Annotated in this window: 58 protein-coding genes; 57 read left to right on the top strand and 1 reads right to left on the bottom strand. The window is 37.2% G+C overall.

The features are described 5' to 3' along the window. Positions 1-164 precede the first annotated feature (164 nt). The 52 genes from GGQ84_RS09615 (at position 165) to GGQ84_RS09360 (ending at position 44484) form a co-directional block, all read left to right on the top strand. On the top strand, positions 165-1526 hold the full coding sequence (locus tag GGQ84_RS09615; RefSeq protein ID WP_429162090.1) for a GspE/PulE family protein: 1362 nt from the start codon (positions 165-167) through the stop codon (positions 1524-1526). Then, the gene (locus GGQ84_RS09610) at positions 1523-2704 is read left to right on the top strand and encodes a type II secretion system F family protein (RefSeq protein ID WP_429162088.1); all 1182 of its coding nucleotides are present in this window, start codon (positions 1523-1525) and stop codon (positions 2702-2704) included. Before GGQ84_RS09615 ends, GGQ84_RS09610 begins: the two co-directional genes overlap by 4 nt. A gap of 10 nt (positions 2705-2714) precedes the next feature. Then, the gene (locus GGQ84_RS09605; protein WP_429162086.1) at positions 2715-3098 is read left to right on the top strand and encodes a type II secretion system protein; all 384 of its coding nucleotides are present in this window, start codon (positions 2715-2717) and stop codon (positions 3096-3098) included. After that, positions 3091-3558 carry a GspH/FimT family pseudopilin gene (locus GGQ84_RS09600; protein ID WP_429162085.1) on the top strand — a complete coding sequence of 156 codons (468 nt, stop codon included), beginning with the start codon at positions 3091-3093 and terminating at the stop codon, positions 3556-3558. The genes GGQ84_RS09605 and GGQ84_RS09600 overlap by 8 nt, the downstream gene beginning before the upstream one ends. Further along, positions 3558-3953 (top strand): type IV pilus modification PilV family protein, encoded by a 396-nt coding sequence (locus GGQ84_RS09595; protein WP_429162083.1) that lies wholly within the window; start codon positions 3558-3560, stop codon positions 3951-3953. Before GGQ84_RS09600 ends, GGQ84_RS09595 begins: the two co-directional genes overlap by 1 nt. Then, a complete protein-coding gene (locus GGQ84_RS09590) occupies positions 3946-4410 on the top strand; it encodes a PulJ/GspJ family protein (RefSeq protein ID WP_429162081.1) in 465 nt (154 codons plus the stop codon). Before GGQ84_RS09595 ends, GGQ84_RS09590 begins: the two co-directional genes overlap by 8 nt. A gap of 7 nt (positions 4411-4417) precedes the next feature. Further along, the gene (locus tag GGQ84_RS09585; RefSeq protein WP_429162079.1) at positions 4418-4852 is read left to right on the top strand and encodes a hypothetical protein; all 435 of its coding nucleotides are present in this window, start codon (positions 4418-4420) and stop codon (positions 4850-4852) included. Between the two features lie 13 nt (positions 4853-4865). Further along, complete coding sequence (pilM, locus tag GGQ84_RS09580) at positions 4866-5714, top strand: type IV pilus biogenesis protein PilM (protein ID WP_429162077.1); 849 nt, start codon at positions 4866-4868, stop codon at positions 5712-5714. Beyond that, positions 5705-6214: a hypothetical protein gene (locus GGQ84_RS09575; RefSeq protein ID WP_429162075.1), complete on the top strand. Its 510-nt coding sequence runs from the start codon at positions 5705-5707 to the stop codon at positions 6212-6214. Before pilM ends, GGQ84_RS09575 begins: the two co-directional genes overlap by 10 nt. Before the next feature lie 16 nt (positions 6215-6230). Then, positions 6231-6779, top strand: coding sequence for a hypothetical protein (locus GGQ84_RS09570; RefSeq protein ID WP_429162073.1), 549 nt, complete (start codon positions 6231-6233; stop codon positions 6777-6779). Positions 6780-6849: 70 nt separating this feature from the next. Further along, the gene (gene aroC / locus GGQ84_RS09565; RefSeq protein WP_429162072.1) at positions 6850-8031 is read left to right on the top strand and encodes a chorismate synthase; all 1182 of its coding nucleotides are present in this window, start codon (positions 6850-6852) and stop codon (positions 8029-8031) included. 3 nt (positions 8032-8034) lie between these two features. Then, a complete protein-coding gene (locus GGQ84_RS09560) occupies positions 8035-8559 on the top strand; it encodes a shikimate kinase (protein ID WP_429162070.1) in 525 nt (174 codons plus the stop codon). Then, positions 8552-9640 carry a 3-dehydroquinate synthase gene (gene aroB, locus GGQ84_RS09555; protein WP_429162068.1) on the top strand — a complete coding sequence of 363 codons (1089 nt, stop codon included), beginning with the start codon at positions 8552-8554 and terminating at the stop codon, positions 9638-9640. Before GGQ84_RS09560 ends, aroB begins: the two co-directional genes overlap by 8 nt. A 49-nt stretch (positions 9641-9689) precedes the next feature. Continuing rightward, positions 9690-11072 (top strand): TldD/PmbA family protein, encoded by a 1383-nt coding sequence (locus GGQ84_RS09550; RefSeq protein WP_429162066.1) that lies wholly within the window; start codon positions 9690-9692, stop codon positions 11070-11072. Positions 11073-11368: 296 nt separating this feature from the next. Continuing rightward, the gene (locus GGQ84_RS09545) at positions 11369-12712 is read left to right on the top strand and encodes a TldD/PmbA family protein (protein ID WP_429162064.1); all 1344 of its coding nucleotides are present in this window, start codon (positions 11369-11371) and stop codon (positions 12710-12712) included. A 24-nt stretch (positions 12713-12736) separates the two neighbouring features. Next, positions 12737-13177 (top strand): type II 3-dehydroquinate dehydratase, encoded by a 441-nt coding sequence (gene aroQ, locus GGQ84_RS09540; protein WP_429162062.1) that lies wholly within the window; start codon positions 12737-12739, stop codon positions 13175-13177. 2 nt (positions 13178-13179) lie between these two features. Next, on the top strand, positions 13180-14256 hold the full coding sequence (locus GGQ84_RS09535) for a M24 family metallopeptidase (protein ID WP_429162060.1): 1077 nt from the start codon (positions 13180-13182) through the stop codon (positions 14254-14256). 21 nt (positions 14257-14277) lie between these two features. Beyond that, on the top strand, positions 14278-14835 hold the full coding sequence (gene efp, locus GGQ84_RS09530; RefSeq protein WP_429162058.1) for an elongation factor P: 558 nt from the start codon (positions 14278-14280) through the stop codon (positions 14833-14835). Positions 14836-15006: 171 nt separating this feature from the next. Beyond that, on the top strand, positions 15007-15504 hold the full coding sequence (locus tag GGQ84_RS09525; RefSeq protein WP_429162056.1) for a CD1247 N-terminal domain-containing protein: 498 nt from the start codon (positions 15007-15009) through the stop codon (positions 15502-15504). Between the two features lie 85 nt (positions 15505-15589). Beyond that, on the top strand, positions 15590-16642 hold the full coding sequence (gene spoIIIAA, locus GGQ84_RS09520; RefSeq protein WP_429162054.1) for a stage III sporulation protein AA: 1053 nt from the start codon (positions 15590-15592) through the stop codon (positions 16640-16642). Next, positions 16632-17150, top strand: a complete 519-nt coding sequence (gene spoIIIAB, locus GGQ84_RS09515) for a stage III sporulation protein SpoIIIAB (RefSeq protein ID WP_429162052.1) — start codon at positions 16632-16634, stop codon at positions 17148-17150. The genes spoIIIAA and spoIIIAB overlap by 11 nt, the downstream gene beginning before the upstream one ends. Positions 17151-17166: 16 nt before the next feature. Then, on the top strand, positions 17167-17361 hold the full coding sequence (spoIIIAC, locus tag GGQ84_RS09510; RefSeq protein ID WP_429162050.1) for a stage III sporulation protein AC: 195 nt from the start codon (positions 17167-17169) through the stop codon (positions 17359-17361). Between the two features lie 24 nt (positions 17362-17385). Continuing rightward, positions 17386-17772: a stage III sporulation protein AD gene (gene spoIIIAD, locus GGQ84_RS09505; RefSeq protein ID WP_429162048.1), complete on the top strand. Its 387-nt coding sequence runs from the start codon at positions 17386-17388 to the stop codon at positions 17770-17772. Between the two features lie 12 nt (positions 17773-17784). Then, positions 17785-18975, top strand: coding sequence for a stage III sporulation protein AE (gene spoIIIAE, locus GGQ84_RS09500; protein ID WP_429162046.1), 1191 nt, complete (start codon positions 17785-17787; stop codon positions 18973-18975). Positions 18976-18983: 8 nt separating this feature from the next. Beyond that, positions 18984-19622, top strand: coding sequence for a stage III sporulation protein AF (gene spoIIIAF, locus GGQ84_RS09495; RefSeq protein ID WP_429162044.1), 639 nt, complete (start codon positions 18984-18986; stop codon positions 19620-19622). Positions 19623-19633: 11 nt separating this feature from the next. Beyond that, positions 19634-20245, top strand: a complete 612-nt coding sequence (locus tag GGQ84_RS09490; protein WP_429162043.1) for a hypothetical protein — start codon at positions 19634-19636, stop codon at positions 20243-20245. A gap of 1 nt (position 20246) precedes the next feature. Continuing rightward, positions 20247-20810 carry a SpoIIIAH-like family protein gene (locus GGQ84_RS09485; protein ID WP_429162041.1) on the top strand — a complete coding sequence of 188 codons (564 nt, stop codon included), beginning with the start codon at positions 20247-20249 and terminating at the stop codon, positions 20808-20810. 209 nt (positions 20811-21019) lie between these two features. Next, positions 21020-22852 (top strand): acetyl-CoA carboxylase biotin carboxyl carrier protein, encoded by a 1833-nt coding sequence (gene accB / locus GGQ84_RS09480; protein WP_429162039.1) that lies wholly within the window; start codon positions 21020-21022, stop codon positions 22850-22852. Between the two features lie 23 nt (positions 22853-22875). Continuing rightward, positions 22876-24225 (top strand): acetyl-CoA carboxylase biotin carboxylase subunit, encoded by a 1350-nt coding sequence (gene accC / locus GGQ84_RS09475; protein ID WP_429162037.1) that lies wholly within the window; start codon positions 22876-22878, stop codon positions 24223-24225. 64 nt (positions 24226-24289) lie between these two features. Next, a complete protein-coding gene (locus GGQ84_RS09470; RefSeq protein ID WP_429162036.1) occupies positions 24290-24691 on the top strand; it encodes an Asp23/Gls24 family envelope stress response protein in 402 nt (133 codons plus the stop codon). Positions 24692-24742: 51 nt separating this feature from the next. Continuing rightward, positions 24743-25285 carry an alkaline shock response membrane anchor protein AmaP gene (gene amaP, locus GGQ84_RS09465; RefSeq protein ID WP_429162034.1) on the top strand — a complete coding sequence of 181 codons (543 nt, stop codon included), beginning with the start codon at positions 24743-24745 and terminating at the stop codon, positions 25283-25285. A gap of 12 nt (positions 25286-25297) precedes the next feature. Then, positions 25298-25528 carry a DUF2273 domain-containing protein gene (locus GGQ84_RS09460; RefSeq protein ID WP_429162032.1) on the top strand — a complete coding sequence of 77 codons (231 nt, stop codon included), beginning with the start codon at positions 25298-25300 and terminating at the stop codon, positions 25526-25528. Positions 25529-25539: 11 nt separating this feature from the next. Continuing rightward, complete coding sequence (gene nusB / locus GGQ84_RS09455) at positions 25540-25947, top strand: transcription antitermination factor NusB (RefSeq protein WP_429162030.1); 408 nt, start codon at positions 25540-25542, stop codon at positions 25945-25947. A 21-nt stretch (positions 25948-25968) separates the two neighbouring features. Further along, the gene (locus GGQ84_RS09450) at positions 25969-26922 is read left to right on the top strand and encodes a Kae1-like domain-containing protein (RefSeq protein ID WP_429162028.1); all 954 of its coding nucleotides are present in this window, start codon (positions 25969-25971) and stop codon (positions 26920-26922) included. Between the two features lie 106 nt (positions 26923-27028). Beyond that, complete coding sequence (locus tag GGQ84_RS09445; RefSeq protein ID WP_429162027.1) at positions 27029-27871, top strand: sulfide/dihydroorotate dehydrogenase-like FAD/NAD-binding protein; 843 nt, start codon at positions 27029-27031, stop codon at positions 27869-27871. After that, complete coding sequence (gene gltA, locus GGQ84_RS09440) at positions 27859-29253, top strand: NADPH-dependent glutamate synthase (RefSeq protein ID WP_429162025.1); 1395 nt, start codon at positions 27859-27861, stop codon at positions 29251-29253. The genes GGQ84_RS09445 and gltA overlap by 13 nt, the downstream gene beginning before the upstream one ends. Positions 29254-29278: 25 nt before the next feature. Beyond that, the gene (gene folD, locus GGQ84_RS09435) at positions 29279-30127 is read left to right on the top strand and encodes a bifunctional methylenetetrahydrofolate dehydrogenase/methenyltetrahydrofolate cyclohydrolase FolD (protein ID WP_429162023.1); all 849 of its coding nucleotides are present in this window, start codon (positions 29279-29281) and stop codon (positions 30125-30127) included. Continuing rightward, positions 30118-31335: an exodeoxyribonuclease VII large subunit gene (gene xseA / locus GGQ84_RS09430; RefSeq protein ID WP_429162021.1), complete on the top strand. Its 1218-nt coding sequence runs from the start codon at positions 30118-30120 to the stop codon at positions 31333-31335. The genes folD and xseA overlap by 10 nt, the downstream gene beginning before the upstream one ends. Continuing rightward, the gene (xseB, locus tag GGQ84_RS09425) at positions 31328-31594 is read left to right on the top strand and encodes an exodeoxyribonuclease VII small subunit (RefSeq protein WP_429162019.1); all 267 of its coding nucleotides are present in this window, start codon (positions 31328-31330) and stop codon (positions 31592-31594) included. Before xseA ends, xseB begins: the two co-directional genes overlap by 8 nt. Further along, a complete protein-coding gene (locus GGQ84_RS09420) occupies positions 31581-32468 on the top strand; it encodes a polyprenyl synthetase family protein (RefSeq protein WP_429162017.1) in 888 nt (295 codons plus the stop codon). Before xseB ends, GGQ84_RS09420 begins: the two co-directional genes overlap by 14 nt. Before the next feature lie 697 nt (positions 32469-33165). Next, on the top strand, positions 33166-33762 hold the full coding sequence (locus tag GGQ84_RS09415) for a hypothetical protein (protein ID WP_429162015.1): 597 nt from the start codon (positions 33166-33168) through the stop codon (positions 33760-33762). Continuing rightward, positions 33740-35656, top strand: coding sequence for a 1-deoxy-D-xylulose-5-phosphate synthase (gene dxs / locus GGQ84_RS09410; RefSeq protein ID WP_429162013.1), 1917 nt, complete (start codon positions 33740-33742; stop codon positions 35654-35656). The genes GGQ84_RS09415 and dxs overlap by 23 nt, the downstream gene beginning before the upstream one ends. A gap of 13 nt (positions 35657-35669) precedes the next feature. Continuing rightward, complete coding sequence (locus GGQ84_RS09405) at positions 35670-36470, top strand: TlyA family RNA methyltransferase (protein WP_429162012.1); 801 nt, start codon at positions 35670-35672, stop codon at positions 36468-36470. 43 nt (positions 36471-36513) lie between these two features. Then, complete coding sequence (locus tag GGQ84_RS09400) at positions 36514-37056, top strand: hypothetical protein (protein ID WP_429162010.1); 543 nt, start codon at positions 36514-36516, stop codon at positions 37054-37056. Continuing rightward, a complete protein-coding gene (locus GGQ84_RS09395) occupies positions 37053-37928 on the top strand; it encodes an NAD(+)/NADH kinase (protein WP_429162008.1) in 876 nt (291 codons plus the stop codon). Before GGQ84_RS09400 ends, GGQ84_RS09395 begins: the two co-directional genes overlap by 4 nt. Further along, positions 37925-38506, top strand: a complete 582-nt coding sequence (mnmM, locus tag GGQ84_RS09390; RefSeq protein WP_429162007.1) for a tRNA 5-(aminomethyl)-2-thiouridylate-methyltransferase MnmM — start codon at positions 37925-37927, stop codon at positions 38504-38506. Before GGQ84_RS09395 ends, mnmM begins: the two co-directional genes overlap by 4 nt. After that, a complete protein-coding gene (gene argR / locus GGQ84_RS09385; protein WP_429162005.1) occupies positions 38503-38958 on the top strand; it encodes an arginine repressor in 456 nt (151 codons plus the stop codon). The genes mnmM and argR overlap by 4 nt, the downstream gene beginning before the upstream one ends. 11 nt (positions 38959-38969) lie before the next feature. Beyond that, positions 38970-40643, top strand: a complete 1674-nt coding sequence (gene recN / locus GGQ84_RS09380; RefSeq protein WP_429162003.1) for a DNA repair protein RecN — start codon at positions 38970-38972, stop codon at positions 40641-40643. 199 nt (positions 40644-40842) lie between these two features. After that, positions 40843-42171 (top strand): SpoIVB peptidase, encoded by a 1329-nt coding sequence (spoIVB, locus tag GGQ84_RS09375; protein ID WP_429162001.1) that lies wholly within the window; start codon positions 40843-40845, stop codon positions 42169-42171. Between the two features lie 104 nt (positions 42172-42275). Beyond that, a complete protein-coding gene (gene spo0A / locus GGQ84_RS09370) occupies positions 42276-43058 on the top strand; it encodes a sporulation transcription factor Spo0A (RefSeq protein WP_429161999.1) in 783 nt (260 codons plus the stop codon). Between the two features lie 181 nt (positions 43059-43239). After that, positions 43240-44214, top strand: coding sequence for a tyrosine-type recombinase/integrase (locus tag GGQ84_RS09365; RefSeq protein WP_429161997.1), 975 nt, complete (start codon positions 43240-43242; stop codon positions 44212-44214). 12 nt (positions 44215-44226) lie between these two features. Further along, positions 44227-44484, top strand: coding sequence for a hypothetical protein (locus tag GGQ84_RS09360; protein ID WP_429161996.1), 258 nt, complete (start codon positions 44227-44229; stop codon positions 44482-44484). Between the two features lie 380 nt (positions 44485-44864). Here GGQ84_RS09360 and GGQ84_RS09355 read toward each other — a convergent pair whose 3' ends face one another. Beyond that, positions 44865-45083, bottom strand: a complete 219-nt coding sequence (locus GGQ84_RS09355; protein ID WP_429161994.1) for a helix-turn-helix domain-containing protein — start codon at positions 45081-45083, stop codon at positions 44865-44867. Between the two features lie 220 nt (positions 45084-45303). Here GGQ84_RS09355 and GGQ84_RS09350 point away from each other — a divergent pair, with 220 nt between their 5' ends. The 5 genes from GGQ84_RS09350 (at position 45304) to GGQ84_RS09330 (ending at position 50007) form a co-directional block, all read left to right on the top strand. Further along, positions 45304-45498, top strand: a complete 195-nt coding sequence (locus GGQ84_RS09350; RefSeq protein ID WP_429161992.1) for a hypothetical protein — start codon at positions 45304-45306, stop codon at positions 45496-45498. A 1-nt stretch (position 45499) separates the two neighbouring features. After that, positions 45500-46525: a hypothetical protein gene (locus GGQ84_RS09345; protein ID WP_429161990.1), complete on the top strand. Its 1026-nt coding sequence runs from the start codon at positions 45500-45502 to the stop codon at positions 46523-46525. A 108-nt stretch (positions 46526-46633) separates the two neighbouring features. Beyond that, a complete protein-coding gene (locus GGQ84_RS09340; protein ID WP_429161988.1) occupies positions 46634-47050 on the top strand; it encodes a hypothetical protein in 417 nt (138 codons plus the stop codon). A 572-nt stretch (positions 47051-47622) separates the two neighbouring features. Next, complete coding sequence (locus tag GGQ84_RS09335) at positions 47623-47829, top strand: hypothetical protein (RefSeq protein ID WP_429161986.1); 207 nt, start codon at positions 47623-47625, stop codon at positions 47827-47829. A 39-nt stretch (positions 47830-47868) separates the two neighbouring features. After that, entirely contained in the window at positions 47869-50007 is a 2139-nt protein-coding gene (locus GGQ84_RS09330) for a hypothetical protein (RefSeq protein ID WP_429161984.1), read from the top strand. Positions 50008-50085 lie beyond the last annotated feature (78 nt).

Here is a 50085-nt window from a genome sequence, read left to right as displayed (position 1 = left end):
TGTCACTTGAAAATTTCTCCACATTGGGGTGAAGTCCTTTTTTATGATATTGAAAACCTTATATATCAAGGGTTAATTAATTTGCAAAAGTCTCATGTAAAAAGAGGAATTTTATATAAATATGTAGAAATTTACCATAAATAACATTGATGGAAGTGGTTTCCTTGAAAGTAAATCCACAGGTTCTAAATACCATACCAGTAGAATTAGTAAAAAGATACCGCATTGTGCCTATTGAAGTAGTAAAGGGAGAATTGAGTGTAGCTATGTCCGGCCCCATTGATCCACAATTTGTAGACGACATAACCACATTGACAGGATACAAGATTAAACCTTGCTTGATCTCTGAAGCTGAAATTGAAAGTGTAATTAACAGGCATTACTTCAGCTTTGAAAACAAAAATAATATTATTCATGATGAAACAAAGGATTACGGTGGTAAGCATGAGCAAGAGGTAAAACTAATTGTGGACGACATTATCAAAAAGGGTGTTGCCATAAAAGCCAGTGACATTCATTTTGAACCTTTAGAAAACAGTTGGCAAGTTAGATATAGAATAGATGGTGTTTTGCAAAATATCCTGAGGCCTTATCCGATTTCCTATAAGTCCATAGTAACTAGAGTAAAAGTAATGGCGGAACTTGATATAGCAGAGAGCAGACTTCCCTTAGAAGGGAAGATGAAGCAAGAATATGAAAGTAAAACTGTATTTTTTAGAGTTGTGACGATGCCTACAGCGCGAGGGGAAAAAATAGTCTTAAGGATATTAGACAGAAAAGAGGCCTTTCTCAAGTTAACTGATTTAGGGTACAGCAGTACAAATCTTAAAAAAGTAAAAAGCTTGTTACGAGAAAATCACGGCATTATTCTGATGACTGGACCCACTGGAAGCGGTAAAACTACTACGTTATACTCCATGCTTGATCACATTAGTTCAAATGAGAAAAGTCTTGTCAGCTTAGAAGAACCGGTGGAATATGAATTAGATGGAGTCACTCAAATCAACATCAACGTAAATAAAGGATTAACTTACCCTCTGGGGCTAAAGACCCTGCTACGTCAAGACCCAGATATAATCATGGTTGGCGAGATTAGGGACTATGAGACAGCTAAGATAGTAATTAGAGCAGCACTAACTGGTCACTTAGTATTATCCACAATTCATACAAAAGGAGCAGTAAATGTCATAACTAGATTAATAGATTTGGGTATTGAACCCTACTTGATTGCAGATGTGTTAATTGGATCAGTATCTCAGCGCTTAGTGCGAAAGGTATGTAGCTGCCAACAGTCCAAAGGATGCTCGCTGTGTAATTATTCAGGCTATCATGGTAGAACCAGTATTGAAGAGGTTCTGAGCATAGACGAAGAACTGCAAGATTTAATTAGATGTGAAAGTGGTGAGCAAAGTATGTTAAAAGCTGCAGTAGATAATGGCTTCGAAACTATGAGGGTAAAAGCGTCTCTATTAGTAAATGAAGGTGTAACTACTAAAGCTGAAATTAAAAGGGTATTAAGTCAATGAGTGCAATGTACAGTTATAGAGCTAGAGATAGAGCAGGTAACTTGAAAAAGGGTAGTATTTCAGCTAGGTCTGAGGCCGAAGTAATAAAGGTACTGAAGGAAGATGGATTGTTTGTGATTGCATCCCCCAAGAAAAAGATTAAGGTGCTACAAGTGCTCCTTAACCCTAAGTTGACTAACAGGGAACTAACATCTCTAGCAACTAATTTGAAGAAAATGCTTCAAGCTGGAATTTCACTACTAAAAGCAATTGAGATTCTAAGGGAACAAAGTGAGAGAAAAAAGTTTAAGAATCTGTATTATAGAATAGAGAAATCTTTAGAAAATGGGGCAACTCTGCAAGAGGCTTTAACAATTCAAAGAGAATTTCCTGCTTTTTTTTGTAATATTGTAGGTATAGGTGAGAAAAGTGGAAAGCTAGTGGAGATTTTAGAGTATATCTCACGATATTACGAAAGCAGAGAGCATTTAAGTAAATCAATAATCAGGCATTTATCCTACCCAATATTTATTGCCTTTTTTGGGGCAATTATTCTATACGTGTTTACAATTTTTTTACTTCCTCAGACAGTAGATATTATCACTACTCAAGGAGGTGAAATACCTCCAATAATAATAAGCCTTTCTAACGTTTCATTGTCATTATTCAATGTATTAACTCCTTTCTTAAGTTTAGTCCTGATTATAATTTTATTAGTGCGAAAGAACACTTTTTTTGAACGAGTAATACTTAAGCTTCCCCTGGTTGGTAAGACCATCCAGTATGTTTTAATTTGTCACTTAACCAAAAGCATGAGTATTTTGCTGTATAGTGGCGCTGATCTAATATCAGCTATTACATCAACTAGAAACATTATTAATAGTAGGCTGTTGCAAATGCAAATATCTCAGGTGAAAAACAGGATTGAAGCTGGGGAAGACCTTACTAATGCTATTAGGAGCATATCCATATTAACCAGCAGAGATATACAGATTATAGCAGTAAATGAGAGAGCAGGTAACATGGATGAGGGGTTTTGGTTTATCGCCCAAGAGTATGAGGAAAGGGTTAGGGTCATGTTTGAGAAAATGACCAAAATGATTGAGCCTACAGTGATACTGCTTTTAACAGTATTTATCGGCTTTATTTTGTCGTGTATACTGTTGCCCCTGTATGATTTGTTAAACATAATATATTAGAGGTGATATGATGAGAGACAAGAGAGGATTTACTTTATTTGAAGTGTTAGCAGTTGTAGTTGTGATAGGTCTTTTAGCGTCAATGATTACTCCCAGGGTGTTCAATAGTGTAGGTGTTGCCAAAGGGAATGTGTGTGAGGGCAATATAAAAATGCTAGAGGGAATCTTAGAGCTATATGCCATAGAGCATGGAGAATATCCAGAAAGTAGCGGAGATTTAAAATCAAGCGATATGAGAGATTATTGCAATAGCTTTCCCGTGTGTCCCTGTGAGGAGAAGGCTGAAGCGGAAGGTAATGGAAAATGGACCGGTTATGTATATAATCCAGAAACGGGAGAAGTAAAAAAAGAAGATAGCGATACAAGTGGAGTGGTGAAGTTTGTAAATGAATAAATCTAGGGGCTTTACCTTTCTTGAAGTACTAGCAGTAGTTACCTTGATAGGACTTCTTACTGCTGTGACTCTACCACAGCTGGCATCTGCTTTAGAAAAGTGGAAACTGCAAGCTATTGCAGAGGAACTAAAGCAAGATATGAGATATGCCCAACAAGCTGCACTTGCCCAGGGAGATTACTGTGACGTCAGGTTTTATATCCACACCCAGCCTCAACACTACAGGGTTGTAAAAAATTTAGAAATAGTCAAAGTTAGGGATATGCCTGAGGGCATTAGAATTGAGATGGTTAACTTTAACTCTCTTAGTCCAGGTAATGTACCTACAGTTAGATTTAGAAATAAGGGTACAGTAGCTCAAGGGGGAACTGTTTTACTGAAAAGTGATAAGGACAACTATATTAGAATCATAGTTACAGTTAATACTGGGAGAATTAGAATTGAGGAAGGATTACCATAATGAGAGAAGAAGGCTATACCTTTTTAGAGGTCTTGGCGTCAGTAACAATTTTGCTACTCTTAATCCAAGTGCTTTTTTATCCTTTAGACTATATTACTCGAACAGATGAAAACGCAAAAAAAAGCCAAGCCCTATATATTGCACAAGAGCAGATAGAGATGCTGCGGGCTGAATATCATAGGTCAGAATATATACTTGGAGCTAATGCTATGCATAACAGTGATTTTTTATGGGGTGAGGAAGATGAACTTAGATGGGAAGGGCAATGGGAGTTAGTAAAAAGTGGGGTTAGCACAGGTGTGTATAAATACAAAGTTATAGTAATAGATAAGGAAACTGACAAAAAGCTGCTCAGTTTAGAAACAAAGTTTGTAGGTGGTTCTATAAATGATTAAATCTATAAGAAATAAAAAAGGTTTTACCCTTATAGAGGTGGTTGCCAGTTCATTGTTGTTAACTATTTTAATCTCTTTTGGACTTAACTATATGATAATCTGGATGAATATAAATAAAAACCTGGAATCCCGCTTAGAGGAAAACTATCACCTAACTAGGGCTATGCAGTTTTTAACGGACGAAGTAAGAGCAGCCCATGGTATTATCAGCCCTGGTGCGGGTCAACAAAGTGACCAAATGAGATTAGAAGGAGAAAATGTGTGGGACAGAAAGAATTATCGCGTATGGCGCAATCAACTTTGGGTCGAAAAAAACAATGGTCACAATCCAATAGCAGATGGAATAGGAAGTGTTGAATTTCACGTAACAAGTGACAGGAAAACAGTGATAATAGTTATAGAATCTACAGAAGAAAATGGAAGAAAGATGCAAACAGCAGTTAGCTTGAGGAGATGAACACCTTATGGAAAATAGAAATGGACACGCCTTAGTTTTCTCACTGGTTATCCTACTCCTGGTACTAGCAATATTGGGAGTTTCAGTCACTAAAATAATAGGTGAACAGAAAATCCAGCAGCTACAACTGCACAAAAAGAAATCTTATTACTATGCAGAAGGCGGAGTTGAGCACTTGAGCTGGAAGGCTAGGGAGGGCCAACCTGTAACTCGGGGAACCTTTAACTGTGATAATAATACATATCAGGTAGAAGTGAAAGATGTGCGACAAATATTACTAACTGAGGATGAGCCAGAGGAGTACCTTGTGATGCAGGTAAGTGCTTACTCTACTGGATATTCAAATCAGGTATTAGAATCAATTTATGTAGAGTTTGAATTTCACTACATTCAAGATGATTTTAAAAAGATAGTTCTTAAAGACTATAAAAGAGTTAACTGAGTTGAGGTGAGTTATGTTTCATATTAACAAAGTAGCCATTAATTTAAACAGAAAAGTAGAAGCAGTTCTTTTTAGGCAAAAGAAAGAATATGTCCATATTAAAAAAACTATTAGCGCTGAACTCAAAACTTATGCACCAAGCTGGAACGATGAGATTCAAATGGAGTATAAAGAGAAGCTGATGGAAATGGTAACTGCGGAAAAGCTAATTGGTAACAAAGCTTATTTCGCATTTGATAATAGCTACTTTTTTATTAAAAGTCTGGAGCTTCCGTGGATGAATAAAAAGGAGTTAGCAGAAGCTGTAAAATGGGAAATCGATCCCTTCACATCTAGTGACGTAAAGGATTTAACTATAGATTATACTATTACAGGCAATTATCTAAGCAAAGACACTAAATACGTTAGTATCTTAGCTGTGGCTATTCCCACAAAATTATCTTATGAGCTTACAAAAATAGTCAGGGAATCAGGTCTAAAGCCAATGGCATTAGAACCAGAAATGATAACCATATTAAGATACTTTTTTTCCGGTTATATAGATTACAAAAACACCCTTTTTTGTTTTAATAAAAATGGCAGTGGGCAAATGTTTTATAAAAATAAAGATACTGGGAAGATAATATTTCGCAACATTGGCACTTCCAGTGCTTTGAGTGTGGAGTTAGATTATTTTTGTGAATACCTCAAGAATACGGGAAATAGAATTGAGCGGATTGTACTGGCAGGAGATAGCATAGAAGGACACCCTGGAGAAAAGTTAGAGCGATCACATGTTCCGGGAAATATAATTATGGACTATATGGAAGCAAGTCCAATTTGCTTAGGCCTGGCATTGAGGGGGGTAGTAAAGTGGAAGTAAACCTAATTCCAAAGGAGGAGCGTCTTTGTTTTCCGGGGGTAGAGATAGGCCTTATCTTAATGTTACTAGTTGCGCTTACTAGCAGCTTTTTTTATATAGGTGGAGAAAGAGAACGCACGGAAGTACTGTCGCAAGAATTAATGGGGCTACAACAAGCGAAAGCCCAAATTCCTATAGAGGACATCAGAGAAATCGAACAGTTGTCACATGAGATTAGTGAGTATCAGGAGTTCTTACTACAAATAGAGAATGGCATGGAGCCATATTATATTAGAAGTGTCATTAACTATGCGGGGCAAGGGATAAAGCTTTTAGAAATTGACTATTCTTCTAACAAACCACTAGTATTGAGGGTGTTATTTAGTGACTTAAATATTGGAGCAGAATATGTGGGAAAATTATTGGCTGACCACAGAATTCAAAATGTACACGTGGATAGTATAGAAAAAATGTATGAGCAAAGTTATCTTGCTAGCATTATGGTTTATCCTAAAAAATGAATTTGGGGCGATGTACATGTTTTATCTAAAAAGGCAGAGTCAAATTAAACTGCGCAGGGGAATATTAATTTTAATAACATGTTTTTTTATCTTTGTGTCGTCCTATTATGGATACTTGAGCCATAAAAAAAGCATTACTGAAAGAGAAATAGGCGAATCTTATGAGATATTGAACAGACATGCATCAGTAGAAGAAATATATAGGATGAGGGAGCGCCTAGAGAAGCATATTATGAATATAGATGAAAATGCAGATTTTTTTTTCAAAAGTGACGCAGTAATGACTAGTATTAATCATTTAACTCAATCTAACAATTTAGAAATAATAAAAATCAGCTTTAGTAACCAACGGGACCATGTATATGGCTCAGAAAATGACATACAAGAGAAGGAAATACAATTACATATAAAAGGTTCTACTAATAATATCATTCAAGCTTTGCAAGATATTACTGATCATAAAGCTAACTTAGAAATAAATGATGTAAGAATCAACTTTGAAAACGAGAATGAAGCAAGTGGATATCTGAGGATAACTGCTTACAGAAAAAATGTATTATATTAGATTGACAATTGGTAAATTTATTTAGATAATAAAGATTAGTTAAATGCTCAGTATTAGGTGGTGGATTTAATTGAGATACTTAACGGCTGGAGAATCCCATGGGAAGGCTTTAACTACAATTTTAGAGGGCTTTCCAGCGGGAGTAGAAATAGATCCCAATTATATCAATAAGCAGTTAAGAAGAAGGCAAAGCGGCTACGGTCGTGGTGGAAGGATGAAAATAGAAAAGGATAAAGTTAATATACTATCAGGTATTCGCGGTGGCTATTCATTGGGCAGTCCCATTGCAATGCAGATTGAAAACAAAGACTGGGAAAACTGGAAAGAAATCATGGAACCTGAAGTACAAAACTACAATGAAGCTTTAGCAAAAGAAAAAGAGATAACTAAGCCAAGACCAGGGCACGCAGACTTAACTGGTGCACTTAAATACAACCACTGTGATATGAGGAATGTACTAGAAAGGGCCAGTGCAAGAGAAACTGCAACTCGTGTTGCAATCGGCGCCCTGTCAAAAATATTCTTAGCTGAACTAAATATTTTTGTTGTAGGCCATGTGGTTGCAATTGGCAAAGAAAAGTTAAAAGAAGAAAAATACTTTAACCTTGAAATTGGAGAAATAGAACAAAGAGCTTCCCAGTCCCAGGTTATGTGTGTTGATAGTGGAATTTCAACAAGAATGATATCCTATATAGACGAAGTAAAGGGAAAAGGAGATTCTTTAGGTGGGATTGTAGAAGTAATAGTGGCAGGAGTCCCTCCAGGAATTGGCAGTTATGTGCAATGGGATAAAAAACTAGATGCCAATATCTCTGCAGCGGTTATGAGTATACAAGCGGTAAAGGGAGTCGAAATAGGAGCTGGATTTAGTAGTGCCAATAGCCTAGGATCACTAATTCACGATGAGATTGACTATGATAATGAACTAGGTATGTTTACTAGAAAGACAAATCGCGCTGGCGGAATTGAAGGCGGTATGTCAAATGGCGAACAAATAAGAGTAAGAGCTGCAATGAAGCCAATCCCTACACTTTATAAGCCTCTGAAAAGTGTGGATTTGAGGGATAAAAAAGCTTTTCCTGCATCTGTAGAGAGGTCAGATTGCTGTGCGGTTCCTTCATGTGCTGTTGTAGCTGAAGCAGTGGTAGCGTGGGAAGTTGCAAAAGCACTCACTGAGAAGTTTAGCAATGACAACATGGAAGATATTAAGGACAACTTAGAAAACTACATAAAGCGTATTAAACAGGTATAACATATGGGTTATGAAAACATAGTATTAGTTGGGTTTATGGGGGTAGGAAAGACCACAGTGGGAAGAAAGCTGGCAAAAAGATTAAAGAAGGTTTTTGTAGATACAGACGGAGAGATAGAGCAGTTAGTAGATATGAGCACAACCCAAATTTTTAAAACTTATGGCGAGAAGCGGTTTCGCTCAGAAGAGACTCTCATGTTAAGAAAGCTTAGCAGAGTAAGGAATTCAGTAATTTCTACAGGTGGCGGAATTGTATTGAATGATGTAAACAGGGAAATTATAAGGAAAATTGGCACTGTGATTTGGTTGAAGGCAAGTGCGAGTAGCTGTATTGCACGAGTTGGAGGGGGAAAAGGAAGACCTCTATTAAGAAGTAAAAATATAAATAATTCAGTCATCTCTCTGATGGAGAAAAGGGAAGAGTTATATAGGGATTTGGCCCATATCACTGTTCAAACAGACAACGTGAACGTTGACTTTGTGGTGGAAACCATAATTAAAAAAATTGAGGCTATAAATCATGAGTGAATTAACAGTAAATTTAGGGGAAAGAAGCTATAAAGTCTTTTTTTCCCAAGGATTATTTGAAGAGTTACCTAACCAGATAGAAAAACTAAATATAGGTACTAAGGCTTTAATTATTACTAACCAAACGGTTATGAGCTTATATGGAGAAGAAATCCACAGTAGTATTGGAAAATCAATTCCTGAATACAATGTGGTTTATGTTCCCGATGGGGAAGAAGCGAAAAACTTAGGTACAGTACACAAATTGTATGATCAGTGTATCAACTTTGGTTTAGAGCGGAATAGTACTATAATAGCTTTTGGTGGAGGCGTTGTAGGTGATGTGGCTGGATTTATTGCTGCCACATATATGAGAGGAATAAATTTCATTCAGATTCCCACAACCCTTTTAGCCCAAGTAGATAGCAGCATTGGGGGAAAAGTGGGGATTAATCATCCAAAGGGAAAAAATCTTATTGGAGCTTTTTATCAACCCAGTTTAGTATATGTAAGTGTTAGGGCATTAAACTCGCTTCCGATGAGGGAAGTACGGGCAGGGTTAGCTGAAATAATTAAATATGGTGTGATATACAGCTCTGACCTTTTTCAAAAAATGGAAGAAAACACAGAGAAGATTACTTCACTGGACCACAAAATAATGGAAAATCTAATCTATAGGTCCTGTGATATTAAGCGGAAAGTGGTGGCGCAGGATGAAAGAGAAGTAGGTGTAAGAGCTATTCTGAATTTTGGGCATACTATAGGTCACGCCATAGAGGCTGTTTCGGACTACTCTTTGTATCGCCATGGAGAAGCTGTTGCTTTGGGGATGCTTGTGGCAGGACATTATGCAAAAGCTGCAGAATATTGGGATGAAAGCAACTTTAAACGCTTGCAAAACCTAATGTATAAACTGGAATTACCCTACAGATTGCCAAAAGTGTCTGTTGAAACATTAGTAACAGCTATGTATAGAGATAAAAAAGTCAAGAATGGTAAGTTGACTATGGTACTGCCTAGGAGAATAGGTGAAGTTTTTGTAATAGATAATATTGATATAAATAGACTTAAAAATATTTTAGAAATACTGACAGCTAAGTGAATAGATAACAGCATTTTTATTAAAACTAGCTTTAGTGAGGTGATTGATAATGGTAGATAAAGATCAATTAAAAGAAGTTTTAGATATTGCAATGGCAAATGGTGGAGATTTCTCAGATATCTACATAGAAGAGAAGAAGACCACAGGCATTAGCAGTGAAGGCAAAAAAATTGAGAGAATAAGTACTGGTACAGTTAAGGGAGTTGGCATCAGGGTTATTTCCGGTGAAAACACTGCCTATGCCCATTCAAACGATACTTCCTTTGAGAGCATGAAACAGTTGGCAAATGTTGTAGCTCAGGCCTCAAGAGGAGAGAAAAAAGAATTTGCCCTGAATTTTACTAAACTGGTTCCCAGTCTAGAAATAGTTGTTGAAAAACGTCCAGAAGCAGTTAACATCGATGAAAAAGTAAATTTAGTAAAAAGAGCGGAGCAAGTTGCTTGGAATGTAGATAAAAGAATTAAGCAAGTGACTATTGGGTATGGAGATGTAGTACAAAAGATAATTATTGCAAATAGTTTAGGTGAATATGTAGAAGATGAAAGAATTAGGACAAAGTTTATAGTTAATGGAGTAGCTTCTGAAGGAGATGTTATTCAAACTGGATTCGAGGCTAAAGGTGGCTTTGCTGGGTTTGAGTATTTTAACAACAATACTCCTGAGGACATTGCCACTGCGGCTACAAATAGGGCACTTATCATGCTAGAGTCTAAGCCTGCCCCCACAGGGAAAATGCCAGTAGTTATGGCTGGAGAGGCTGGTGGGACTATGGTGCATGAGGCCTGTGGCCATGGGTTAGAAGCAGACTTAGTGCAAAAAGGACTATCAGTTTATAGGGGCAAAGTAGGAGAGAAAGTTGCTTCTGAGTTAGTGACAGTTGTAGATGATGGAACTTTACAGGGTGAATACGGAACTTTTAGGTTTGATGATGAGGGAGTAAAAAGCGGAAAAAATGTCCTCATAGAAAATGGTATCCTAAAAGACTATATGTATGATAGATTGACAGCAATGAAAGAGGGAAGAGAGCCAACTGGGAATGGCAGAAGAGAATCCTACCATGACAAGCCAATTCCTAGAATGACCAATACATATATTGCGTCTGGGAAATTAGATCCTGAGGATATAATAAGAGACACCAAGAAAGGTCTTCTAGTTAAAAAAATGGGTGGGGGACAGGTTAACACCACCAATGGGGACTTTGTTTTCGATGTAGCCGAAGGGTATTTGATTGAGAATGGTAAAGTTACTACACCTGTGCGCGGTGCCACTTTAACTGGAAACGGCCCTAAAGCTCTGCAACAGGTTGACGCAGTGGGAAGTGACTTAGGGTATGCTATTGGAACTTGTGGAAAAGACGGGCAGGGGGTTCCTGTGGCTGACGCACAACCAACTATGCGAATACAAGAATTGGTTGTAGGCGGCACTGGATAAAGCATAAGGTTATGGCTTTTACTTATGTATATATAAAGGCCACCCAAGCGGGTGGCCTTTATATATATATTTATTGAAAATTAAGAGGTTTGAGGCTTACTAATTTAGGTAGTGAATGTGAACTTAAGTACAAGTTAATTATACTCACCAGAGCTTGTTCTGTAAAGTACAAAATATAAAGCGGAAATATTCAAAAAATTCAACACTCCAATTAAACAGGGTAAACTTTTACAATTGGAATAACTATGGTGTATAATGTTAATTATATAAATGCTTACAAAAATGGAGGTGGTTTTATGCCAAAGACTAACTATAATACAATTGCAGAGAAAGCAATTGAGATGGCGAATAGGGCTAAAATGGATTCTGCAGAAGTATATATAAGCAGTTCCAAGGAGCTAAATATAGAAGTTAGCAATCAAGAAGTTGAAACATTGAAGATGGCGGAAGAAATCGGAATGGGCATTAGAGTTTTAAAAGATGGGAAAATGGGTTTTTCTTATACTACTAGTTTAGATGAGACTAGTTTAAAAGAGGCTTTAGAACAGGCTATAGCTAATTGTCCAAAGACCACTGTCGATGAAAACAATATTTTGCCAAATCTATCAGATACATACGAAGACTTGGGTTTACAAGATCGAGCGATACAAGAAACACCAGTAGAAGATAAAATAAACTTTGCAAAGGCATTAGAGACAAGTGCTAGAAACTACGACAAAAGGGTTGTGAACACGAGAACTTCTAGCTATCAGGATGCAAACTATGAAATTGTAATAGCAAATACTAGCGGAAAAGTTGCTTCATATAATGGATCTTACTGCGGTGGGTATGGTTATCTAGTTGCACAAGAAGGAGAAGATAATCAAACTGGATTTGGTCTACAATTTTCCCTAAAGTATGGAGATTTAGACCCTGAGAAAATTGGAGCAGAAGCTGCTGAGAAAGCTGTTAGAATGCTTGGGGCAAAAACTATAGAGTCAGAGAAAGCAGCAGTAGTTTTAGACCCCTATATTGCTACTAATTTTTTGGGGGTTATAGCACCTGCACTAACGGCAGATTCTGTGCAAAAAGGAAAGTCCCTTTTTGCAAATAAGGTAGACAAAAAAGTAGCCTCTGAATTATTAAATATTATAGATGACGGATCAATGTCCAATGGAATTATGTCGGCTCCCTTTGACGACGAAGGCGTTCCTACCTCGAGAACAAGTTTAATTCAAGAGGGAGTATTACAGGGATTTCTCCACAATACCTATACTGCAAAAAAAGATGGAGTTACTTCCACGGGTAATTGCTCGAGAAGTGGCTTTAAAAGCACTCCAGAAGTGGGAACTACAAACTTTTATATCGCCAAAGGCAATACCTCGCCCGAGGAACTAATTGGCGAAATAGACAGGGGACTTTATGTTACTGAAGTGATGGGAATGCATACGGCAAACCCCATTTCAGGAGATTTTTCTTTAGGTGCTGCAGGTATTTGGATTGAGAATGGAAAGCTATCTTATCCTGTCAGGGGAGTAGCCATTGCTGGAAATATTCTAGAACTCCTTTCTTCTGTAGACTGTGTTGGTAGTGACTTGACATTCTACTTTGGTAAAGGGGCGCCCACGTTGAGAATTCCGAGAATGTCCATCAGTGGATAATATTCAATTAAAATGGGGGAAGAGATGAAGAAGGTACTTATTATTAATGGCCCTAATTTAAATCTATTAGGGCTTAGGGAAAAAGATATTTATGGTGACTTGACCTTAGATGAGATAAATGAAAAACTAAAGCTGTGGGGAAAAGAGCATCAATATGAATTAGACTTTTTTCAAGCTAATGGAGAAGGCGAAATCATTGATAGAATCCACAGTGCTGCTAAGGATCGAATTGATTATATTGTGATTAATCCAGGCGCCTATACACATTACAGCTATGCTATTAGAGATGCCATTATAGGGGTAAATATACCTTCCATAGAAGTGCACTTGAGCAATGTGCACAGTAGAGAGGAATTTCGTAGTAAGTCTGTAATTGCCCCAATCTGTATCGGCCAAATTACCGGATTTGGTCATTATAGTTATCTAATGGCGTTGAATTATTTGCATTTAAGAGAGCGGGGTTAAAAATGCAGAATCAGCGTATAAAAGAATTAAAAGCATATATGGAAAAAAGTGAGATTGAGTGTGTTATTATTGCCAAGCCAGAAAATGTTTATTATTATAGCGGTTTTACAGGCAGTGCAGGAGCTCTTATAATAGCTACAGATAGACAGGAGCTTATTACGGACTTTAGATATGTGGCTCAGGCCGGAGAACAGTCACCACACTTTAAAGTAGAGAAAACTACAAAAGGAGTCTTAAAAGAAATAGGAGAGCTAATTGACAAAGAGCGCTACAATGTTGTTGCATTGGAAAAAAAGCATTTATCATATGATGCAGTTAAAGAACTAACTGAGACTTTTTCAACAGAGGTGCAGTTAGAAAGTATAGATGAAAAGATTATGGAGTTTAGGTCAATCAAAGATGCACGTGAACAAGAGTTACTTAAACAATCAGCTGCATTAACTGACGAAGCATTTACCCATATTTTGAATTTTGCCAAAGAAGGTATGCAAGAAGCTGATATTGCCCTAGAACTAGAGTTTTTTATGAGAAAGCGAGGAGCTACAGGCCCATCTTTTCCATATATAGTTGCATCAGGCCCCAGGTCCGCTTTGCCCCATGGTGTTGCCACAAATAAAAAAATAAATTCTGGTGAGGTTATTACCTTAGACTTTGGTTGCATGTATAAGAGGCATGCATCAGATATGACTAGGAACATTGTCGTTGGCACACCTACAGAAAGGCACAAGGAGATTTATCATATAGTACTAGAGGCTCAAGAAGCTGCACTCAATAGTATCAAACCGGGCATGAAGGCCAGTGGATTAGATCAAGTTGCAAGAAGGATAATAACTGATGCCGGCTATGGTGAATATTTTGGACATGGGTTAGGTCATGGTATTGGTTTAAATGTTCATGAAAATCCAAGTGTATCCCCAAGAAGTGAGGGGGTTTTAAAACCTGGTATGGTTATATCGGTGGAGCCTGGTATTTATCTGCCCAACTTAGGAGGAATTCGGATAGAAGATGTGGTATTAATTGAAGAGGATGGCTATGAAAACTTAACTAAGTCGTCTAAAGAATTAATATCTTTGGGATAAAAGTTAAAGGAGGAGTATTTTTTGATTTCAACAAGTGATTTTAGGACAGGCTTAACCATTGAATTTGAGGGTGATATTTATTCTATAGTTGAGTTCCAGCATGTGAAGCCTGGAAAAGGGGCTGCATTTGTTAGATCAAAGCTCAGAAATTTAAGGTCGGGAGCAACAGTTGAAAAGACTTTTCGGGCAGGAGAAAAAGTGGGCAAAGCCATGATTGACAGAAGACAGATGCAGTATTTATACAATGATGGACAAGGATTCGTTGTAATGGATAATGAAAATTACGAACAATTATCTCTTACAGAAGAACAACTGGGAGACGGAATTAAATACTTAAAAGAAAACATGGATGTTTCTGTTTTACTACATCAGGGTGAAGTTATTGGTGTTGAGGTGCCTAATTTTGTGGAACTAGAGGTTACAGAAACTGAACCAGGAATTAAAGGAGATACGGCATCAGGTGGATCAAAACCGGCTACGCTGGAAACTGGAGCAATAGTTCAAGTTCCTTTCTTTATCAATGTTGGAGATGTATTGCGAATTGACACAAGAACTGGTCAATACATGGAGCGGGCATAGTGCTCGCTTTTTTTCTTTGCACCATAGGAAAGTTCCACTTTCCATCGGTATAAGTGCAGCTAAGGCTTGCGCCAAAGCGAAAGCTTGGCGCAAGCCAAGTTTTCTTTATTGAGTAAAAGTAGAGCTTAAAGTGCATAATATAAGCGACTAAAGAAATAAGGAGGAATTTAGATGCATCATTTGCGAAAACAAGTCGCTTATATTAAGGGATTAACAGAAGGTATGGAGCTCAGTGCAGGCTCTAAAGAGGGAAGAATTATAAAAAACATAGTAGATGTTATGGAAGATTTTTCAGAGCAAATTATGGAATTACAACAGAGGCAAGATGAAATAGAAAGTTACCTTGAGTCTGTAGATGAAGATTTATATGATTTAGAAGAAGAAATATACGAAGAAGACATGGATGAGATGGAAATGGAAGATGATAATTTTGACTATGTAGAAGCTGAATGCCCTGGGTGTAACGAATTAGTATGCTTTGAGCCAGAAATTGCTGATGAAGAAGATACTATAGAGGTTACATGTCCGAATTGTGATGATGTGGTTTATGTAAATGATGGTACTTATGACATCGACTACGATGAGGACGAATTAGACATAGAATTTGACCACCAGCACACTGAAAGTATGCCAAATAAGTTTGGTTCAAAAAGAACAATGGATATTTAAGAAAAAGAAAAGCCCTTTGGGGCTTTTTTTTTGCATAAAGGTGAGCAAGCCATAATATCTATAGTAAAAAGAAAGGGGGACAAAGGTGAAAGTAATAAGTGTTGCTCACAAAAGCCTAGATGAAACAGAGTGGATAAACAGAATAGAAAATGAAGTTATTCCAATTTTCCCCTCAAATATCAGGAGGTTGTTTTCTTCCATTCCTCGCCAAAAGCTTAAGTTCTTAGAAGAAATTAAACTGCGTAAAGGAAGATTTTTATTTTTAAAATATGTGCATGAGGATAGTATCATGAGCAATGACTTTACTATTAGTGACGATTGGGCAAAGGGCTATAGAGTGACAGCGGAAGATTTGAGTAATTGCCTTCAAGCTATTAGTAATTCATCCATATATGCATTAGAGGAAGAGTTCAAAAGGGGATTTATAACAATTCCAGGAGGTCACAGAGTTGGGGTAGTGGGAAAAGCTATTTTAGAAAAGGGCAGCGTCAAAACCCAACGGGATTTTTCCAGCTTAAATATAAGGATAGCCAGAGAAGTAAAAGGAGTAGCGGAAAAAGTACTGCCATATTTATTAAACAAGGGAACAAGCAGATTTCCCAATGTAATTATTGTTTCTCCACCAGGTTGCGGAAAAACCACACTTTTGCGTGACTTAGTGCGATTGTTAAGCAATGGAGTCCCTGGGTTGAATTATAAAGGTGTGGACATAGGGGTTGTTGATGAGCGCTCGGAAATTGCTGCCTGCTATCGGGGTATGCCTCAGAACGACGTGGGAATGAGAACAGACGTATTAGATGGTTGTCCAAAGGCTGAAGGGATGATTATGTTAGTTCGCTCCATGAACCCCAAAATTATTGCCACCGATGAAGTGGGGAGCCTAGAAGACGTTGAAGCTGTAAACGAAGTGCTTAATTCTGGTGTATCTCTAATAACGACAGTTCACGGTTCTAAGTTGGAGGAGTTGAGAAATAGACCAGCGCTGAGTCTAATAGCCAATGAAAAAAACAGATGCAAATACGTAGTAATGAGCAAGAAAAGGGGAGTTGGAACTGTGGAGGGTATCTACGAAAGTATTAATGGGGTCAACTTGCTTAAAACTCCAATCCTGGGGGTAGGTGGTGCTAATGTTAATTAAACTTTTTGGATCTAGTGTAATAATTATTGCCTGTGGTCTGATAGGAATTATAATTGCCAATAATTATCGCTTGAGGCCATGGCAGTTAAAAACTTTAAAGGGTAGCCTGCAGATGCTAGAGACAGAGATGGTCTATGCCTCAACTCCATTACCTGAAGCTCTTAAAAAAATTAGTAAGCAAATAGATGAGCCCATTTCTAGCCTTTATAGAGTCGCAGCGGAAAAATTAAACACTGGAGAACTCCCAGTGCCTGTAGCTTGGCAATTAGGAGTGGAAGCATTAAAAGAAACATCTGTACTTACTGCTAGAGATTATAGCTTAATAGAGAGCTTTGGCAATTATTTAGGTTCTACAGATAAAGAAGAACAAATAAAGCACATTCGTCTAATGCAAGAGCAACTAGGTCAACAAGAGAATGTTGCTGAAAATGAGAGAGAAAAGGGGGAGAAACTTTGGAAGTACTGTGGTTTTTTAGTAGGGATAGTAATTATCTTACTAATTTATTAAGGAGGAGGAAGGTAGCATGGATGTAGATTTGATATTTCGTATAGCTGGGGTAGGTATTTTAACTGCTGTACTCCACACTGTTCTCAAGCAGGCGGGAAAAGATGAACAAGGACAATTGGTAACCTTAGCAGGAGTATCCTTAGTATTGTTTTGGGTCATTCAACTGATTGCAAATTTATTTGATCAAGTAAGATACGTCTTTCAGTTATAACTAGACCAACATAGGAGTGGGCCAATGGATATTTTACAGATTGTAGGGCTGGGTATTGTAGCTACTGTTTTAATCATTATTGTAAAAAGAGAAAAGCCTGAACTGGCAACTCAGTTGAGTATAGTAGTTGGAGTAATAATTTTCTTATTGGTTTTAAATAAAATTGCCCTTGTAGTAAACGTACTAGAGGAATTAGCCAGTAGGGCTAATATAAATTTATTTTATATGAACACTGTGTTAAAGATAATTGGAATTGCTTATATTGCTGAGTTTGGTGCTCAAGTGTGTAGAGACGCTGGAGAAAATGCTATTGCTACTAAAGTTGAATTTGCGGGAAAAATTATTGTCTTGGTTTTAGCAATACCAATAATGGTTGCAATACTTGAATCGGTAATCAGACTGATTCCGTAAGGTGGTTAATGTATGCGCAATTATATAAAGAAAGTAATAGTTGTTTTAATGATGGTGTTTTTGGGATTAGGGCTTTGTGCTCCAACTGTGGTTGCCATGGAAGAGTTTGACCCTGAAGAGCAGTTCAATCGACAAGTAGAAAGCTTGCAATTAGATGAGCTAGATCAATTTCTCAGGGAAATAGACCAAGATTTAGGCGAGTATTTACCAGAAATGAGTTTATCAAACCTATTAGAGCAGCTTAGAGCTGGAGAGTTAGATTTGCACCCAGTGGCTGTCTTAAAGGGAATAATGAATATGCTATTTGCGGAAGTGGTTGCTAACATAACATTGTTAGGAAAGCTAATTGTGCTAACCGTAATATGCGCTATTCTATACAATTTGCTCACCGCATTTGAACAGGGGTCAACGGGAAAGGTTGCCCATGCAATTGCCTTTTTAGTACTGGTATCTCTGGCAATAGGTTCTTTTACTCTAGCCATGGATACTGGCAGGGAAGCAGTGGAGCGAATGGTTACTTTTATGCAGATACTTCTACCGGTTCTACTAACATTATTAACTGCTATGGGTGGGATAGCCACTGCAGCTATTTTACATCCAGTGATGATGCTGGCTCTAAGTTTATTGGGTACTGTTATTACTAAAGTAGTATTTCCCTTAATTTATTTATCTGCAGTATTGAGTATTGTAGATAAAATATCGGGCAAGTTTCAGGTTAGTAGATTGGCTTCTTTATTTAAACAAGCTAGCACAGTAATTATGGGAGGCTGTTTGACCATATTTGTGGCCGTTATCTCAATTCAAGGGGTAGCTGGGGCGGTTGCAGATGGAGTTACTATTCGAACTGCTAAATACGTGACTGGTGCTTTTGTTCCCATAGTGGGGAAAATGCTATCTGACGTTTTAGAAGCAATAATAGGGACTTCCCTATTGTTAAAAAATGCTGTGGGGATTGTAGGAGTACTAATTATTTTTGGACTCACATTGATTCCAGTTATAAAAATAATTGCAGTTGTAATAATCTACAAAATAGCAGCAGCTCTGATTCAGCCCATTGATAACTCTGGGGTAGGGGATTGCTTGCAAGCAATGGCAGGAAGTTTGTTAATGGCTTTTGCAGCTGTAACTGCAGTAGGCGTAATGTTTTTCATGGCAGTTACTATAATCATTAGTGCGGGAAATTTTACTGTAATGATACGGTAGGTGGTTAAATGGATACGTTGACAAATTTAGTTAGAGATATTGCAGTTATAGTAATATTGGCAAGCTTTATGGAAATGTTGCTGCCAACCAGTAACATGAAGCGGTTTGTGCAGTTAGTCCTGGGTTTATTCATAATTATTACCATATTGACCCCTATAACAGCTGCCTTAAATCAGGACTTAAGCCGACAAGTTAGCGCTTGGAACTTTCAAGTCGAAGAAGACCAATTAGATCAAATTTTAGCACAGGGAAAAGAAATATCACAAATTTCAAATCAGGAGGCATTGCGCAGTTACGAAAAAAATATTGAAAAACAAATTACGGGGTTGATGGCCCTGATACCTGAGATTAGCGATGCCCAGGTAGATGTGAGTGCAGAGGAGCTTTCAGCTACCGGTTTTGGGGGAATAAAAGGGGTACATGTTATTGTCAGCAAGAATGGCCAGGTGGATAGAGGCTCACAGAAAGAGCAGATTGAAGGAATAGATGAAATAGAACCCATAGAAATAGAAATAGATCTTAATGGAGGTGAGAGCAAGAAGGAAGTTGAGCTAAGTGGATTGAGCATAGAAAAGAGAATTAAAGAATTAATTGCAAACTTTTATGGGATTCCGGCAGATAAAATTCACGTGGAAATTAAAGACTAGGAGGTGCTCAAGTGAGTGATAAAGAAAACAAAAAAAATTTTTTAAATTTAAATAAAAATCAAGCGTCCTTAGTTACAAAAATTATCTACGTAATAATAATTGCAGCAGTACTTATAATGCTAATGAATACGTTTGATGTGAGTTCAACAAGCACAAAAACTAATGAAAGTACTGATAAAGCGGGAGAGGTCACTGAGAGTGTACAGAATTTTAATGTAAATAACGGAGATGAACAAGCCTTAGAGCAGCGTTTAGAAAAGATACTTGGTCAAATCCATGGGGTGGGAAAGGTGAATGTTTCCCTCACATTAGAATCTAGCTCTCATTATGAGTATGCTATCGATGTAAGTAGCAATGTTAGGACTACTGAAGAAAAAATTGAAAGTGGTGCTAGAACAATCAATGAACAAGTAGAAGAAGGAAACTTAGTACTAAAGCGGTCCGATGGCAATACTGAAAAGCCGGTGATAGTTCGTGAGACAAAGCCAGTAATAAAAGGGGTATTAGTGGTTGCAGAAGGAGCTAATGATAGTAGTATAAGGCTGAAGTTGAGTAGAGCAGTTGAGACTGTATTAGGTGTTTCTTCGCATCAAGTGCATGTTGTGCCTATGGGAGGTAGATAATATGTTTATAACCGTTAGAAAGAAAACCATAATATTTTCTGCGCTTATAGTGATCTGTTCAGTGTTCTTACTGTCTAGTATTTTTAATCTAACATCAAATCTAAGGAATGTGGAAACGCTATCTCAAGTAGAGGAAGAACTTGAAGAAGATTTGCCGGTGTCAAGTCCAATTTCAATGGAAACAGAAATCGATAGTCAGACTCAAGCTAAGGATTACTTTATAGATTATAAACTTCAGCGAGATAGAGTTAGAAGTAGACAAATTGAAATTTTACGAGAAATAGTAAACAATCCTAATTCTAATTCAGAGAATAGAATGGTGGCCCAAGAAAAGTTATTTCAGATTAGCGACAACTTAGAAAAAGAAATGGAGCTTGAAAGCCTGTTAGCAGCAAAAGGATATTCGAAAACAGCAGTTTTAATTCAGCCGGAAAACGTTACAGTGGTTGTTGGTACAGAGGAGCTTTCTGGGCAAGATGTGGCTAAAATATCTGATTTAGCTGTGACCACAACAGGATTTAATATCGAAGACATAGTTATATTGTCCTCTAATAAATTAGAATAAATTGAAATCTTTTGGGTAAATGTTGCAACAATAAGAGGGAAAACATATAATAAGATAGAAACTCTTTAAAAGCTCGGGTTTAATACCTGAGTTTTCTTTACACCATAGGAAAGCATAGCTTTCCATAGACATAAATGCAACTAAGGCTTCCACCGGCTGGTGCAAGCCAAGTTTTCTTAAATTGGGAACACGACAGGAGGCGTACAATCATGGGCGTTAAAATAACTGATACTACTCTGCGGGATGGGCACCAGAGTTTGTGGGCTACTAGAATGAGATTGCACCATATGCTACCTATAGTAGAAGAATTAGATGAAGTAGGATATCACTCACTAGAAGTGTGGGGTGGTGCCACTTTTGATGTGTGCATGAGATACTTAGGAGAAGATCCATGGCATAGACTGCGAGAAATAAAAAAGAAAGCAACTAATACGCCATTACAAATGCTCTTAAGGGGTCAATCTTTGGTAGGATACCAACATTACCCTGATGACGTGGTAGAGAAGTTTGTGGGCAAGTCTGTTGAGAATGGGATAGATATAATTAGAATTTTTGATGCTTTGAATGACTTGCGAAACATGGAAATCCCGATTAAAATAGCTAAGAGGGAAGGAGCACATGTTCAAGGAACCGTTGTTTATACAATAAGCCCTGTACATACAAAGGAACACTATTTAGAAGCGGCTCTTGAATTAGAAAAAATGGGTGCAGACTCTATTTGTATTAAGGATATGGCTGGGCTTTTAATGCCTCACGATGCCTATGACCTTGTGAAAAGTTTTAAAAGCTCCTTGAAGATACCGGTACAACTGCACAGTCACTATATTGGAGGAATGGCTTTTGGATGTTATTTAAAGGCAGCAGAAGCGGGAGTAGATGTGGTAGATACTGCCTCAGTTCCTTTAGCTTTTGGTGCTTCTCAGCCTCCTGTGGAGACTGTAGTTAGATCCCTTCAAAATACAGAGTATTCAACAGGTTTGGATATACACAAGCTATTTGAAATTGCCAAGTACTTTGAGAATTTGAGAATTGAGTTAGGGTATAAAAGAGGTGTAACCAGGATCTCTGATATGTGGGTATTTGATCATCAAGTTCCTGGAGGGATGGTTTCTAACCTGGTTAGTCAACTGGAAGAACAAAAGGCCCTTGATCGGTTAGAAGAAGTACTAGCAGAAATTCCAAAAGTAAGGGAAGAACTAGGATATCCTCCATTGGTTACACCTACAAGTCAGATTGTGGGAACTCAAGCTGTGCTCAATGTTTTGTCAGGTAAGCGCTACAAACTGGTACCTGGAGAAGTTAAAGCTTACATTAAAGGATTGTATGGTAAGCCACCAGCACCTATTAACAGTGAAGTGAAACAGAAAACAATTGGTGATGAAGACATAATAAACTGCAGGCCAGCCGATTTACTTGACCAAAAAATGGATAGAATATTACCAGAGATAGAAGATTTAGCTACATGTGAGGAAGATGTGATTTCATACGCCCTTTTCCCCCAAGTTACAAGAAAATTTTTAGAATCAGGAGGAGGAAAGGCATTAACTGAGGAGGATGAGACTATGAATTTAAAAGAAATTAAAGAGCTTATTGAAGTTATCAATAAAACTGACATTGAAGAAGTTAACCTAGAAAGCAATGGTGAAAAAATTACCATTCGCAAGGGTGGAAAAGTACAGAGTGTCCAAGAACAACTGACTATAGGTGAAACCAATCAGGTTAAGCCATCAGGGGAAAGTAACAATAAGCAAGAAGTAGTCTTAAAAAGTGTAGAAAAAACAGAAACAACCCAAGGTAATCTGATACCTGTAGTAGCACCTATGGTTGGAACCTTTTACTCTGCTCCAGCACCTGATGCAGATCCATTTGTTCAAGTGGGTAGCCAGGTTAAAGAGGGAGAAACAGTGTGCATTGTTGAGGCTATGAAGCTTATGAATGATATAGAAGCAGAGGTTTCTGGTACTATCGTTGAAATTTTAGTAGAAAACGGGCAGCCAGTTGAATATGGACAGGAACTATTCTTAATTGAGCCCAAGAAATAAACGACGAGGGGGACTGGCTAACAATGTTTAAAAAAATATTAATAGCAAATAGAGGCGAAATTGCAGTAAGAATTATTAGAGCATGCCGTGAAATGGGTATTGAGACAGTAGCTGTTTATTCAGATGCAGATAAGGATGCAATGCACGTGAAAATGGCTGATGAAGCTGTTTGTATTGGTCCAGCTGCATCCAATCGCAGCTATCTAAATATACCAAATGTTATTAGCGCAGCTCAAGTTTCTGGTGCTGAAGCGATTCACCCAGGATATGGCTTTTTGTCAGAAAACCCATACTTTGCTGAAATAGTAGAAACAAGTAATATCAAGTTTATTGGACCAAAAGCCGCAACAATTGAGTGTATGGGAGCAAAGGCAACCGCGCGAGAAACAATGATTAAGGCAGGGGTACCAGTAGTTCCAGGAACAGAAGGCGTTATTAATAATGTGGATGAAGCTCAGCAGAAAGCCGAAGAAATTGGCTATCCAGTGATGATTAAAGCCTCAGCAGGAGGTGGCGGGAAGGGCATGAGAATTGCCCATAGCCCTTCAGATTTGCAGAAAGCACTGCAAACAGCTAAGCAGGAAGCTGAAGCAGCTTTTGGTAACTCTGCTGTATACTTGGAAAAGTACGTAGAAGAGCCAAGGCATATAGAGATACAGATACTAGCTGACCAGTTTGGGAACACTATACACTTAGGTGAGAGGGACTGTTCAGTTCAAAGGCGAAACCAAAAGTTAATTGAGGAATCTCCTTCTAGCGCCATTGATGAAGAAATGCGATATGAAATGGGACAAGTGGCTATTAAAGCTGCCAAAGCAGCTAATTACATCGGAGCAGGAACTGTTGAATTTTTGCTAGATAAGCACAACAACTACTTTTTTATTGAGATGAATACACGGATTCAGGTTGAACATACTGTGACTGAGATGGTTACGGGAATTGACCTAATCAAGGAACAGATTAAGGTTGCATGGGGAGAAGAACTCTCTTACAAGCAAGATGATATAAAAATTTCTGGGTGGGCATTAGAATGTCGTATTAATGCTGAGTGGCCAGAAAAGAATTTTATGCCTTCACCGGGCAAGATAACTAAATATAATCCTCCAGGTGGATTTGGAGTGAGGCTGGATTCAGCTGCATATTCAGATTACACCATAACCCCATTCTACGATTCCATGATTGGAAAACTTATAGTTTGGGGGCAGACAAGGGAGGAAGCTATTTCGAAAATGCAAAGTGCTTTACGAGAATTTGAAATTGAGGGAGTACATACTACGATCCCCTTCCACATGCAAATATTAGATAATGCTTTCTTTAGAAAAGGACAAGTTTATACAAACTTTATCCAGAGGAGAATTCTTTCAGAAAGTTAATAATATATTCATGTTTTTGGAAAGAGTATGCTATAATTACAAATAGAGATTGGAGGCAATTAAGATGGAAAATAATTATGAGGGAATAGAGCAAACTGAAATGGGTTCTGTTAAAATAGCTGATGAAGTAGTAGAGATTATTGCAGGATTAGCAGCTACAGAAATCGAAGGTGTAGCAGGTATGAGTGGCGGAATTGCAGGGGGGATTGCAGAGCTACTTGGCAGAAAAAATCTTTCCAAGGGAGTAAAAGTGGAAGTGGGCTCAAAAGAAGCAGCCGTTGATTTATACATAGTAATGGATTATGGTGTCTCAATTCCAGAAATATCAAGATTAATTCAAGAAAAAGTCAAGGATGCTATTGAGACAATGACTGGTTTAATTGTTGTTGAAGTTAATGTTCACGTTCAAGGGGTTGTTTTTCAAAAAGATGAGGAACACGAGGAAGAGGTAATAAGGGTAAAATAATGCCCCCTATTAAGGGGGTATTTCATTAATTTATGAAGTAGGGGTGATGCCATGAATTCTGCAAATAAATTGATTGCCTATTTGTACACAATTATATTGACAGCTCTAGCAGGAGTACTGGTAACTGTAATGGTAGGCTGGCAGGAGCCGTTGCAGTATCTAGCACAGATAGTTAATGATCCAAATCTTAGGTGGGGAGTAGGTATTGGCAGTTTAGCAGTATTTGTTTTAGGAATTTATACACTTCTTTCTTGTATTAAGACAACTCCTCAAAAACCACAGGATGCCCATATAGAGACTACTAGTTTAGGTGCTGTAAGCATAACCATTGAAGCAATAGAAAATCTAGTGCAAAAAACTGGACAAGGTATAGTGGGTGTTAAAGAAATCCGACCTGTAATTAAACCAGTAGAAGAAGGAGTTGCCATTTATGTTAAGGTTGTAGTAAACCCTGATGTAGAGATTGTACAAGTGACCCATGATTTACAGGAGAGGATCAAAGAGGCAGTTAAAAAAACTGCAGGAGTGCATGTGTGTGAAGTAAAAGTGTTAATAGATGGCATTCACAGGGAAGTTAGAGGAAGAGTTGAATAAGAGGTGAGGAATATGTGGGAAAATATATTAGACCAAATTCTTGAGCCTGCTAATAGAGGAAAGGTAATTGGTATTACTTGTGGCCTCCTTTTCGGTATAGCTGCAGCTGTTTTTGGAATTGGGAAAGCTATCTTTATAACTTTAAGTGTTTTAGTAGGTTACTTTATTGGGAAGAGAGTAGATGAGCAGGGAAGTTTTCATGCACTACTAGATAAGTTAGTAAACAGAGATAAATATCGATAGGAGTGACAGCTTTGCGTAGGAGATATGCAAGAGAGTTGGCATTACAAGTTTTATATCAAATGGATGTGGGTAAAAGCAGTTCAGAGAAAGCAATGGAGTATATATCTGAGCAATGTGATGAACAAAATGTTATAGACTTTTCTGCAAGCTTAGTCCAGGGAACTGTTGAGAATATGAGCAAGATAGATAACATAATCTCAGCTCACCTGACTAGCTGGAAGCTAAATAGCATAGCCGCAGTAGACAGAAACTTAATGCGCTTAGCTACTTATGAACTGTATTATTGCGAGGATATACCCAGTTCAGTTTCAATTAATGAAGCTCTAGAATTGGCAAAAATATTTAGTGGTGAAAAATCTAGTAAGTTTATTAACGGAATTCTAGATGCTATAAAAAAGGATTTTGAAGTTGAAAACTAGAACAAGTAAAGGTGATTAAAAATGTTTTTAGGCATTGATACTAGTTGCTATACCACATCAATGGCAGTTGTAGATAGAGAAGGCAATATAATTTGCGACCATCGCAAGGTTTTAGATGTAGAAAAGGGGCAGCGAGGATTACAGCAATCCAATGCTGTCTTTCAGCATATTAAGAATATTCCTATTATTACGGAAAAGTTGTTTTCTGAAGTTGATAGCAAAAACATCCAAGCGCTAGCAATTAGTTATAAGCCCAGGCCAGTTAAAGAATCGTACATGCCAGTTTTTGCAGCGGGGATAAATTCTGGAGAAGTTATAGCCAACACGCTAGGAATCAAAGCTTATCAAACAACCCACCAAGAAGGACATTTGATGGCTGGATTTTATCCAAACAAACCTTTCGTCGAATCTACTTTTTTAGCAATTCATTTATCCGGGGGCACCTCTGAAGTTCTAAAAGTAAAATATAGTAACCAGACCTGTTCTTTTCACGAAGAGATTATTGGGGGATCTTTAGACCTGCATGGAGGTCAGTTTGTTGACCGAGTAGGGGTAGCTTTGGGGCTTGAGTTTCCCTGCGGCAAGAAGCTAGAGGAAATCTCTCGAAAATCCTTTGAAGAAAAAGTTAAGCTTACACCATGGGTTAAGGACTGTAATTTTAGTTTCTCCGGGCCTGAGAGTCAAGCCCAAAGAGCAATTAATAACGGCGCAAAACCTGAAGATGTGGCTATGGCAGTTCAAAAATGCATCGCCAGTACTATATTAAAAATAATAGTAAATTCGGTTCAGGAAACTGGAATTACAAATATTTTAATAGTTGGAGGTGTTGCAGCTAACCAATTTTTAAGGTATAAGATTATGCAATATGCCACTAGAGAAAGTATTAAGGTCCATTTTGGTATGGGTAAATACTGTACTGATAATGGAGTAGGAGTAGCGCTAATAGCCAAAGAGAAAGCATTGAAGAAAATGTAGAAAATTAAGATTTTTACTACCGATGCAGGAAAACTAAGCAAAATAATTGAAATCAATTTTAGCGAAAGCTAAGTTTTTAATAGGTGAAAATTAGGGGGGGAACTAGATGTTTGAAATTGTGAAGAAGCAAGTATTATCTCCTAGCATCAAGCTTTTTGAGGTTAAGGCACCTAGAGTAGCCCAGAAAGCAGAGCCAGGACAGTTTTTCATGCTCCGAGTAGATGAAAAAGGGGAACGGATACCACTAACCATTGCTAACTTTGATCGAGAAGCAGGTACTATTACAACTATTGTTCAAGAAATTGGACACACAAGTCAGAGAATGGGTAACATGGAGGAGGGGCAAGAGTTTTTAGATGTTGCAGGTCCCCTTGGGGAAGCCACTGAGATTAAGAACTATGGAACAGTTATGTGCGTAGGTGGGGGACTGGGTATTGCACCAGTATACCCTATTGCTAGAGCATTAAAAGAAGCTGGAAATGAAGTTATTTCAGTAATCGGAGCCAGAAACAAAGATCTGCTTTATTGGGAAGATGAAATGGACGCAATTAGTAGTGAGCTGCATGCTGCTACTGACGATGGAAGCTTTGGTCACAAGGGTTTTGTAACCGACATAGTAAAACAAGTGTTGGAAAACAAAAAAGTTGATGCTATTTGGGCAATTGGTCCAATGCCTATGATGAGAGCTGTTGCTGAAACTACTCGACCATTTGGAGTTAAAACAATTGTTAGCTTAAACCCAATCATGGTGGATGGAACGGGTATGTGTGGGGCCTGTCGAGTAGAAGTTGGGGGAGAGACAAAGTTTGCTTGTGTTGATGGTCCAGAGTTTGATGGACATTTGGTAGACTTCGACTTAGCTCTGAGAAGGTTAGCAATGTACAAAGATGATGAAAAAAGGGCGTTGGCATCTGGTAGCTGTGGGAGGGATGACTCATGTCAAAAATAACCATGAAGAAAAACGAAATGCCTTGTCAGGAAGCAGCTGATAGAAAAACTAACTTTAATGAAGTTGCACTTGGATACTCAGAAGAAGTTGCACTGAATGAAGCGGATAGATGTCTTGAGTGTAAAAAGCCTAAGTGTGTAGAAGGATGTCCAGTGGAAGTTGCTATCCCTGATTTCATTAAATTGATAAAGGAAAAAGATTATAAAGGTGCAGCAACAAAGCTTAAAGAAAAGAACAACCTACCTGCCATATGTGGTAGAGTTTGCCCTCAAGAGAGCCAATGTGAAGCTAAATGTATCTTGAGCAAAAAAGGTGACCCAGTAGGAATCGGAAGACTTGAGAGATTTGTTGCAGATTACGAGCTTAACTTAGATGAAATTAAAGAAGTGGAAAAAATCCCTTCAACCGGATTTAAAGTTGCTGTGATTGGTGCGGGGCCAGCAGGATTAACTGCGGCTGGTGACTTAGCTAAAATGGGACATGAAGTAACCGTGTTTGAAATTCTACACGTAGCTGGTGGAGTTCTGATGTACGGTATTCCTGAATTTAGATTACCTAAAAATGTAGTACAGGCAGAAATTGACTACATTAAAAAGTTAGGCGTAAAGTTTGAAACTAATGCAGTTGTAGGTAAAGCTACGTCGGTAGATGAACTACTAGAGGATGGTTTTGACGCTGTATTTATTGGAACAGGAGCTGGCCTGCCTTACTTTATGAACTTGCCTGGTGAAAACTACAATGGTGTATACTCAGCCAATGAATTTTTAACTAGAACTAATTTAATGAAAGCATATAAATTCCCTGAGTATCACACACCCATTAAAGTTGGAAAGCGAGTAGCAGTCTTAGGTGCTGGAAATGTGGCCATGGACGCAGCTAGAACAGCTTTGCGATTGGGAGCGGAAGAATCCTACATTGTCTATCGCCGTTCAGAAGCAGAAATGCCTGCAAGGCACGAAGAAATTGAGCATGCTCTTGAAGAAGGAGTAAAGCTAATGCTTTTAACTAGCCCTACAGAGTTCCATGGGGACGAGGATGGAAACTTAACAGGAATGACCTGTGTGAAATATGAACTGGGTGAGCCAGATGATTCTGGCAGAAGGAGACCAGTAAAAATAGAAGGTTCAGAACATCATGTAGAAGTAGAAACTGTTGTTGTAGCCATAGGACAAGGACCTAATCCATTAGTAACTAGTACCACACCTGGACTTGATTTGAATGAAAGAAATGGCACTATTAAAGCAGATGAAAGGGGCATTACCTCTAAGTCTGGCGTATTCGCTGGAGGCGATGTGGTAACTGGCGCTGCTACAGTGATCTTAGCAATGGGAGCAGGAAAGCAAGCTGCTCAAGCCATTGATGAGTATTTGAGAAACAAATAAAAAATTAAGATTAAGGGGGATGGTTATGACGGCTACAGTTCTTGACGGAAAGCAAGTTTCTAGTGAAATAAGGGAAGAGTTAAAGAAGGAAGTTCAGCAGCTTAAGGATCAGGGGGTTCAGCCAGGTCTTGCAGTGGTGTTAGTAGGCGAAGACGCTGCATCGAAGGTGTATGTATCAAAGAAAGCAAAGAGCTGTGAAGAAATTGGTGTTTACTCGGAAGTACACAGACTAGCTGCTACAACATCTCAAGAAGAACTACTTCAACTGATTGACAAATTGAACAACGATGACAAAATCAACGGGATTTTAGTACAATTGCCAGTACCAGATCACATCGATGACAAAGCAGTAATTGATGCAATTGCTTTGGAAAAAGACGTAGACGGATTTCACCCATCTAGTGTAGGGAACATGGTGATTGGAGATGACTGCTTCTTGCCATGTACGCCTCATGGATGTATGGTTCTGTTGGAGAAATCAGGAATTGACTTAAAGGGCAAGAAAGCGGTTGTGGTAGGTAGAAGTAACATAGTAGGTAAGCCTATGGCCATGTTACTACTGCAAGCCCACGCTACAGTAACAATTTGTCATTCTCGAACTAAGGACTTGGCAGCAGAGGTGAAAGAAGCTGATGTGGTTATTGCCGCAGTAGGTAGACCAGAAATGGTTACAGGGGAGATGCTTAAAGAGGGAGCAGTTGTTATCGATGTGGGAATAAACAGACTAGATGATGGTAGGTTAGTTGGAGATGTTCACTATGAAAGTGCTGCTAAAGTAGCTAGTTACATTACACCAGTTCCAGGCGGTGTAGGGCCTATGACAATTACTATGCTACTTAAGAATACTGTTGAGGCCGCTAAGAAGTGCAAATAAATGTCATAACCATTAGAGAGCTATCCGAATACGTAAAAGTAATGCTAGATAACGAACCCCGGTTACAGCAAATGTGGGTAAAAGGTGAGATTTCCAATTTTAAGCATCACTCATCGGGACATATGTATTTTACATTAAAGGATGAATACTCTTCCATAAAAGCAGTGATGTTTAAGGGTAAGAACTGGAATCTAAACTTTATTCCTAAAAATGGTATGAGCGTTATTGTCAGAGGAAGTGTTTCTCTTTACATCAAAGGTGGTCAATACCAGCTTTATGTGGAAGAAATGCAGCCTGAAGGGCAAGGAAGCTTATATATAGCTCTCGAAAAGCTAAAAGAACAGTTAAATAAAAAAGGATACTTTGATTTATCAATAAAGAAGGAGATACCGATTTTGCCTAGCAAAATCGGTATCGTTACTTCACCAACTTCAGCAGCACTGAGAGATATATTAAAGGTAATTAATCGAAGATATCCTAACTACCCAGTAATTATTTCGCCCACAGCGGTTCAAGGCGATGATGCTCCCAAGCAGATTGCTAAAGCAATTAATAATTTAAACAAACTTGGTTCAGTGGACGTTATAATTGTTGCTAGAGGAGGCGGATCGCTAGAGGAATTATGGGCTTTTAATGCAGAAGAAGTGGCAACAGCTATCTATAATTCACAAATCCCCATTGTCAGCGGAGTAGGACATGAGGTTGATTATACAATTAGTGACTTGGTTGCCGACAAAAGAGCAGCAACTCCTTCGGCAGCGGCAGAAATGGTAGTGCCGGTTAAAGCTGAAATGATTGAAAAAGTTAACTTGAAAAAAGAGCGCTTAAAGCAAGCATTAATAAATAAACTACAGCAAAAGAAAGAGCATCTATATTATTTGAGAAATAGTAGCGTACTTACTAACCCTAAAGCCAGTTTAAACCAGTACTATCAACAGGTTGACTACTTAGAGCGGGATCTCTTAAACAATATATCAAGGGTTATGAAGGATGTGCGTTCTAACTACAGTTTATGTGCAAATAAATTAGAGCTATTGAGCCCACTAAAAGTACTTAGTAGGGGCTACTCTATCTGTCAAGACAAAAAAACCAAAGAAATCATAACTGATTCTGATCAGGTAACAGGTGAACAATTATTGGAATTAAACTTATATAAAGGGCGAATTGATGTGGTGGCAGATAAGATTCAGGAGGGGGATAATGAGTAAAGACAAGATTGAAACTCTAGAGTTTGAAGAGGCCTTAGCGAACTTAGAAAAAATAGTTAAGCAATTAGAAACAGGTGAATTAAAATTAAATGAAAGCTTAGATAAATTTCAGCAGGGAATCCAACTAGTAAAAGTATGTAACGAACAACTAGAGCGAGCTGAAAAAGAAATAGAAATGCTAGTGGACAATGCTGGTACTCTAAAGGCAGAAAAAATTGACCCGGAAGAATTTGAGGTGGATGAAGATGAATTTAGATAGCTATATAGCAGAAAAGATAAATCTCATAAATGATAAATTAGATAAATACCTGCCCGATGAAAGTGAAGTGCCAGAATTAATACATCAATCTATGCGATACAGTGTGTTTGCTGGGGGAAAGCGCTTGCGCCCTATTTTGGTAATAGCTTCCAGTGAAGCTGTTGGCTTCAATGCTGAAAAAGTTATGCCCACAGCTTGTGCTTTGGAGTTAATCCACACATATTCGTTAGTTCATGATGACTTGCCCGCTATGGATGACGATGATTATAGAAGAGGTAAACTTACCAACCATAAAGTATATGGTGAGGCAACGGCTATATTAACAGGGGATGCCCTTTTAACAAAAGCTTTTGAACTAATAGCCTTCAATGCCACTTTAGGAATAAATGAAAAGAATATTATAAAAGTATTAGGTGAAATTAGTAGTGCTGCTGGCTCTCAAGGGATGGTGGGAGGTCAAGTAGTAGATATGCAATCTGAAAATAAAAGTATCGGCTTCGATACTTTAAAATACATTCACACTCATAAAACCGGTGACTTATTTAAAGCTTCAGTTAGGGCTGGAGCCATATTAGCTAATGCATCTGACAAACAACTAGCAGCTCTCACTGAGTATGCTGAACAACTGGGACTTGCTTTCCAAATTACAGACGATATACTAGATGTTGAGGGTGATGCCCAAGTCATTGGTAAAGCTGTGGGTAGTGACCAAAAGAACCAAAAATCTACATATCCATCTTTATTTGGTATTGACCAATCTAAAGAAATGGCGTATAATAGTGTCTCGAAAGCAATTAATGCACTTGATATATTTGGTTCAGAGGCAGATAGACTAAGAAAAATTGCTAATTATTTGACAAAAAGAAAAGTTTGATATAATTACAGCTAAGGTTATACCTTAGCGTTTTCCTTTTTACACAGATATGCATAATTCACTTTAGTGGTGCAGTATTCTAGTCAAAACTCTCTACCCTGAAGACGGGCCTAAAAATCCGTCACGGGCACATCGATGAAGTTCCTGGTGCTGGCTCGCGACGCCCAGTTGGGGGTTGGTGCTGGGAGTTAAGGAGGATGGGGCGATCTACAATGGCATGTAGGCGTTGACCCCGCCTCCGTGGAGACCCAAGTGCGTGGGGAAGCTACCTCGTAGCCAACGACGGCTTGGGATACAAACCTGTATGTGGTACGCAAGTGCTGGGTGCAGTGTAGCCTGCCTTGAGTGGTAATAGTGGGATGAAAGGCATTCTCTTTTAATTCTCTTCGGCCAAAGAGCTTAAAAGAGCTACTGAAAACTATTGCTGCAAAAGAGGCTAGGGGTAGAGTTGTTTTGTTGAGGAAAACTCCTAGACTGTTAACCAATGTTAGACTCATCAGGGATTAAAGTGTGGACTAAGTGGTAATCTAGCCCTGGTAGCGGTGACGCACCAGATTAGCCTTTAAAGGGAAACCACTCAGATGGCGACATCAGAGTAGGCTAATGGGAAAACCTGCTGGACCTAAGCCACAACATTTACCTGATGAGTTACCACTAAAGTGGTATAAAGCATAATTTTTTTGAAAATTAATGTGGAGTGAATAAATTGACAAGTTATATTTCTAAGAGCTTACCACATGCAATATTTATTGGTTTTTTTACTTTTATAATAGCCATAATAATTGTGTTGAGCTCAGAATTTTTTTTTGATAGAATAGCATCTTTATACATATCCTTTGCAGTATTGCTTTTAATTATTATAGTGGGCATAGTAGCAGATGTTATTGGTGTGGCAGCCGCAGCTTCTATAGAAGCCCCGCTTCATGCTAAGGCAGCTAAAAAAGTAGAGGGAGCAGATACTGCTGTTTCTTTGGTACGAAATGCAGACAAAGTGGCCAGTTTTTCTAGTGACTTTATTGGCGATATTTGCGGAACCGTCAGTGGCGCTATTGGAGCTAGTATTATATTTAAGCTAGTTGCGGAGAACCCTTCTTTTAACGTAGTGATGCTTAGTACAGGTATGACAGGATTAGTTGCAGCGCTAACTGTTTCTGGTAAAGCTTTAGGTAAAACTATTGCAATTAATAAAGCAAATGATATAATTTTTAATGTTGGAAGGGTATTATATAAGATAGAGAAGAATACAGGTCTTACATTGATTAAGACTGTAAATGAGCGCAAACGGAGAAGGTGATTCTGTGAAAAGCGAATTACTACAAAAAATTAATAGCCCTAATGATTTAAAAAAGCTTTCATTTGAACAAGTGGACCAGTTAGCAGGCGAGATAAGGGAATTCTTGGTAAACTCAGTTTCTTCTACAGGGGGCCATTTAGGGCCAAACTTGGGAGTGGTAGAACTTACCTTAGCTATTCATTACGCCTACAACTCGCCAAAGGACAAACTAATATGGGATGTTGGTCACCAGAGTTATGTACATAAGCTGATAACGGGACGCAGAGACCAGTTTGGCTCTTTGAGGCAATATGGTGGATTAAGCGGTTTTCCCAAGCGGGAAGAGAGCAAATATGATAACTTTAATACCGGGCACAGTAGCACATCAATTTCTGCTGCACTGGGAATGGCAAAGGCAAGAGATATTAGGGGCACAGATGAAGAAGTAGTAGCAGTAATAGGTGATGGAGCTTTAACAGGTGGAATGGCTTTTGAAGCCTTAAATCATGCTGGGCACTTAGATACAAATATTACTGTGATACTAAACGACAATGAAATGTCAATTGCTTCAAATGTAGGCGCCATGTCCTCCTATCTTAGTCGCCTGCGTACAGATCCTATGTATGACAAGGGTAAGGATGAAATAGAGTACTTACTGAAGAAAATACCTGCAATCGGAAGTAGAGTTGTCAAGGTAGTAGAGCGGCTTAAGGATAGTTTAAAGTATCTAGTAGTACCGGGAATGCTTTTTGAAGAACTCGGGTTTACTTATTTTGGTCAAATAGATGGACATGATTTTGATGAATTGCAAGCAGTCTTAAAACGTTCTAAAAAAATTAAAGGACCCAAATTAATTCATGTTATAACTACTAAAGGCAAAGGTTATAAACCGGCGGAAGCAAGACCAGAAAAATTTCACGGTGTTGGAGCCTTCCAGGTTTCTACTGGGGAGATAAAAAAGAAAAAGACAAATACGCTTACATATACTCAAGCATTTAGCCATGGACTTCTCAAACTAGCTGAACAAAATAGTAAGATTATTAGTATTACTGCAGCTATGCCTGATGGGACAGGCTTAAATGAGTTTTCTCTAAAATATCCAAAGCGTTTTTTTGATGTGGGTATTGCAGAGCAACATGCGGTAACCATGGCAGCAGGGATGGCAGCGGATGGATATAAGCCTGTGGTGGCAGTTTATTCTACATTTTTACAAAGGGCTTATGATCAAGTTATTCACGATGTGTGCATGCAGAATCTGCCCGTTGTATTTGCGTTAGATCGGGCTGGCTTAGTGGGGGAGGATGGAGAAACCCATCATGGTGTTTTTGACCTCTCATATTTAAGTCATATTCCAAATATGACTGTAATGGTGCCAAAAGATGAAGCGGAGCTTCAGCACATGCTCCATACAGCTTTGAAAATGGACAGTCCCGTTGCAATAAGATATCCTAGAGGTAATGGTGAAGGAGTAGAAAACCCAGAAGTAATGCAGGAACTCCCTTATGGAAAGGGAGAGTTATTACTTGAGGGAACAGATTTGACCATTGTAGCTGCAGGTTACTTAGCATACACAGCTGTAGAAGTAGCTAAAAAACTGTCAGAGCAGGGGATAACAGCAACTGTCATTAATCCTAGATTTGTAAAGCCCTTTGATAGAGAATTAATTCTAGATTGGGCTGACAAGACTGAATATGTTGTTACAATAGAAGACAACCTAAAGACTGGTGGATTTGGAAGCAGTGTGTTGCAGTATCTTCATGAGGAAAATAGCAATGTAAAAGTCATGAACATAGGTATTGGCGATGAATTTGTTCAGCAAGGAAATGTGAATATAATTAGAGAACAGGTTGGTTTAGATCAGAATAGTATAGTCCAGCAAATTTTAGATAAGAAGCACTTTAAAAGAGTAAAATAGGGAGTTATGTAAAGTGACAAAAGAGAGAATAGATTTACTCCTTGTAGAAAAGGGACACTTTGAAAGTCGCGAAAGGGCAAAGACCTCCATAATGGCAGGAAATATTTACGTTGACAATAAAGTTATCGATAAGCCTGGAACAAAGGTGGATTCTGACGCACATATAATCGTCAAAGGAAGTGAGCATCCCTACGTAAGTAGAGGAGGCTTGAAATTAGAAAAGGCTATTGCCCACATGGGATTTAAGGTAGAAGATAAAATAGTATTAGATGTTGGAGCTTCTACAGGTGGTTTTACTGACTGCGCATTGCAAAACGGAGCGAAAAAAGTTTATGCAGTTGATGTGGGCTACGGACAGCTTGCTTGGAAGTTAAGGCAGGATAGCAGGGTTGTAAATATGGAACGGACAAACATCAGGTATGTAGAAGAATTAGATGAGAGCCCTGATGTAGTCACAATTGATGTGGCGTTTATTTCCCTGACTAAAGTATTGCCAGTAGTTAAGAAGCTAATAGCTTCTCATGGACAAGTTCTTGCCTTAATCAAGCCTCAATTCGAGGCGGGCAAAGATAAAGTTGGGAAAAAGGGCGTTGTTAAAGATTCTTCTGTCCACGAAGAAGTAATAATACGTATCCTGGAGTTTAGCGCTGAAGTAGGCTTTGAATTAATCCAGATTACCCATTCACCAATAAAAGGCCCTGAAGGGAATGTGGAGTATTTATGCTGGCTAAAGGAAGAGGATAGCATTACTAAAGAGTATGATCAAACTGTAATAGCTAAGAAAGTTGTAGCAGAAGCATTTAAAGAGCTGTAAAAAAACACACCCTATGGGTGTGTTTTTTTAGGAGGGTGGTTACGTGGGTAGTCTTGAAAAAATTATAATAGGAATTATTTTGGGAATAGTATTTACCATTATAGCAAGAAAAAAGCTTAATAAATTTGTGTATAGGCGCAGGATTAGCAAAGCTAAAATAGCTGAAACTGAGGCCATTGAAATATTAGAAGAAAAGGGTTATCAAGTTCTTCATACCCAGGCGCGAAACCCTATAGTTACTCGAATTGACGGTATTGAACACAAAACCCATGTAATAGCCGATGCTATAGTTGCAAAGGGTGGCAGAAGATATGTAGTAGAAGTAAAAACAGGAAACCAAACAGAAAATCTTAATGCAAGTCATATTAGAAGACAACTGCTAGAATACTTTCTTATTTTCAAACCCCATGGTATAATTTTACTTGACATGGAAAGAAAGAAATTGCATCATGTAGAACTAGATGTAGTTAAAGACCAAATAAATGACGATAAAAAAATATTTTCCGATCATTGTAAATACGTAATAACAATCATACTTACGCTACTAGTAGGGATTGTTATTGGAGCATTAGGAGTGAAAATATGACCAATTTTGGAATAAGAAAAATTGGACTAGCTTACAATACTCAAAAAAAAACAGGAATAGCCCTTGCAAGTAAAGTAGAGGAATGGTGTAGACATAATCAAATTGAATTAGATAAAAGCCCCATGAAAATTTCTGAAAAGTCAATTAAAGCCTCAGATCTTTGGACTAGTAATTGGGAAGAAACAATAGACCTAATTATGGTTATTGGAGGGGACGGTACTCTACTAAATGTTGCCAGAGCAGTAGCCTCATCTGATTTACCAATCTTGGGAATAAACGTGGGCAATATGGGCTTTTTAACAGAAATAGAAGTTCCCGACTTAATCAGTAGCTTAGATAAGTTGATCCGAGGAGAGTACCATGTTGAAGAGCGAATGATGCTTGAAGCAACTGTTTATAGGGATAATAAGAAAGAAGGCTACTTTGTAGGTTTAAATGATATAGTGGTGACTAAAGGCGCTTTTTCTAGAATGATTAGGCTGGAAACTTATGTGGACGACCAATACATAGATACTTTCCCAGCAGATGGGTTGATTATAGCAACTCCCACAGGGTCTACTGCCTACTCTCTTTCTGCAGGAGGGCCAGTGGTTTTCCCTGAGGTCCCGGCAATAGTAGTTACGCCAATATGCCCTCATACCTTTTATGCACGTCCAATGGTTTTAGCGTCAACTCATTGTGTCAAAATTATATTGAAATCTCAGTGGGGAGAAGTTATGCTCACAGTGGACGGGCAGCACGGCTTTAAATTAGAACAGAATGACACTATTATGGTTCAAAAGGCTCCATACAGTATTAAGCTAATTAAGGTTAACGACAGGAGTTTTTTCAATATCCTACGGGATAAGCTAAGGGGTGAAAAATATCGGTGAATCAATTAAATAGAGCAGTTGACATAGCACATCTCTTTACCAAGCAGGCTGTAAAACCGGGGGGAACTGTGGTAGACTGCACTGCAGGTAATGGTCATGATACAGTATTGTTAGCTGAGCTAGTTGAAGACGCAGGCAAGGTTTATGCTTTTGACATTCAGAAAGTGGCCATTGAAAATACAGAACAGAACTTGCGCAATTGCAGGCTCTTAAATCGAGTAAAACTGATACATGCTTCTCACCATGAAATATCTAAATACATTACAGAGCCAGTGGATTTTGTTATATTTAACTTAGGGTATTTGCCTGGAGCCGATAAAGAAATCATTACAAAGGCAGAAACAACGCTAGATTCCTTGCATAGTGTACTCACAATCTTAAAGCCAGGTGGGATGATACTTTTTGTAGTATACCCTGGACATGCAGGGGGAGCTAACGAGGCAAAAGGTTTACTAGAGTTTACAGCAACCATAGATAAAAAATTATACAATGTAATCCAAATAAACCACCAAAATAGAAAAGAAACGTCACCCTTTGTCTTAATTATTGAATCTAAAGAGAGGAATGATAGCCCTTGAAACAGAAAAGGCAAAGAAATATTTTAGATATTATTGAAGAAAAAGCAGTGGAAACTCAAGACGAATTAACCCAAGAGTTATGCAATAGGGGGATAATTGTAACTCAAGCCACTGTTTCTAGAGATATAAAAGAAATGGGGCTAGTAAAGGTCCCCAAGGGCGGAGACAAGTACTGCTATGCTCTTCCTAATGATAAAAGCCTAAGCAGCGCAGACCAGAGAAGGCTAGAGCGCCTATTCAAGGATTCAGTAATTGATTTAAACTACAGTGAAAATATTATCTTGGTTAAAACCTATCCAGGAGCTGCTCCTAGTGTAGCATCAGCTTTGGATTACTCAGACATTAGTGAAATTATTGGTTCTGTGGCAGGCGATGACACTATCTTGCTTGTGATAAAGCCTAAAGAGGCAGTGCAAGAAATTTTGGAAAAGTTAGATGCCTTATTTGATTGAGGGGTGGCAATATGCTTTTATCATTGCAGATAAACAATTTTGCGCTAGTAGATAAACTGGATATTAAGTTTGAAAGCGGTCTCAACGTAATGACCGGGGAAACGGGGGCAGGTAAATCTATTCTCATAGATGCAGTTTCCCTGGCTATTGGTGGCAGAGCCAGTTCTGATTTTATTAGAACCGGTGAAAACAAAGCTATAATTACAGCTGTCTTTGTAGAAAAACAGGACAAGACCCTTGATATATTAGATGAGATAGGGATAATTCCTGAAGAAGATGGTACCATAATAATGCAGAGACAACTAACTCATAGTGGTAGAAATAATTGTAGGATAAACGGACAACAAGTGACATTGACCATGTACAAAAAAGTAGGGGCACTACTTTTAGATATATACGGTCAACATGACAATCAATCACTCTTAAGTGAAGTGAGCTATTTAGAGGCATTAGATGATCTTGTGAATAATGGGAACTTACTACAAAAAACAAAGGCAACATACAGAGAACTGAAAGACTTAAAGTCAAAAATTGATAATGCCAAATCAGAAGAGCGAAAGCTTCTTCAGGATTTAGATTTGTGGAAGCACCAAGTAGAGGAAATATCTAATGCAAACCTTAGATCTGGGGAAGAGGATGAGCTACTTAAACAAAAGGAAATAGCTGTTCACTGGGAAAAGTTATCTACGGGCACAGACGGCGCATACAAGACACTTTATGAAGGCAGAACGGAAGGGTGTTTATCTGTAAGAGATGAGCTCAGTAGAACGCTTAATGACGTGGAAGAAATGGCTAATATAGATTCTTCATATAGTGCAATAGCCAGTACGATTGAAGATTGCATTTATAAGATTGATGATGTGAGTGCAGAACTTCGTGAAAAGCAAGAGCAACTTCAATACAATGCCCATGATATTGATGAGATAGAGACCAGATTGACTACTATAAATAATTTAAAGCGAAAATACGGCAATAATATTTCTGAAATACTAAGTTATTTAGAAGAAACAATTGAGCGGATTGAGCAAGCTCAAAATTATGAACACAAAGTTGAAGAATGGAATAAGGCTCTGGCAAAAGTAGAGGACGAGTACCGCAAGGTGGCACAGGAATTATCACAACAGCGCCAGCAGACGGCAGAACATTTAGAAAACCTTGTTAGCCAGCACCTAAAGTTTTTAGAAATGAAAAACACTCAATTTAAGATTAATTTGACTACACAAGAACAACCAAGTGCAAAGGGTTTAGATCGAGTAGAATTTTTAATTTCTCCTAATCCAGGAGAACCATTGCGACCAGTTGCAAAAATTGCTTCTGGTGGTGAGTTATCTAGAATGATGTTGGCCTTAAAGGCAGCGTTAAACATATCTGCTGGAGTGGAGACACTTATTTTTGACGAAATTGATACAGGTGTAGGTGGTAAGGCAATTCAAGCCATTGGCAAAAAGCTCTCGGAAATAGCAGAAAAACGCCAAGTAATATGTGTTACCCATTCACCTCAAATTGCCAGCTATGCAAAGAGTCATCATTATATAGAAAAGAAGGTAGTGGATGGAAGGACATTCTCAGAGGTAGTACCGCTTAGTCAGGAAGAGAGAGTAAGGGAAATAGCTCGCATGTTGAGCGGTGACGAGATTACCAAGACAACCCTCGAACATGCAAGAGAAATGTTAGAATTAAAGTAAAAGCTCTGGTATTTTACCAGGCTTTTTTTTTAAACTCAAAAATTACAATATTGCTAAGAAGTCCACTGTGCCACAGATTTTCATCTTGGTAATAGAAACCTAGCTTACAGAGGCCTTAACAAAGGATAAAAGATTGCTCTTGAGGTTAATTTAACTTTACGTTGATGATTTTAAATTAACTTTTTAGGAGTGATTTAATGTGAACTTAAAAAGGATAAATATAGTTGCCATTATTTTATCCTTGACCCTATTTTTTATGTATTTTTCTCCTATAATGCAAATTTCTTTTTTAACTCCCTCAGAACACAAGGTCATGGTTGGAGACAACCTGGAGTTTGACTTTAATGTGCCTGATGGACTTGGTAAATACTTGAATCTGAGTATATCCCCTGAAGGGAAAAATTTAAAAACAATTACTGAAGAACCAGGAAAAGTTAATATGGAGATGAAGCTTTTTGATATTATTCCCCTGCGTAGAGTTACCGTCAATGTAATGCCAGAGCTTCACGTTTATCCCAGTGGAGAATCAATAGGGATAGTATTAGAATCTAAGGGTGTTACAGCAATTGGGTTTTCACCTATTAATTATCAAGGAAAAAGCTACTATCCTGCCAGAGATGCTGGCATCAAAGAAGGGGATATAATCACTTCAGTTAATGGGATTTCAGTTAATACAGATAACGAAATAGCTCATGTTATCGACAAAGCAGGTCGAAAAGGACAGGAAGTTGAGGTAAAATTAAATCGAAACAATAAGTCGAAAAATGTGATTTTAAAACCAGTGTATTGTGAAAAAACAGGGAGATACAGAGCAGGTTTATATGTTAAAGATAAGACAGCTGGTGTTGGTACAATGACATTTTATGATGCTGAATGGGGATACTATGGTGCTTTAGGGCACAAAATTAGCGAAAATAATCTTGATGAAGGCTTAGATGTGATAAAAGGTAGAATAACTTCTGCTGCCATTAGAGGAATTCAAATGGGGCGCCGTGGAAGTCCAGGAGAAAAAATTGGAGTTTTTATTGATGAAATGAACCTTCAAGGCAATATAACTAAAAATTGTGATCTTGGTATTTTCGGAAAGCTTGATCAACCAACAGCGCCTAATTCTTTTTACAAAGAACCTATTCCCTTAGCTTTGGCACAGCAAGCAGAGCCAGGACAGGCGCAAATCTTAACTGTTATCAATGGCACCGAAGTGGAAAAATTCGATATTGAAATCAGTAAAATTATTAATAATTCAAGTCCCACCAATAAAGGCATGATAATTAGGATTACTGATCCTAAACTGCTTGAAGCTACTGGTGGTATAGTTCAAGGAATGAGCGGTAGTCCAATAATCCAAAATGGCAAACTAGTTGGTGCCATAACTCATGTATTTGTCAATGATCCAGCAAAAGGCTATGGCATTTTTGCTGAATGGATGGTAAAGGAAACTGAAATACTTGATAAATACCAAAAAAGTAGCAATATCCCTGATGAAAATATCGGGGGTATTTTTTTGTCGCAAATAAATGAACCTTGAGGAATACTAGGAAATTTGCACTTATATTGAAGAGGTGCAGGAAAAAAATTTAAAATGTCGAAAAGGTAATTTATGTGAAAAAAGTCGGGAGGGGTTGGAAGTTTATGAAGGAAAGTGTAAAAGTATTAATTGTGGATGACAATAAGGAGTTTTGTAATATTCTTGAAACTTACTTGCAAAGCCAAGAGGAGTTTGAAGTAGTGGGAATTGGCAATACTGGCTTAGACGCATTAAAACTAATTGAAACGGAACAACCAGATGTAGTTGTATTAGATATTATTATGCCTTATTTAGATGGAATTGGTGTTCTAGAAAAGGTAAGTATTATGCAAAACAGGCCAGAAGTTATTATTTTAACTACACTGGGGCAAGAAGCTATGACTAAAAAGGCTATTGAACTGGGAGCAGCATACTACATACTAAAGCCTTTTGATTTAGAAGTACTGGGAACTAGAATAATGCAATTAACTGATAAGTCACCAACTTCTAGTGCACCACAAGAGACATCTAGACAAGAGACTCCTACTAAGCAGAGGGACTTAAATCTAGAGGTGACTAATGTAATTCACCAAATGGGGGTTCCTGCACACATTAAGGGGTATCAGTATTTGCGCGATGCCATATTATTTGTAATCAAAGATGTGAGCTTACTTGGTGCCATTACTAAAGAGCTATATCCACTTATTGCACAAAAATACGAAACTACTCCAAGCAGAGTGGAAAGAGCTATCCGACATGCCATTGAGTTGTCATGGGATAGAGGTAATGTAGAAATGATGAATAAATTTTTCGGCTACACAATTAATATCGAAAGAGGGAAGCCTACAAACTCAGAATTCATAGCCATGGTAGCGGATAAGTTAAGGCTAGGTTCTAAGGTCAGTTAAATCCCATGGATAAAGGGTTTTTAAATTTTAAAAGCCTACTGATTATGAAAAATACATATGAAAAAATGACGTTATAAACCAACTAATTTTTTTTAAGACACCAACTAATTTTTTCGTTTATTGGGTTTATATTTTCCAGTTTTACGACCTAATAAATTCCAATAAACGGAGGTTTTTAACAGTGACAGATTTAGAATTTCAAATTGAAAATTTCATCATTTACTGCACATCTAAAAATTTAAGTAAAAAAACTATTGCATCATACGAACAGGCATTAAAATTATTTGCACAATTTTTACAGGATGAATTTGAAATAATAGAGGTAAAAAAAATTCAGTCTGGACATATTAGACATTACATTAAACATCTTCAAGAACGTGGTAAATATACTGTAGTTGTCAATCAAAATACACAGAAAATTAATAACCCTCACAATCGAACGGATTATAATAAAAAAATATCAGATGCAACTATTGCAAACTACCTCAGAAACATTAAAGTATTTTTCAATTATTTAAAAGATGTAGAAGGTGAAATAACAAAAAATCCTTGTGAAAAAATTGAACAAATAAAAGCAGAGCGAAAACAAAAAAAGACACTGACCAAAGATGAATTGAAAAAGTTATTCAATGCATTTGATGAATCAAAGTCGCATGAATACAGGAATAAAATAATAACTATACTACTGTTTGATACTGGAATGAGAGTTGGAGAATGTTTAATTTTAAAGCCAGAGCATATTGATTTTTCAAGTCACAGTATTCTGATTACTAATCCTAAATCCAAAAAACAAAGGTATGTTTATTTCTCACACAAGATGGGGCGACAATTAAAATCGTGGCTTAAACATAAAGACAGGCAATCTGATAGTCAATTATTATTTCCAACTAATCGAGGAACACAGTTACAAATACAAAACTATGAAAAGGTTTTGAGACAAACAGGAAAAAAGGTTAATGTAGACGTGCATCCACATCAATTAAGGAATAACTTTGCAAAATATTATTTGTTAGCAGGTGGAGATTTTGCAACATTGAGCCGAATTCTAGGGCATAGTGATGTTAGTACAACAATGAAAGCATATTTAGATTTTACAGATGATGAAGTTGGTCGAAAGTACCAGAAGCATAGTCCATTAAGTAGTATTGATTTTTGAATAATATTATAGGTGGGTGATATTATAAGTTACTGGTGGGAATATGAAGGGAATATAATAATGATATTTACAGAAAATATCAATATGGACTTTGAAAGCATAGATAATTTTCTGTTTGCACCATTTTATAAAAAGGATAAATTAATAGCCAAACAATTCAAAGTTCAAAAAGATAGTGATGAGTTTTGGATTATCAGTGCAATGTTAGACTTAAATCAGAAAAATTTTATTCCTAATAAAGCAAAAAAGTATAGGTCAAAAACCCTATAATATCAAAGAAAAAAGCACTTTGTTAGTTTTTAACAGAGTGCTTTTTTGTATGATATTATCTGTAATTATATTTTATTATCCTACTTTAAATCTCTTATCCTTCTCAGTGACAAGACTGAAAATATGAAATGTGTACGATTTGATACTCAATAGGTTATATATATTCTACCTCACTCTAGTAATAATTTTTAAATGCTTATATTTATCTGCATAATAGTAATAATAGTATTCAGATTGCTATAAACCCTTACTATATATACCTTTCAGGCAAAATATGTACGATTTTGCACTCAATAGGTTATATATACCCCATACCCTTCCTATTTACCTTCCTAATTCATTTACCTTCCTAATTCATTTACCTTCCTAATTACCCCTATCTAATTATCTTCCTTATCAACTATCTCAAATAACTCATCAAATGATTTACAGCCCAAAGCATTATATACCTTCTCTAAGTTTTCAAATGTAATAGAGGTTGTTTCATTTCTAAATAATTTTCCAATTGCATTTGTACTAATCCCTGTTTGTTTACTAAGCCAGTATTGGCTTTTATTTTTTTGTTCTAGTAGTTTTTTTAATTTAATTTCAATACTCATAATAATCACCTCTAATGGTAGTATACCCGAAAATAACCAAGTTCACAATAATACATCTTGACATACCCTTCTCATAAATGTATAATACAACCCAAGATAGTACATTCAAAGGAGGGGTTGAAATGAACATCTGGGGCATTGTATTTCTAACAACATTGACAACATCAATAATATCAATCTTGTTTACACTAGCATTATTTGAGGGGAGAGGTGAGTTATAATGAGAGACTACCACGATGTATGGGGAGCGTTGACAAAGCAAATTGAAGAATTGAAGTTAAACGGTGATTATGACGAAGCCAAAATTGTTGGCATTACTAGGGCGATAATCAGAGCAGATCAATTAGATGCGAATGTACAATTATATCTAATCAATAAATTATTAAAAAAATACGAACAAGAGGGGGCGAATTAAAATGAACTGGGGTACATTTAATGATTTACCAACTACAATCCAAAAAACTGCACAACTATCAATATCGGGAACTGTAATTGATGATAAGTGGTTCTCAAATTTAACTTATGACAGTGGCAAACCTCACATCAATGCAATACTAGTATTATCTGACATCGTATATTGGCACAGACCATCTTCAAAAGTAGACCAAACAGGTCAAGTTATTTATGCCAAAAAATTTAAGGCTGATAAGTTACAGAGAAACTATGAACAGATTGCCAATAGATTTAACCTAACCAAGCGACAAGTCAAGGTGGCGTGTGATTATTTGCGTGATTTGGGTTTAATTGAACTAGAATTTAGGACTTTAACACTTCAGAACGGTGCGAAAATACCGAATATGTGTTACATCACACTGAATATTGAGGTACTTTTAAAATACTCAACGTCTATCATTACAGAGCAGGAACATGATACTTTTTTAGGCAATGAGGACATTCAAAACAATCAAAGCGAAACACAGAGTGCAACAGGGTCTGACAGTGAGAGTGATGATGATGGTACGGTGGAACGTAATACAAATACAAAGATTACTACAAAGATTAATACAAATACTACTACAAACAAAACAAGCGAATTAAGTGGTGTTGACTTGGTATGTGATAGCGATTGTGGTTTTGATTTACCAACATCTGCTCTCCCTCAGAAGGATAGCGAAACATTCGGCATCACTCAAAGTGATAGTCATAATGACCAAGACCAAGACCAACAAGCCAATACATCTGCAATCAGCCAACTAAGGCAAAAACTAAAACTAAAACAGCCAAAATTGGTTGACACTTTGCAAAACCACACTCTGAGAGCGTTTTTAAGCGATGCGAATTGGAATATTGATGTTGTACTACTTGCGATTGATAGAGCCACACACAAGGTTAATGAGGGGCATAAAATCAGTAATTTTGTTGGTTATGTCAGGTCAATGATTATGCGTGATTATAGTGATTTGGCATTAGATGCAAAGTATGCAGATATATATGCGAGTTAGTTTTGGTTAGTTAGTGGGTTAATGGGTTAAATGTTGATATAACAGTGTTTGCCCACTGTGGGAAAACTATTCAAAAAAAATTAAGGTTAAAAAGGGGAGATTGCGAAGATGGATTTAAACCAATTGCAGGTTAGAGTTATTAGAGAGTTAGAGATTAATGAGTGTGCATTAGGGCTGATTAAGTCAGTCAAGGCATTGATAGTTAGTCAACGTGATTATGATGAGTTTGTCAGTGATTTTTATTCGAGGTACAGTAGAGTTAAATTATTTTTTGCATTGCAGGAGTACAAGCAGTACAAGATTAAAAGGTTATCATTGTCAGAGAGTGAGTTTTTAGATATGTTTGATAGTGATGCGATTGGGGCGTTAGAGGTATTATATCAAGATTTTGTTTGGGATTGGGAATTGAAATATATGCAGGATAAGGGTATCAGTCCAGAGCAGGTTTATAAGAGGTTTACTGATTCAGATAATATTGGTGAATGTTTTTGTAGGTCACTTAGGTCAATAGCCCAAACAATCTAACCTAACCAGACATAAACAATCTAAAACTAACACTTTCAACCAATTATTACCACTCTAAAAACCCAATCAATAAAAGGGTTTACAAGATGGGAATAGTTGGTTATTTTCTTTGTGGCTGTAGGATTGATTTTAAGAGGGGTTTGGTGAGTTAGAGGGTTATGGTATGGGTTGGGTGATTTGGATTGATTGTGGGGTAAATGAGGGGTGTTAAGGGTTGATTAAAAATCAGATATGGTTTGCAGTAGGGTGGTATAAGAGAGAAAAATCATAAACAACCGTACAAAAATGAAAAACAGAGGAAACAAGAGTAAAACAGAGGAAATAAGGCAAATTGGGTAGTATTAAAGAGAAAACATGAGCTAATCGAAGATAACAGCCATATATGGCTGAATATGAAGGTGGACAAACGCACGCGAATATGCGATAATATACATGTATACCTTTTTAAAAAGTAAACATAATCCCTCAATATAATAATATCATAAGGAAGTTGTAAATGTCAAGACTTTTTGTGAGATTTATTATTGGGTAGGTTATAAAGTCAAAAAAGCTAGTCAAAGGAGGTTTAAGAAGTGCAACCAAGACAAATAAATCAAGCAGACCAATTCAGGGTAAAAAAGATATTTACCAAAAGAATAGCGTATGAGTTGATGAATCAAGGTCATAACTTAATAGGAATGGAAACTAACCGAAAAAAAGAATGGTTAAAAGTTTTTATATTTGAAGAAACACCTCAACTACTGTCTGACTTAGAGAGTTTAAGTCAGTGCAAAAGATAATTATTTAGTCAAATTATATTAGTCAAAGGATGGGATGGTATGACAACTCAAAAAATCAAATCTAAACCAACAAATAAAAAAGTAAAAAGAGAAAAAATTACATATATCAAAAACTTAGAAGCGAGTTATATAGTCAGGGCATTGATTGAAAATCAAGAATATAAAGTTCCAGATATTGCATTTTCAAAGTTATATTCGTGCAGTCTGGCTGATAATATGGATTTACTTAAAATAGAAAAAATAAACAACCGAGAAATCAGAATACCTGAGAGTTATATGGATGCAAACCAACACACTGATGCATTAATCAATATTACTTTTGATAAAAGCATTAAAGATGAAAATGGTAAAAAAATATATACAACAAAACAAACTAGAGAATATTTATATAAAAATGGCTTTACTATTGATAATGTTGATTATGTTTTTTATAAGCGTTCAAGTAGTAAAGCCAGAGAAGGATCAGCCCTATTCATCAAAAAGAAATTACATAAAAAAATGATGAATTGGTCAAGATTGGGAATTGACTTTATTCAAGATGAAGAAGTTGATATAACTTCACTTATGGCTTATGAGAGTTTGACTTTGAGCAGTATTGAGAAAGTAGTAGGTATTAGACCACATGAGATACTCCTAATTGACGATTGTCAAACTCAATACAAGTCAATTGCAAGTGTAACAGAGTTAGATAATGATAATAAGATTAAAACTGAGACAAAAGAGATTACAGGGGAGAGTGATATTTGGGATGGTCAATCCTTGGCTTGTGAGAGTTTGTTTCGGGGTAATAAACAAAATAAGTCAATGATGCTATTGAGAAACCAATTTTTCAAGTCGGCTGCTTTCTCAACCAACATCAAACAATTTTTTGCAGATAATGGAATTGAAAAAGTTACTGATATGTTTGGAAAAGAAATGACTGCAGATAAGATAAAATTGATAACAACACCAAACTCATTGAAATTCCTAAAATTTGCATATAAATTCAACTCAAAAGAAGAATGTTACAAACACTGGCTTAAACACTCAGAAAATGCATTTGGCATCTGCAAGAGCGAAAAAGAAAGCAGATATGGTCAATATCAATCATTGAGTTATCAGATGATAAATTCAATGCCATTTTCAAGAGAAGACATTGCAAAACTAATGGAAGAAGAAGTTGAATATATTAATTTACTTAAAAATGATTTATCAGTGTTTAGGCATCATATAAGAATAAATGATTTAAGCCCTGCAAGAGATTTAATTTATAATATACTTGCGATAAACTCTGAAATTTCAAAAACACCGATGTTTAAAAGTTTCAAAAACAAGACAGTTCAGGATTATATAGATAAAGTCAGACAAGGCAAAATCAAAATACCTAATGCAGATTATGCAGTGATGATAGGTAATCCTTATGAGATGTTACTTGGTGCAATTGGCAAACAGCCAAAACAGTCACTACACAAGGGTAAACAAGTCTATTGTCCAATGTTCAAAGATGGTGAAGAGTTAGTATTGATGCGAAATCCTCATATTTGCTCGGGTAATGTTATGACAGCCCAAAATAAATATCATGATGAGTTTAAATACTTTAACTTGTCTGATAACACTGTAATTATCAATGCATTTGATAATGACGCTCTGGAACGTCTACAAGGGGCTGATTATGATAGTGACACTGCATTGATTAGTAATAATCCTTTACTACTACAAAAAGCAAAGGAGTGCGAAGTTTACCCAACACCTGTCAATGCCATAAAGGCAGTAAAAACAAGAAGATATTACAATGCAGGGCAGATGGCTGAAGTGGATCATTTGATTAGTCAAAATTTGATTGGTCATATAGTCAATCAATCTCAGATACACAATAGCAACTACTGGGATATTTACAATCAAAAAGGCAATAACAATGCAGATGTATTAGATGATATATATTCGAAAGTATCAATGTTATCCTCTTTAAGCCAGATTGAGATTGACAAAGCGAAAAAGTTCATTGACAAAGAAACTTTGAATATCAATAAGGTACTCGATAATATCAAAAAATCTAAATACCTTAAAAAATTCAAGTATAAAATTAAAATTGATAAAGTGAAAACAATTATAGACAAGGGAATTTTGAATATCAATAAAATACTTAATAATATCAAACAATCTGAAAACCTTAAAATATTCGATGTTTTTGTCAAGTAAAAATTACCCCACATAATACTTGAAAAGTACCCCACTTTGATGCAAAAAAATATTAATTTAAAGTTTCGGCTTTAAGAA

It is taken from the genome of Desulfitispora alkaliphila (assembly GCF_050433185.1).
GTDB classification, from domain to species: domain Bacteria; phylum Bacillota; class Desulfitisporia; order Desulfitisporales; family Desulfitisporaceae; genus Desulfitispora; species Desulfitispora alkaliphila.
The sequence above is the reverse complement of the archived record's forward strand: the minus strand, read 5'-3'. Positions and strand labels throughout refer to the sequence as shown.

Excerpts from the sequence above, each read along its gene's own strand:
- spoIIIAE (WP_429162046.1), top strand. The coding sequence starts at position 17,785 with ATGCGCAATTATATAAAGAAAGTAATAGTTGTTTTAATGATGGTGTTT.
- aroB (WP_429162068.1), top strand. The coding sequence starts at position 8,552 with ATGAGTGAATTAACAGTAAATTTAGGGGAAAGAAGCTATAAAGTCTTT.
- GGQ84_RS09585 (WP_429162079.1), top strand. The coding sequence starts at position 4,418 with ATGGAAAATAGAAATGGACACGCCTTAGTTTTCTCACTGGTTATCCTA.
- GGQ84_RS09340 (WP_429161988.1), top strand. The coding sequence starts at position 46,634 with ATGGATTTAAACCAATTGCAGGTTAGAGTTATTAGAGAGTTAGAGATT.
- GGQ84_RS09610 (WP_429162088.1), top strand. The coding sequence starts at position 1,523 with ATGAGTGCAATGTACAGTTATAGAGCTAGAGATAGAGCAGGTAACTTG.
- GGQ84_RS09470 (WP_429162036.1), top strand. The coding sequence starts at position 24,290 with ATGGAAAATAATTATGAGGGAATAGAGCAAACTGAAATGGGTTCTGTT.
- GGQ84_RS09545 (WP_429162064.1), top strand. The coding sequence starts at position 11,369 with ATGCCAAAGACTAACTATAATACAATTGCAGAGAAAGCAATTGAGATG.
- xseB (WP_429162019.1), top strand. The coding sequence starts at position 31,328 with ATGAGTAAAGACAAGATTGAAACTCTAGAGTTTGAAGAGGCCTTAGCG.
- accC (WP_429162037.1), top strand. The coding sequence starts at position 22,876 with ATGTTTAAAAAAATATTAATAGCAAATAGAGGCGAAATTGCAGTAAGA.
- GGQ84_RS09355 (WP_429161994.1), bottom strand. The coding sequence starts at position 45,083 with ATGAGTATTGAAATTAAATTAAAAAAACTACTAGAACAAAAAAATAAA.
- spoIIIAB (WP_429162052.1), top strand. The coding sequence starts at position 16,632 with ATGTTAATTAAACTTTTTGGATCTAGTGTAATAATTATTGCCTGTGGT.
- spoIIIAC (WP_429162050.1), top strand. The coding sequence starts at position 17,167 with ATGGATGTAGATTTGATATTTCGTATAGCTGGGGTAGGTATTTTAACT.
- GGQ84_RS09345 (WP_429161990.1), top strand. The coding sequence starts at position 45,500 with ATGAACTGGGGTACATTTAATGATTTACCAACTACAATCCAAAAAACT.
- GGQ84_RS09590 (WP_429162081.1), top strand. The coding sequence starts at position 3,946 with ATGATTAAATCTATAAGAAATAAAAAAGGTTTTACCCTTATAGAGGTG.
- dxs (WP_429162013.1), top strand. The coding sequence starts at position 33,740 with ATGAGCGCAAACGGAGAAGGTGATTCTGTGAAAAGCGAATTACTACAA.
- GGQ84_RS09605 (WP_429162086.1), top strand. The coding sequence starts at position 2,715 with ATGAGAGACAAGAGAGGATTTACTTTATTTGAAGTGTTAGCAGTTGTA.
- GGQ84_RS09525 (WP_429162056.1), top strand. The coding sequence starts at position 15,007 with ATGCATCATTTGCGAAAACAAGTCGCTTATATTAAGGGATTAACAGAA.
- spo0A (WP_429161999.1), top strand. The coding sequence starts at position 42,276 with ATGAAGGAAAGTGTAAAAGTATTAATTGTGGATGACAATAAGGAGTTT.
- amaP (WP_429162034.1), top strand. The coding sequence starts at position 24,743 with ATGAATTCTGCAAATAAATTGATTGCCTATTTGTACACAATTATATTG.
- GGQ84_RS09350 (WP_429161992.1), top strand. The coding sequence starts at position 45,304 with ATGAGAGACTACCACGATGTATGGGGAGCGTTGACAAAGCAAATTGAA.
- spoIIIAF (WP_429162044.1), top strand. The coding sequence starts at position 18,984 with ATGGATACGTTGACAAATTTAGTTAGAGATATTGCAGTTATAGTAATA.
- accB (WP_429162039.1), top strand. The coding sequence starts at position 21,020 with ATGGGCGTTAAAATAACTGATACTACTCTGCGGGATGGGCACCAGAGT.
- spoIIIAD (WP_429162048.1), top strand. The coding sequence starts at position 17,386 with ATGGATATTTTACAGATTGTAGGGCTGGGTATTGTAGCTACTGTTTTA.
- GGQ84_RS09445 (WP_429162027.1), top strand. The coding sequence starts at position 27,029 with ATGTTTGAAATTGTGAAGAAGCAAGTATTATCTCCTAGCATCAAGCTT.
- GGQ84_RS09570 (WP_429162073.1), top strand. The coding sequence starts at position 6,231 with ATGTTTTATCTAAAAAGGCAGAGTCAAATTAAACTGCGCAGGGGAATA.
- GGQ84_RS09485 (WP_429162041.1), top strand. The coding sequence starts at position 20,247 with ATGTTTATAACCGTTAGAAAGAAAACCATAATATTTTCTGCGCTTATA.
- GGQ84_RS09460 (WP_429162032.1), top strand. The coding sequence starts at position 25,298 with ATGTGGGAAAATATATTAGACCAAATTCTTGAGCCTGCTAATAGAGGA.
- GGQ84_RS09560 (WP_429162070.1), top strand. The coding sequence starts at position 8,035 with ATGGGTTATGAAAACATAGTATTAGTTGGGTTTATGGGGGTAGGAAAG.
- GGQ84_RS09420 (WP_429162017.1), top strand. The coding sequence starts at position 31,581 with ATGAATTTAGATAGCTATATAGCAGAAAAGATAAATCTCATAAATGAT.
- gltA (WP_429162025.1), top strand. The coding sequence starts at position 27,859 with ATGTCAAAAATAACCATGAAGAAAAACGAAATGCCTTGTCAGGAAGCA.
- GGQ84_RS09535 (WP_429162060.1), top strand. The coding sequence starts at position 13,180 with ATGCAGAATCAGCGTATAAAAGAATTAAAAGCATATATGGAAAAAAGT.
- aroQ (WP_429162062.1), top strand. The coding sequence starts at position 12,737 with ATGAAGAAGGTACTTATTATTAATGGCCCTAATTTAAATCTATTAGGG.
- pilM (WP_429162077.1), top strand. The coding sequence starts at position 4,866 with ATGTTTCATATTAACAAAGTAGCCATTAATTTAAACAGAAAAGTAGAA.
- GGQ84_RS09395 (WP_429162008.1), top strand. The coding sequence starts at position 37,053 with ATGACCAATTTTGGAATAAGAAAAATTGGACTAGCTTACAATACTCAA.
- GGQ84_RS09600 (WP_429162085.1), top strand. The coding sequence starts at position 3,091 with ATGAATAAATCTAGGGGCTTTACCTTTCTTGAAGTACTAGCAGTAGTT.
- GGQ84_RS09330 (WP_429161984.1), top strand. The coding sequence starts at position 47,869 with ATGACAACTCAAAAAATCAAATCTAAACCAACAAATAAAAAAGTAAAA.
- GGQ84_RS09595 (WP_429162083.1), top strand. The coding sequence starts at position 3,558 with ATGAGAGAAGAAGGCTATACCTTTTTAGAGGTCTTGGCGTCAGTAACA.
- GGQ84_RS09550 (WP_429162066.1), top strand. The coding sequence starts at position 9,690 with ATGGTAGATAAAGATCAATTAAAAGAAGTTTTAGATATTGCAATGGCA.
- folD (WP_429162023.1), top strand. The coding sequence starts at position 29,279 with ATGACGGCTACAGTTCTTGACGGAAAGCAAGTTTCTAGTGAAATAAGG.
- GGQ84_RS09450 (WP_429162028.1), top strand. The coding sequence starts at position 25,969 with ATGTTTTTAGGCATTGATACTAGTTGCTATACCACATCAATGGCAGTT.
- recN (WP_429162003.1), top strand. The coding sequence starts at position 38,970 with ATGCTTTTATCATTGCAGATAAACAATTTTGCGCTAGTAGATAAACTG.